Raw genomic sequence first — 55,384 nt, forward strand, 5'->3', positions numbered from 1 at the left:
TCAAACCGTTCTACCGTGACCATTTCCGGCGCTTCGACCGCCAGATCGTACTGGTCGATGTGCTGGGCGCGCTCAACGCCGGTCCGGAACGCTTCGAGGATCTTTCCCGGGCGCTGAGCACCCTGATGCGGAGTTTCGATTACGGCAAGCGCAGCCTGATGAGCCGATTGTTCTCGCCGCGCATCGATCGTCTGGCCATTGCCGCGACCAAAGCCGACCACGTCACGCCCGAACAGCATCCCAATGTCGTCGCCTTACTCGAATCCCTGCTTGCCGAGCCACTCAAGGATCTGCGCTATGCCGATGTGCCGGTGAAGGCGCTGTCCTTGGCGGCGGTGCGTGCCACCGAGCCACGCGAAGTGGATAATGACGGCCAACGCCGCCCCGCCCTACGTGGTACCACCCTGGAAGGCGAAGACGTACTGCTGTTCCCCGGCGACGTGCCGTCCCGCTTACCTGAGCACGACTTCTGGGCTCGCCAGGGATTCGATTTCACGGCGTTTCGGCCTCCGCATCGCGACACGCCCGAACTCCCGCACGTACGCATGGATGCAGCGCTCGACTGGCTGATTGGAGATAAATTGAAATGAGCGAGCCGCGCCCCGGACAACGTTTTCGCGTCGATCCTGAGTCCCCGCCCCACTTTACGGCTGCCCCCGAGCCTGGGGAACGCTTTCCCCCGGAAAGCGCTTCTCATCCGCTCGCCACACAGGATAGCGCGCCGGACGTGCCACTCGAAGCCAGCCTGGGCAAACCCCGCAAGCGCCGTTGGGGGCTCATGGCTCTACTCGGCGGCTCCCTAGCGCTAGGCAGCCTGGAAGTCGCGCGTCATCTGTATATCGCCACCCTCGACGGCGACTGGCTGGCAGGCGCCTGGAGCGCACTGGGTATCTTGGCGCTGGGCTTGGGTGCCGTGGCACTATTACGCGAGCTATGGCGTCTGCGGCGTCTGAAGCGGCACACCCGATTGCGTGACCAACTCGACGCCCCCGAAGAAGCAACGCCCCAGGACATGCAGACGCTCGCCGAACGCTTGCGGCGCCAAATGCAGCTAGGCGACGACGACCCCCACTGGCGCGCTTTTCAAGCCGCACATCAGCCGCACCACGACGCTCAGGAAACACGTACCCTGCTGGCGCACCACCTCCTGGCCCCGCGCGACCGCCAGGCACGCCGGTTGATCGCGCGCATGTCCGGTGAAACCGCCGTCATGGTCGCCGTTAGCCCGGTGACATTTTTCGACATGGCCTTGATGGCGTGGCGCAACATCGGTCTGATCGACCGCCTCGCCGCGCTCTACGGCCTGGAGCTCGGTTACGCCAGCCGCCTACGTCTATTTCGCGCAGTGCTCTACAACATGGCCTTCGCCGGCGCCAGCGAGATTGCCACGGACGCCGGGATGGACCTGCTCTCGATGAACGTGGCCGGCAAGCTTTCCACCCGCGCCGGCCAAGGGCTCGGCGCAGGCCTTCTCACCGCGCGGCTCGGCTTGCGCACGCTGCGCATGACACGCCCGATCCCCTTCGACGAGGGCGAAGCCCCGCGCCTCGCTGACCTGCGCCGCGAACTCTGGCAGCGCCTGCGCCGGCTGGAAACACAAAGCGATAACCAACAATCCACATCGTCTTGATCCAGATCACGATGAGGCACGTACTGGGCAACTAGGCTAGATTGAGTGCACTCGTAATCGCGTCCAAACGCATCGCAAGTGCCGACTTTAATGCCAGCACATACGGAGGTTGCCATGTACTCGACCATCGTGGTTCCTGTCGACGGATCGGAAGCAGCCAGCACGGCGCTCGATATCGCCTGCAAGCTGGCCAGCGCCGACGGTGCGCGCCTACATATCCTGCATATTCCCGAATCGCTGGCCCACGACACTCTCCTCGTCTGGGGCGTGGGCGCGGTCCCCATGGAAGCCAGCGCCGAACAACTCGAGCGCGCCGGCCGGCAACTGCTCGATGCTGCCACTCAGGCTGCCAGCGAACGTGGCATCACCGATGTCGAAGGCTCGCTACATCAGGGCGATCCGGCACGGGTGATCATCGAACAGGCCAAGACGCTGAACGCCGATGCCATCGTCATGGGCAGCCGTGGCTTGAGCGACATCGCCGGGCTCGTCGTCGGCAGTGTCTCGCACAAGGTTTCGCACACCGCCCCCTGCCACGTGATCAGCGTGCATTGATCTACCTGTTGTCCGCCAACCATTGCGAATCAATGCCGGCCACCCTTATTTGTCGGTGGCTGGCTTGAGTGTTCGCTCAAGCGCATGCCCTCTCTGCTCCAGCCAGCCTTTCACATACAAGCGATGGATAAGCACCATACCCAGCACGACCAGCGGTTCGGCGACCAACACACCTATCAAACCAGCGACCAACCCTAGCCATACCTGCATCACCAACAAAAGCCCAGGTGGAATACTCACCGCCTCGCGCTGGATGAGCGGCGTGACCAGGTAACTTTCCAGCGCCTGGATGCCGACATACAGCACGGCCACATGCAGCATCGCCGTGGAATCGATCGAGAACGCCACCAGCAAGGCAGGAATCGCCGACACCACCGGCCCCAAGTAGGGAATGAGCGATAAAAATGCCGCGAGAAGGCCGAGCGACAACGCCATGGGAATACCCAGCATCCAGAGGCCAGTGCCGACCAGCACTCCCACGACGGACATCGACGTGAGCCTGCCCAATAGCCACCAGGCAAGCTTACGCTTGATGACATCCATTAGGTCGGCAGCCCCTTCCCGCCGAGAAGGCGTGATGAGCCGCAACACACCGGCTTTATAAATGGCCGGGTCGAACGCAATGAACAGCCCAATGAATACCACCACCACTACATTGAGCAATGCTCCCAGCGTGGTCGAGAAAACGGTGGAAACGCGTGCGGACCAGTTGCCCAGCACATTCTCGGACGACGAATTATCGCTTACTCGTTCGATAAACTGCGATCCCAGCGGCCACTGGCCTATCGTTTGTTTCAAGTCGGCCAGCGAGTTGGGCAGTGTCTTGGCAAGCTGTTCGAATTGCTGGCTGATACTGAAGGCAAAGTTCACGCTGAAGGCGGCAAACAAGCCAGAAACGACGAACAATACGACCACCAATGCCCAACGCCGAGAGAGGAAACTGTGACGGCACAACCAGCCTGCCGGCAGCGAAAAGGCCAATGCCAGCAGCAGCCCGACGAAGACCATCAGCAGAATTCTGAAACCGAACCAGAGTGCGGCCAATATCGTCATGGTGACAGCGACTATGCCGGCAGCGATCCAGACTTTACGCGCATATTCGCTCATATAGTGGTGCGTCGGCTCTCCCACGAATGACACTCCTTGTCATGCGAATATGAATGAAACTCGGCTTACTTGGCGATGACCTTCAACTCGAAAAACTCCTGCAACAGCTGTGCAACACCGAACGGATGATGGTGACCGATCCGCCTGGCACCGGGTGCGCGTCTCGGCAAATCCGGGTGGGCGTTTTCCACGATGAAGCCGTGGCCGGCCAACGCCAGCATCTCAGCATCATTGAGGTTGTCGCCGAACGCCAGGCAGCGCGATGCGGGTAGCTCCAGATGCGTCAACAGACGCTCCAGCGTGGCGCCCTTATTGACACCTTCCGCCATGATTTCCAGTGAGTGGGCCATCGAATAGGTCACATGTACCCGTGTGCCCAGCGCCTCGTTGATGCTCTGTTCCAACGACGCCAGCGCGACGGGATCGCCGATGCACAGCACCTTGCCCACCCCATTGCCATCGTGCGCCTCGAGGTCGGCGACGCGGTAGTGGAACCCGGTATGCGCGTGCAAGGCCTTCAACTCCGGCGCCGACGCATCGATCAACCACTCGTCGCCGGTATACAGATTGAGCCGAATATCAGCATCGCGTGGCAGCTCGACCAACGCTCGCACCAGCTCCGCCGGCACCCACTGTTCGGCGATCAAGCTATCGTCGGGCGCGTAGAGATGTGCCCCATTGGTGCTCAATATATAGGCGGGCACGCCCAGTCGGCGGCGGAACGCCGTGATATCGTGAAAGTGGCGACCCGATGCCAGCGCCAGATGATGGCCCTCGGCGGCCAAGGCCTGAAAGGTCTCGATGGTCAATTCATCGAGATCGTGCTCGGCATTGAGCAGTGTGTTATCCAGATCCGTGACAATCAGATGAGGCTGCATGCGGCTTCCCGGTTGGTTCTCGACACCCCAAGGTTACCGCATATCGGCCTGAAGTTGGGGACTGGCGTTAGCGCCACGTACTGTTGGTCAAGGTGCATCTCACAACAGGACAGCCCCATATGCAGAACGCGCGATATCGACGACTCCAACGCCAGTGTGGCCGATCATTCCGTGCTTTGTCCTTGAGTCGCCCAACTGTTCAGCATTTTCTTCGTGCGGAGCATGGCGGATAAATGCTGAACAGTTAAATGCCTAGAGAGAGCTATTCTCATCACCTTCATCGGGCTTGGCCGAGCCTTGGTGCTCCAGCGGCGTGGCCCGGTCGAGACGCGGATGGTTGTCGAGAAACTCGCGGTGCGGGTCGTCGAGGGCGTCCAGCGCCTGGAGGGTGTACGTCAGCGCATGGATCGCCGCCAGCACGTCCTGAGTATTGCCGGTCTCGGAGATGGTGTGCATGTTGCGGATCGGGAAGCCGATCGAGGTGGCAGCGCAATCCACCGCGGCCAACACGCCGGCCATGCCGTCGGTGCCGGTGTCGACGCCGACCATGTCACGCTGCATCGGAATGTCGTGCTGTTTGGCGGCGCTCTCGATGATCCGGTTGAGCTGCTCGCTGGCGATCGCGCCCACCGCCATGGTGAAGCCCTTGCCCATTTCCAGCGGCTGCATGCGTCGGTCGCCGATACCGGGTGCCGCCACGTAGTCGTGATTGACGTCGACGCCGATCAGTACGTCCGGTTCGAGCTCCCCGGCCAGCACACGGCTGCCGAAGCGGCCGATCTCCTCGTAGCTGGCAATGGCGAACATTACGCGCACCTGCCGGGTGCCGCCCGCCTCGGCGATCAGTCGTGCGACCTCGCTGGTGACGAAGCAACCCAGGCCGTTGTCGAGGTAGGCGCCGTAGAAGGTGTCGGGGCTGAAACCGGAGCGGATGGGACGATCCATGATGATCGAATCGCCGGGGCGCACGCCCAGATTCAATACCTGCTGCTTCTTGTTCTCGCCATGGATCTGCAGATCCAGGTAGATCTGCTCCTTCTTGATGCCCCGGTCGCCCGAACGCACCGCCGGGTCGGCGAAATGAATGGCGCCCAGCGCCTCCACCGTACCGCCCTGGATCACCCGGTAGCTGCCGGGATTGTCGGGGTCTTCGCTGAACAGCTTGACCTCGTGGCCAATCAGCACCGTGGGCAGGAAGGAGTCGGTATTGATCCAGATCTTGCCGTCGTCGCCGATCGAGCGCACCTGCATGCGAATCTTGTCGGCGTGGCCGATCAGCATCACCTTGAACATGTCGTCGCGGCCGGGATGGGTATCCAGCACCACGCCGGCGTGGCCCTGGTACTGATGAAGCTGCCAATCGCTCGGCGCGAACGACTCGAACTGCGGCTTGAGCACGCCGTAAGTCATCGCACCTTCCAGCCCCACCGGGCTGGGCGCATCGAGGATCTCGCGCATCAGCTTGAACTGCTGCTCCGGCATGGGCCGGTTCCAAGGTTGATTCGTCTCGCTCATTGAGGCTCTCTCTTGCGGATTCATGGGATATATGAGGCCAGTCTGGCAGATTTCAGGCCACTAACTGAAGCCAAACATCACGAGGCTCTGCACGACACTGCGGCGTCATGGGCGTGGGCGTCTACGCGTCCGTTCGGCTCCAGGCATCTGCCACGTCAGTCCGTTCGTGAGAGCAGCGCGGCACGCAGCTCTTCCGACAACGGTGGCTCGGCCAGCCAGATACCGAAGTAGGCACGCGCCAGCTCAACGTCATCCGACTCGAAGCGCTTATCACCGTTCAGACTCAGGCTCAGTCGTGGCACGTCTGGATTCCAGTCAAGCCGATAGCGGTCACCATCAGTGGCATCGGTCATTGCATTCTGGATCGCCTCTATCTTGGGGCGAATCGCCTCGCGTGCCTTCACCGCGTACTGTTTGTCCAGAGTGGCCCAAGTCGCCTCGAGAATATCCGCCACGTCCACATCGCGCCGATACTCGAGAAGCAGACTCATCGGCATCTCGGCGTTGATGATGGCATCCTGGCTAGCATTAGCCGGTGCATAAAGAGCCGCGTCATATACATCCCAGAACATATAACTGGCAGTGCCTGCCCCTTGCAAAACGAGTTCAGTCCCATCCAGTGACTTTTCAGCCGCAAACGACGCCGCGAGGGCTGAACTACCGCCCCAACCAATCATGACTGCCAGTCCCAACCCTTGGACGAGGCCGGTTAAAGCAGCGCGCACCGTCATGACGAACCTCCGTCTGGATTAGACTGGGTGAAAAACAGCGTAACCTCTCCAACCTGGATACCGAATTTCGTCACGGTCGCCCGGTGAATCACCACATCCTCGCTCTGACAGATCATCCAGTCATCATATCCAGATCCGTGACAATCAGATGTGGCTGCATGCGGCTTCCCAGTTGGTTCTCGACACCCCAAGGTTACCGCATATCGGCGCGCCTCGCGTCGCCTGGAAAAGATGTACAGGCACAGTGAATCAAGCCGGTTTGTATTACCATGGCCTGTCGTACCGATGATCATCCTCTAAACCTGCACTACTCGCTCATCGTAGGTGGGCGGCTTCTCCAAGGAGACTTCATGGCTAACTTCGACCCCCGGCTCGATATGAACGATGCCATGCGGCATGCTCTCGGCCTCTATCACCAGCGTATCGAAGAGGAAAAGCAAGGAAATGGTGGCCCACATCGCCATATGGCGGTAGGGCCAGCAGCCGGTCGTTTCATCAACTTGCTGGCCAGCAGCCTCGACGCACCGCACATTCTCGAGTTGGGCACTTCTCTAGGCTACTCGACGCTCTGGCTCGCCGATGCCGCCCGCGCTACGGGCGGCCGAGTGACCACGATCGAATTGGAAGCAGAAAAATCTGCGATTGCCAAGGAAATGGCCGAAGGCGCGGGGCTCGTCGAGTGGGTCGATTACCAAGTGGGAGATGCCCTGGCCTTGATCGACGGCCTCGACGGGCCCTTCGACTTCGTGCTCGTCGACCATTGGAAGGACCTCTATCTCCCGAGTTTCGAGGCCTTTCGCGACAAGCTCGCTCCCGGCGCCATCCTGGTGGCCGACAACATGATCCGTGGCGGCGGTGGCGATAGCAGCGGCCAGGCAGAATACGCTGCCGCCGTCCGCGCCATGCCGGGCATGACGAGCGTGTTGCTGCCGGTGGGCTCAGGGCTGGAAGTCAGCCGCTACGAACCTGCCTAGGCAGCGAAACAGGGCCCGTCGCCCTTGACGACATCCATTCGCCATCGACAACCCGGAGCTCATCCATGTCTCGTGCTATCGAAATCCCCGCCGCAGACGGCACTATCGACGCGCATATCTTCATGCCCAATAACGCCGACGGCCCTCTACCGGCCGTGGTACTGTTCACCGATATCGGCGGCCTGCGCCCCTGCTATCACGAGAAGGCTCAGCGAATCGCCGATGACGGCTATGCCGTGTTGATGCCCAATGTCTACTACCGCGATGCAAACGGACACATCGTCCCGGAGGGCAAGTCCTTCCGCGATCCGGATGTGCGCCCGACGCTGCTCGAATATGCCGGCCATCTCACTCCCGAGGCACAGTCCCGCGACTTCGCCGCCCTGCTGAACTGCATCGACAATGAGCCCGAGTTCGGGGGCGGCAAGATCGGCGTGGTCGGCTATTGCATGACCGGCGCCTTCGCGCTGCGCATGGCGGCCGAACATGCCAATCGCGTGGCTGCTGCAGCCGGTTTCCATTCGGCGCGACTGGCCGAGGCAGACGACCCGAACAGCCCTGTGAACGTCGTCGGCAATATCGAAGGGCGCGTCTATTTCGGCCACGCCGACAAAGACGAACTGCTGCCCCCAGAGCAGATCGCTCGCCTGGACGAAGCCCTCGCCACCGCCGGCGTGCACTTCACCACCGAGCTCTACAAAGGCGCGGCCCATGGCTTCACGGCCAAGGACGCCCCTTCCTACGACGCAGCCGCCGATGACCTGCACCACAAGCGACTGGCCCTACTTCTGGAAGAGACGCTGTAGGGAAGCGTCGAGAGGTGCGGCGAGGGACCCAAGACGTAAGTCGAGCAGAATCTTTATAAGATAGGCAGGACGAGATGGAAAAATTTGATGTAGATTCCATCTAAACCCTGCCTATCGTAACCACGATGTAAAGTGAAAGCCTGAGCGCCTACTTTTTAGATTACTCCGTTGCCGTCACTTTTCGATTTCCATAATTGATAGGCACCCACTCATAGCCCTCTCCGACCTTGCGAATATGACCGATGCCAGGGAACGGCATATGCGGCACGGCCACCAAGTCCCGATGCTTGGCAAAGTCGGCGAAGGCTGCTGTGCGGACTTTCCTCGCTTTCTTCTGATCGACGTCATAGGCAATCGTCACGGACGGATCAGGGAGTTGAACAGCCGCTACATGAACGATGTCGCCGGTGAAGGTAAGGGTCTGACCCTCGCTTTCCAATGTGAAGAATGCACTGCCCGACGTATGCCCCGGATGAAGGGAGGCGGTCAAGCCTGGCAGTACTTCGGTAGTTTTATCGAAGGTGTCGATCTTCCCGGCTTTGACATAGGGTTCGAGGATCGTTTCAGCCTGGTCAAAGTAATGCTGATCGTAGTTGGCCTGTTCTGCATTTTGAGGATCCAGGAAAAAGTCGACATCCGGTTTACCAACATGGACCATCGCATTGGGAAAAACGCGCTGGCCATCACGAGTTAGTCCGCCCATATGGTCGGAATGGACGTGGGTGAGTAAGACATCCGTGATCTGTTCGGGTTTTACGCCGGCCGCCTGCAAGCTCTCGATCAGCTGACCACCGAGTTTTGAACCGAAGAGTTGACCTACGCCGGTATCAACGAGGACAAGCTTGTCCCCTAGCTCTAGCAAAAATGCATTGATGGAAACCTCGACGGGATTGGTCAGGTACGCCTGCGCCAAGCGTTCGTCGATCTCCTTGTTGGTGATGCCGTGCAGAATCTTGTGAAGGTTCTGCGGTACGCTGCCGTCGGAGAGAGCCGTTACCCGGACGCTGCCAATAGTGAAGGCATAAGTATCGGCGCCTTCATCCTGTTGGGCGATCCCCGGGGAGTGATTCAGAGTGGCGGTAGTGGCTGCAGAGACGGGTCCTGCGGCTGAAAGACCCAGCAGTAGGGTGGAAAGTATGAGTGAACGTATCATCATGAGTCTGTCTTCCTGTTTCAGGTAGGTGTCAGAGACAGATCATAGGGGCCGGCGGGTCTAGCGAGAAAACGATGCCGGTTATACCTTGCATAACCCTCACGAATACTCATGCCCACGCTCGAAGTGAGCGAGGCTCCACAAAAGACGTGCTTTCATGCCCGACCGTTTGAATGATATCGATATTGGTCTGTTGATGGCCTTCGAAGCCCTGATCCAGGAGCGCAACGTCAGCCGCGCCGCAGATCGTCTAGGAATCAGTCAGCCGGCCCTTTCAGGGCGATTGACCCGTCTGCGGGCATTGTTCGGCGATCAGCTTTTCGTACCGGTGGCGGGTCGGGGTGTCATGCCAACGCCACGTGCCCAAGCATTGGGCGAGACATTGCCCCGGCTCTTGGGGCACCTGCGCGAGTTCATCGGGCATTCTCCCCATTTCGATCCGTCAGAGAGCGACCGGACGTTCGTGCTGGCAGCTTACGATAACCCTGCCGTCATGATTGGCCCCGACCTTGTTACGGCCTTGAAGCGAGTGGCGCCCCATGCCCGGATTACGTTCGTGTTGCCGGATCCCGAAACGATCACCCCGGCACTTGATCGCGGGGACGTGGATATGGTCATCGGACTGCCCCGTACGGCAGACGAGGGCCTGATTGGCCGGACACTGTTTTCCGATCAGTTCGTCACGGCACAGCGCCGGGGCCATCCACGGGGAAGTCAGCCGGTCACGCTGGACGAGTTTTGCGCCGCTGAGCATGTAGTGGTGTCGAGCGAGGGCGGGGGCTACGCGGGGCCGGTGGATCGTGCATTGGAGGCGCTGGGTCGGAAACGGCAGGTTAGTCTATCGGTCCAGAGTTATGCCCTAGCGCCGATTGTCATGGCGGACAGCGATCACCTGTGTACGTTGCCCGGCCGCTTTCTCCAGCGCTTTGAATCCATGTTGGACCTGTTCACGCCACCGATGGAGATGGATTCATTTGAGCTTTATGCGCTTTGGCATCCACGCATGCGGGACGATCCAGCTCATCGGTGGTTTCGCGACCTGGTCGTTGAAGTCAGCGAGGGCATGAGCGATCGTTCCGCGACAAGATGCTAACCATACACTTAGGGGCATTTCTTGCCGGGTGGCGACGCCATCGATGCCGTAGAAACATGCCTTGTACTCGTATGTGGCAAGTAGCTGTGAAAAGGCCCCAATGGTGGGGCCAGGCACGAATAGTATGCGTATTATCCTCGATGTTCGTTTAGCCACCGCTGTATATGCCCTGCGACTTCCACTGGCGCTTCCAGCGGCAGCAAGTGGCCGATGCCCGCCAGTTCATGTGTTTCCGGGGTCGGTAGAAAGGGCACGAGCCGGTCGGCGAGCACGGCTGGAGGATCGACACGGTCGCACTCACCGATCAACAGCAGCGTCGGCACATCGATGCATCGTGTCGTTTCGCTGATATCTTCGAGCATCGCCACTGCCGGCCAGGCGGTCTTGGCCGCCGGATCGCCGGCCAAACTGTCGGCAATGGCGCGTTCGCGCACCATCCCGGCGAGCGGCGTCTCCGTGAGCACATGATCGAGTGTCTCTTCGACACTCGCGCGGCTGTCATAGGCCGATTGCATAGCAAGACGCTGAGGCTCCGGAACATCCATTGGCAGGGCCGGAGACGATGCCACCAGCACCAGCTCCTTCAGCCAGGCCGGCCGCTGGCCCGCGAGATACTGGGCAATCTTGCCACCCATGGAATGACCGACCAGTACGACATCACGGAGCTGACGTGCTTCGATCATCCCGCCAACCGCCTCGGCCAGATCCGCAATCCGATATCCACTGCGCGACGGGCCAGACTGACCCCAGCCTGGCAGATCCGGCATGAGGCACAGGTTCCGCTCCCCAAGTGCCGCCGCTACGTCCATCCATGTGCGGCCAGAACCGCCCCAGTAGTGAAGAAACACGAGCGTGCGCTGCCCAGCGCCATGCTCCGCGACGTGAAGAACGGCGTTGTCTGTTTCGATCGTCATGGTTTGTACTCCGAATAGGTAAGCGGAGCTAGCATCATGAAGGCGATCGCCAGATGATAGAATGAGATAAATATGAGTTGGCGTCGATCATTAAGCGATGGAATAACAGGCATGGATCGTTTTCGACAAATCGAGATATTCATCGCGGCGGTCGAGCACGGCAGTATTGCTGCAGCCGGAAGAGCCCTGGGACTGTCGCCTGCCATGGCCGGCAAATACCTGAGCGCACTCGAATCGGCACTGGGAACACGACTCTTGCACCGCAGCACTCGCGCGCTGTCGCTGACCGATGCCGGCCAGCAATATCTGGCGGCATCAAAACGAATCATGGAGGCGCTGGCCGAGGCAGACGCCGAAGCACGCGATGGCCGCAGCCAGCTTGCAGGAGAGATCCGACTGGGCGTACCCCGTGCCTTCGGCACCCAAAAGCTGCCGCCGATGCTGGCTGCGTTCTGCAGGGCCCATCCGCAGATCACGTTGAACCTGCACACGGATGAGCGCTACGCCGATCTGGTCGATGGCCGGCTGGACCTTGCCGTGCGCATCGGGCAACTCCCAGATTCGGCTTTGTATACTCGACCACTCGGCAGTATCCACATGGGCCTGGGCTGTGCGCCCGGCTTGCTCGGCGCCCATGAACGGCAAGAAATCTCGCAAATCCGCCGGTTACCGCGATTGGTCTTCACGGCGGCTCGCTCGCCCGGCGACTGGATGGTGCGCGATAGCGAAGATCGCGCGTACGCCATCGACGGCCCAGCCGCTATGCGCTCGGATGACATCACCTTGCTGGTTCATGCGGCGACCGAAGGCCTGGGTATCGTGTACGCGCCGATGTTTGCGCTCGACGAAGCACTGGAAGATGGCCGTCTGATACAATTATTAGCCGATCATCGAACGACGCAACTCGGCCTGCAAATCGTCTATACCGATCGCCATCACCAGCCCGCACGAGTTCGTGCCCTGATCGACCATCTGACAGCCTGCTTCCAAGAGAAACGGGCATGATGCAGAAATACGCTCTGGCATAGGCTTTACCAGCCGCAAAAAAGCCGGGCAATTCTGCCCGGCCAAGCTGAGCAGCTCTCATACGACGCTGCTGTCAGCGTTCCCCCAGGCTGGCGGCGACGCCGGGGGCGCGTTCGCCGAGCAGTATGTGGACCAGATCGCCGTCGATGCGTTGAATGCCTTGCGCACCGAGTGTCTTGAGCGCGGCTTCGTCGAGACTCGCGACATCGGCGAGGCGAAGCCGCAGGCGGGTCATGGCCACGGCGGTGGCTTCCTGGACGTTGCCGCGCCCACCCAGGGCCGTCAACCAGTGGTCGAGCTGTTCGGCACTCAATCGCACCACGCTAACCGTATCCGATCCGCTACCCTCACTGACCGCTGGAGCTTCACTCGGCGCGGCGCCTTCGGCACTCATCGCGGCGCGAATCTCGTCGGCAACGCCGTCGGCTATCGGTCCGAGGATTACCTGCAAGCCACCGCCGCGTAGGTGCAGCACGCCACGTGCACCGAGCTGCTTGAGCGCCGGTTCATCGATGGCTTTGTCGTCGACGAGCACCAGTCGCAGGCGCGTGGTGCAAGCGCCCACGCTGGTCATGTTGGCTGCCCCACCCAAGGCATGCACGAAAGCTGGGCCACGCTCCCCGAGATCGGTCGGGGCGCTAGTGGCACCTGCGGTTTCCGGTTCGCGCCCTGGCGTGGGTAGATCGAAGCGTACAATCGCCCAGCGAAACACCGTGTAATACAGCGCGAAGTAACAAAGCCCCACCGGAATCATCAGCCAGCCGTTGGTCGAGAGCCCGTAGGAAAGCGCGTAGTCGAAGGCACCAGCCGAGAAGGTAAAGCCAAGTTTGACGTCGAGCAGGTTCATGAGCACCAGCGAGAGGCCGGTGAGCAGCGCATGCAACACATACAAAAACGGCGCCAGGAACATGAAGGTGAACTCGATCGGCTCGGTGACGCCGGTCAGGAAGGCGGTCAACGCCAGCGATAGCAACAAGCCACCGACCTGGGCACGACGACCCTTGGGCGCAGCGTGATACATCGCCAGCGCCGCCGCCGGGAGGCCAAACATCATCACCGGAAAAAAGCCCGCCATGAAGCTACCCGCGCTGGGATCACCCGCAAAGAAGCGGTTAAGATCGCCGGTCGCGCCATCGAAACTGCCGAACACGAACCACACGAAGCTGTTGAGTACGTGGTGCAGCCCAGTGACGATCAGCAAGCGATTGAGCACACCGTAGACGAAAAGCCCCAGATCGCCGGCGTCGATCAACCACTGGCCGAGGGTGTCGATGCCGGTCTGGACCGTCGGCCAGATCACCCCGAAGATCATCCCTAGGATGACCGCAGCGAGCCCGGTGACGATCGGAATGAAGCGCCGCCCGCCGAAGAAAGCCAAGTAATCGGGAAGCTTGATGTCCTTGAAGCGGTTATAGAGTAGACCCGCCACGGTGCCGATGATGATGCCCGACAGCACCCCCATGTTGATGTCTTCGTTGAGCGTGTGCAGGACCGCATCGAGTACCAGATAGCCGACGACTCCCGCCAGACCGGCGGCGCCGTTACTGTCGCTAGCGAAGCCCACCGCTAGGCCGATGGCAAAAATCAGCGCCAGATTGGCGAAGATCGCATCGCCGGCATTGGCGATGAAGGAAATATCGAGCAGGTCTGGCTGCCCCAAGCGCAGCAGCAGACCGGCAACCGGCAGCACCGCGATGGGCAGCATGAGCGAACGACCCAGTTTCTGTAGGCCGCCCATGATATCGAGTCGCATGATCGTTTCTCCCACTCTTGTTGTTGTCCAGAATGTCGTTGTTCCGAACGGGCGCGTCAGGCGGTGACCAGTGCTTCCAGCTAGGACTTGAGCCGCTCGCGCACCATGGCGCCGTCGTCCAGATCCAACCAGGCCGACAGCTGCTCGGCGAGTGCGCCAGCGTCTAGCTCACGCAATGAAGCCTTGACCGCCGGCACGCGGCTTGGCTCCACCGAGAGTTCGTCGACACCCAGAGCCACCAGCACGGCCAATGCCAACGGATCGCTGGCAGCGGCGCCGCACACGCCTACGGGGCAACGTCCGGCAGCGCCTTCGACGGTTGTCTTGATCAGCCGCAATACCGCCGGATGCAGCACATCGAGTTGTGCTGCGAGGCCGGGGTCTTCGCGATCCATGGCCAGCGTGTACTGCGTCAGGTCGTTGGTGCCGACCGATAGGAAATCGGCCTCGGCGGCGAGGCTGGCAGCACACAGTGCGGCCGAAGGCACCTCGATCATCACTCCGAGCTGCGGCAGTCGACTCACGCCCAGTTCCCCGGCCAGCGTTTCAAGCCGTTGGCGCAACGCCCGTAACTCTCCGACGCCACTGACCATCGGCAGCATGATGCGCAGTGCATCGAGGGGCTGGAGCGCGAGTAAAGCGCGTAATTGACTCTCCAGAAGTTCGGCGTGGCTAGCCCACAAGCGAATGCCGCGCACGCCCAGGGCTGGATTGGCAACGCTGGGCAGCGGTAGGTAGCTAAGTTGCTTGTCGGCGCCAATATCCAGCGTTCGTACGACCACCGGCTTGCCGCCTAGTGCATCGAGCGCGGCCTGATACTCATCGCGCTGCTCGTCGACGCTCGGCGCGCTTTCACGGTCGAGGAACAGGAATTCGCTGCGCAGCAGGCCGATACCGTCGGCGCCCTCCTCGGCGGCGATAAACGCCTCGGCGCCGCCGGCGACGTTAGCGCAGACCTCGATAGTGCGCCCGTCACGGGTCGTCGCAGGCTGTCTTGCCGACTCGCGGGCAGCGCCTCGAGCCCGCTCGCGCTCAGCGATGCGCTCGCGCATGGCCTCAAGACTGGCGCTATCCGGTTGCGGTTCGAGCAGGCCGCGTTCAGCATCGAGAATCGCCATCTCTCCTTCGGCCGCCTCCAGCATCGCGCCCATCGCCACCAAACATGGCAGGCCCCGGGCACGGGCGAGAATCGCCACGTGCGACGTGGTCCCCCCCGCCACCAAGCAGATGCCCGCCGGACGCTGAGCGGCCAAGGCCGTCAGTTCCGACGGCGTCAGATCGTCGGCGATGATGATGGTGTCGGCCGGCACCTGTGGGACACTCGGCGCCGCCCCCAGGTGCGCCATCACTTGACGCTGTAGGTCGCGCAGGTCGGCAACTCGCGCCGCCAGTAGTTGGTTGCCAGTCGCCTGCAGACGCACCGCTTCATCATCGAGGGCCTCCTTCCAGGCCTGCCCGGCGCTGCGTCCGCTGTCGATATAACCTTCGGCGGCCTCGCGTAGCGCCGGATCATCGAGCCAGGCCAAGTGCGCCTCGAAGATCTCGGCTTCACTGCTTCGTGCGCTGCGCTTGGCTTGCTCCAGCGCCGTCTCGAGCGAATGACCGACGTTCTCCAATGCCACGCCCAGCGCCTCGCGCTCATGCGCCGGAACGCCTCCGACTTGCGGCACTGTGGGTAATGCCGCCACATAATGATGCAGCGGCCCGACCGCGAGCCCTTGGCTGGCGACGAGCCCAGCCAACTGCCCTACCCCAGCCTCGGCGACAGGCACTTCGGCCGTACTAGCTACGGGATCATCGGCCTCGGCTTCGCTCAGCAGCCGCTCGGCGTTATCCAACGCCGCCGTGGCACATTCGCCTCGCGCGATCAGCGTCACACGATCGCCGTTCACCAGCCCTAGATTCATCAACCGGCTCAAGCTGCGCGCATCGACGTGCGTTTCGCCGTGGACGAGTTCGAGATCGACATTCTGTTCGTGGGCGATGGCGCGTAGCCGAGCCGCAGGCCGCGCGTGCAATCCAGTCGCCAACCCCAGCGTCACCTCGCGGGTCGCTTCACCTATTCGCCGGGGCGTCGCGTCGCCGCCATCTGGCGCATCCCAAGACGTGGGCGGCTCGAGACGCATGATCGACTCGCCCTGGCGCACCGTGTCGCCACTGTGCTGTGTACTGAGGAGTGTCAGACGCCAACCGGACGGTTCGGCGATAATCAATGGCGTGATCAGGCTCATCGCCTGCTGGGCGACTTGGTCGGCATCGAAACGCAATAACGGCGCGCCGACCTCGACCCTTTGACCGGCCTCGACCAGCAGCTCGATGCCCGCACCGTCGAGATTGACGGTATCCAGCCCCAGATGAATGAGCAGCTCGACGCCACCCGCACTGCGAAGCGTCACCGCGTGGGCGGTACGTGCACAATGCACGATCTCGCCGTCGCAAGGCGCATGCAGCGTGTCGCCGAGCGGATCGATGGCCATGCCCTCGCCGAGCGTGCCGCCGGCAAAGACCGGATCGGGCACCGCGTCGAGAGCGACGAGCACGCCATCCACCGGTGCCTGAATATCGAGTGATGAAGCCATGTTGCCTCCGGCATTGTTGTTGTAAAGAACGTCGCTGTGTCGCTGTAGAAAAAGACGTTTAGAAAGAATCGTTGTCGCGCATCGTTTGGCTGAGAGCGATGGACGACGCTCAGCGGGTACGGGTCACCTTCTTGAGATGACGCGGTTGATCGGGATCGCTACCCCGTGCCACCGCTAGCTGAGCGGCCATGACGTAGAAACTCTGGATGACCGACAGCGGCTGAAGCGCCGCATGGCCGGCATCGGTGACTGTCAGCTCACGCTGGGCAACATCTTCGTCGGCAGCCAGCAACACCAGCGCGCCGACACTTTTAAGCCACTCGGCGAGCTCAAGTAGGCCGGCCTGCTCGGGTCCCGGTGGGGCGAATACCAGCACTGGGTAGCCGGGGCCGATCAACGCCATCGGTCCGTGCTTGACCTCGGCACCGCTGAATGGCTCGGCCTGGAGGGCGCAGGTCTCCTTGAACTTGAGCGCCGCTTCCTGGGCGACGGCCAATCCGGCGCCGCGCCCTACCACCATCAACTTGTCGGCATCGCGCAGTGCCTCGATGGCCGGCGACCAGTCCTGCTCAGCCGCCACGCGCAGCCGTGCGGGTAGTGCCTCGAGCGCAGCGAGCAATTCACGATCCCGGTTCCAGTGGCCGAGCAACTGAGCGCAGGCCGATAGCGTGGCCAGGTAGCTCTTGGTCGCGGCAACACTGCGCTCCTCGCCGGCATGCAGCGCAATCTCGCGATCGCTGACCTCACCCAACGGTGACTGGGGCGTATTGACCAGCGCCAGCGTCTGGGCCCCGCCAGCGGCCAGCGCTTTTTGGGTCTCGATCAGATCGGGGCTCTGGCCGGACTGCGAGATCGCTAGCGCCAGCTGGCCGTCAAGCTTCCACGGCGCCCGCGCCAGAGTAGTCAACGACGGCGGCAGCGAGGCCACCGGAATCCCTCGGCTCTGCATGCATAGATAGGCGAAGTAACTGGCAGCATGGTCGGAGCTACCGCGCGCCACGGTGACCACACCCTGTGGATCGCACTGGCGTAGCCATGCACCGAGCTCGGCATGCGACTCGGCGTTGCGCGTCAACTGGTCGGCGATGCGCTCGGGGGCGCTGCGCGCTTCGCTGAGCATCATCGAACTCATACGTCGTCTCCTGGGCGGGTCGTGGGGGCGTCTTCGGGATAACCCATAGTCACGCTCTGGCCCTCGACGTAGACACAGTCGACGGCCAGGTCGCGATCGAGCACGACCAGATCGGCGTGACAGCCAGCAGCCAACCGGCCGCGATCATGCAGACCAAGAAAGTCAGCAGGATGGCGCGATACGCGCTCGCTGGCCTCGGCCAGTGATAGGCCGATCTCGACCAGATTGCGCAGCGCCTGATCCATGGTCAGGGTACTTCCGGCGAGCGTGCCGTCGGCTAGGCGCACCCCGCCTAGACATTTGGTCACCGCCTGCTCGCCAAGCCGGTACTCGCCATCGGGCATGCCGGCCGCAGCGGTCGAGTCGGTGACGGCATAAAGACGCGGGATGCTTCGGAGCGCGACGCGAATCGCCCCGGGATGGACGTGCAACAAGTCGGGGATTAGCTCGGCGAAATCGGCATGTGCCAAGGCGGCTCCCGCCATGCCCGGATGACGATGATGCAAACCGGTCATGGCGTTATAAAGGTGGGTGAAACCGCAGGCGCCATGCTCCATCGCCGCCACGCCCTGCTCGTAGGTGCCCAGGGTATGCCCCAGTTGCACGCGCACGCCGCGCTCGCTCAGGTGACGAATCAACGCGTAGTGGCCGGAAAGCTCCGGCGCCAGAGTCACCAGCCGAATCGGCGCCAACGCACACAGCGCATCGATCTCGGTGATTTCACCAGGCCGTGCATAAGGCGGCTGAGCACCGAGCTTACCGGGATTGATATAGGGCCCCTCGAGATGTACGCCGAGTATGCGTGCGCCCTTGCCGGGTGACTGCTCCATCAAGGAACCGATTTCGCCAAGTACGTGGCGTATCTCGGTGTCGGTGGCGGTCATGGTCGTCGCCAAAAGGCTGGTGGTGCCGAAGCGCGCATGGGTACGCGCCAGCGTGGTCACCGCCTCGCCGCCTTCCATGGTGTCGGCGCCACCGCCGCCATGCACATGCAGGTCGATGAAACCGGGCACTATATAGGGCGCATCGTTGTCTGCGGGATCGACCGGTGCGCCATCGATTCGCGCGATACGTCCATCGCGCCAGTGAACCTCGCCCAGACGCCAGCCCTCGGGGGTGAGGATGTTGCCGTAATGCATTGGCTTACCTTTTTAACGCGCCCACAGACGCGCGTTCGCGTTGGTTATCGAGCCCGGTGCAGCTCTGCTTTCTGTCTACCGCGCCCGAAGACGCGCGGTTTCTTATCGAGCCCGGTGCAGCTCGGTTTTTTATCGAGCCCGGTGCAGCTCGACCATGAAGTCGTAGTAATCGGTGCGGCAGTAAGTAATGGTCAGTTCCGCCGGGGTGCCATCGGCGAGGTAACCAAGGCGGGTGACCTTGAGCAGCGCCTCGCCTGCGGACACTTCGGCTAAAGCGGCCAGTTCGGTGTCGGCATTGACGGCAGTCAGGTGTTGCAGGGCGCGTTCCACCGTCTTGCCGCGCGCTTCCAGCGTCGCGTAGAGCGACTGCCCGACGTCTTCCGGCTCAGGCAGTATCGATTCGGGCAGGCAGCTTTCCTCGACCGCCATCACCACGTCGTCGGCTAGGCGCAGACGCTTGAGACGCGCCACCTGAGTGCCGCCTCGCAGCCCGAGGCGCAAGGCCTCTTCGGTACTCGGCATGCCCAATTGACGAGACAGCCAACGCGAACGGGGCGTGAAGCCACGCTGCGTCAACAACTCAGAAAAACTCGTCAGACGCGTCAGTGGCTGGTTGAAGCGTGGTGCGATGAACGTGCCTGAACCGTGCGTACGCCGGATCAGGGCCTGCTCCGCGAGTCGCTCCAACGCCTTGCGCGCGGTGATGCGTGACACTTCCAGCGTCTCGGCCAAAGCGCGCTCGGAGGGCAAGGCCTCGCCGGCCTGCCAGGCTCCCGCTTCGATGGCATCACCCAACTGCCGCGCCAACTGATGATAAAGCGGCGTCGCCAGGTCGGGGTCGAGTGTGATCCGAGCAAAACGCGGGTCCATGAAAGCGGTCTCTTGGTCTTCAATACTTGATAACCAATATAGATCCTCTTTAATACCAGTCAAATACCAATTGGTCTTATAGTGGTATCTACCAAGTCATATCCCCTGCCGAAGGAGAACGTGAAGAGGCAAGAGAGAAAAGTAAGGAAGAATGACGAAGGGAGTTAAGGAATAAAGGAATGGAGGACGAAGCTGGTAGACACAAGCGCCTTTCGGACTTGATTACCGGCGCCGAGAACCGCATGCAATAGTCATCGACAACACTGAGGAGAGCCCCATGAAGACGCTAGTAATCGGTGCCAACGGCCAGATCGGCCGCCAATTTTGTGAACTCGCGCATGAGGCCGACGTCCCGATTCGCGCGATGATTCGCGATACGTCGCAGCAGGCGTGGTTCCAAGAGCGAGGTATCGAAACGGTGCTCGCCGATCTGGAAGGTGACTTCCGCAAAGCATTCTATGGCTGCGATCAGGTGGTGTTCGCGGCGGGCTCGGGCCCGCATACCGGCCCCGACAAGACGTTGATGATTGATCTCTATGGCGCGCTGAGCGCGATCGATCTGGCCGCGTCACTGGGTATCGGGCGTTTCATCATGCTCAGCGCGATGCGCGCCGACCAAGTGCTTGAGGCACCGGCCAAGCTACGCCCTTACATGGCCGCCAAGCATGCCGCCGATGCTCATCTGCGTGCATCGAAGGTGCCTTACGTGATCCTCAAGCCGGGCCGATTGACCGACGAGGCCGCGACGCAACGTGTCACGACCGATGTCGCCAATGCCGATGACAACCGCATTTCACGCGCCAATGTCGCGCATGCGTTGCTCGAGGTAGTGCGCAATCGCGAACTGCGCCAGCGTGAGTTTTCCCTGCTCGATGGCAATACGGCGATTGCTGAGGCGCTGCGCTGATCCAGCGTTCGGCGGGACATCACGTGTATCGCCGCTTTTCCCCGCCAGCCGTCGGTTGGCGGGGAATACACGAACCCGTATAGTATCGACCTACTCCCCCCAACCGAATGTGTCTCGATGCTGCAGAACAACTCCGCGCTTGCCCAGCTCAAGCAACAGATTCGTGAAACCACCCCGCGTGTCCAAGGGGTGATCAAGGCCACCGATCGCGGCTTCGGCTTTCTCGAAGCCGAAGACGGTACCTCCTATTTCGTTCCGCCCCCCGCCATGAAGCAGGTACTGCATGGCGACCGCGTCGATTCACTGATCAAGCAGGAGGGAGACAAGACCTCCGTCGAGCCCGACACGCTCCTCGAAGCGGGGCTCGACCGTTTCGTGGCGCGACTGGTCAAGCGCGATGGGCGCCTTAGCGTCGTTCCCGACCATCCGTTGATCAACAACCAGTTGCGCGCGCGCCTCAAGAACTCGCTCGAAGAAAGTACGCTCGGTGACGGCGACTGGGTCGTGGCACATTTGGTACGCCACCCACTCAAGCCCGACGATCGCGGATTTTTCGCTCAAGTCGACGAGCTCGTAGTCAAGGCCGATAATCCCGCCGTGCCATGGCGCGTGACTCTGGCGCGCCATGCGCTGGAGCAGGCATCACCGCAATTCGGCGAGCAGTGGCCGCTGCACGATGAAGGCCTTGAGCGCGAGGACTGGACCGCGACGCCCTTTTTCACCATCGACGGTGAAAAGACACGCGATATGGACGACGCCCTGCACATCGAGACACGCGAAGATGGCTGGCGTCTCAGCGTGGCGATCGCCGACCCCACGGCCTACGTCCGCGAGGGCGACCCGGTCGATTTGGAAGCGCAGACACGGGCCTTCACGGTGTATCTACCCGGCCAGAACGTCACCATGCTGCCGGAAACGCTCGCCAATGAGCTGTGCTCGCTGAAGGAAGGCGAGGATCGCCCGACCCTGGTTTGCACATTGGATATCCAGCGCGACGGCACCCTCGGCGACTATCGCTTCTTCGCCGCCAATGTCCGTTCGCATGCCCGCCTGGTGTATGACCAGATTTCCGACTGGCTGGAAGGCCAAGGCGATTGGGCTCCCGACGACGAGACCATGGCCACGCAGCTCAAGGCCTTGGCCGCGATGACCGAGGCCCGCAACGCCTGGCGCGAGGAACACACGCTGGTGTTCAAGGATCGTCCCGATTATGCCTTCGACGTCGATGACGCGGGCAACGTGTTGGCGGTCCGTATCGAGGAACGTCGCACCGCTCAGCGCATGATCGAGGAGTCGATGATCGCGGCCAACGCCTGCTGCGCCGACCTACTGGCCTCGCGCGTGGGCCATGGCATCTTCAACGTGCACCAGGCGTTCGAACCCGAGAAGGCCGATCAGGCGATCGAGTTCCTGGCCACCCAGGACATCAACGTGGAACGCGAACAGTTGCTGGAACTCTCGCGCTATCGCGAGCTGCGCCGCGCCCTGGAAGCACGCGAGGATGCCTGGCTCGACGCACGTCTGCGCCGTTTCCAGGGCTATACCAACATGTCCGCCCAGCCTGGCCCGCACTTCGGGCTGGGACTGCCGGCATACGCCACCTGGACATCGCCGATCCGCAAGTACGGCGACATGGTCAATCACCGCTTGATCAAGCGCGTACTCAAGGGCGAGGACGCACCCGCCGAGGCCAGTCAGGCATTGACCGAGCAGCTCACCGAGCGTCGGCGTCTGAATCGCATGGCGGAGCGTGACGTCAAGGATTGGCTCTACGTCCGCTATCTCGGCCCCTCCGCCGAAAACGGCGAGGTCTTCGACGCCGAAATCATCGCCATCAACCGTGGTGGCATGCGGGTTCGGCTCTCCGCCAATGGCGCCACGGCGTTCGTCCCGGCACCGTTCATGCACAGTGAACGCGACAAGGTCGCCATCGACGATAAGGAAGGCCGCATCCAGATCGAGGGCCAGCCGCGCTACAAGCTCGGCGACAGCGTTCAGGTCGCCCTGGCCGAGGCCGTCGAGACGACACGCTCGTTGGTGGCACGTCCCGCCGTCTGAAGCTGACCATGCCTTGCGTCACAAGCAGTGGACGCAAGGCATGGCATGTGCCAGCGTAATCTCATGACAGCGCGGTGACATTCCTACGACAAGCCCGTCAGGGCCCGAGCGGTCACTCCGTAACCAACCGGGAAGGTTTCAAGGAGTCACGCTTTGCATATCGCCGATATCACGATGTTCTACGCCACTGCCAGCGGTGGGGTGCGTACCTACCTCGAGGCCAAACGCAACCGTTTGGCGACACTCCCTGGCGTGACATCCAGCCTAGTGATTCCCGGCGCCCGCCATACGGTCAGTGAGTCCATTCATGAAATCCCCGCGCCACCGCTTCCCTTCAGCCAAGGGTACCGGTTTCCTCTCAAGCGAGAGGGCTGGCGGCGCGAATTGATACAGATGGCGCCGGACCTCATCGAGGCGGGCGACCCTTACGTCACTGCCTGGGCCGCGCTTGATGCCGGACGGGATTTGGATGTGCCCGTGGTCGGATTTTACCATTCCGACCTGCCACGCCTGATCGGCAACCGCCTCGGGAATTGGACGCGCATGGCTCTCGAACGCTATGTCGAAAACCTCTACCGGCATTGCAATCGTGTCCTCGCGCCTAGCCGCGTCATCGCCGATAAATTGCATGGCCTTGGCCTTGATAATGTCGCCCTGCAGCCGCTAGGGGTCGACTTGAAAACCTTCTCGCCCCAGCGCCGCCAAGATACCTACCGCCAGCGCTTGGGCCTCGACGACGATACGCGCCTGCTGATCTTCGTCGGGCGCGGCTCTCGCGAGAAGAACCTGCCCGTCCTGCTGGAAACGGCGCACCGCCTTGGCAAGGGTTACCACCTACTGCTTATCGGGCCGCAGATGCCACAGCGGGTTCCCGATAACGTCAGCGTCATAGGCCGCTACACGGCCACCGTCGATGTCGCCGAGTGGCTGGCCAGCAGCGATATACTACTACATGCCGGTACTCAGGAAACGTTCGGTCTGGTCGCCCTGGAAGCCATGGCAAGTGGCATTCCGGTCATCGCGGCACGCGCCGGTGCCCTTGCCGAGAACGTCCCCCTGGGCTGCGGACTACTCTGTGAGCCCCACTCAGCGAGCGATATGGCACGCGCCGTGCGCGAACTCTGCGCCAATGCGCCCGAGGAACAAGGGCGCCGTGCCCGCCTGCATGTCGAACGCCATCATGATTGGGATATCGTGGTCTCCAGCCTGATGCATCATTATCGTGAATTGACCGGACAACGCGTCAGCACGGAGAGTCTTCAGCATGGCTGATCGTCACCTTTCCCTCGTCCTCCACGATGTCGCGCCGGAAACCTGGCCCGACTACGTCGACTTCGTGGCCAAGATCGACGCCCTGGCACGTCGACACGGCCCGATCCCTATCACCTGGCTGGTGGTGCCCGATTTCCATCATCGCAGCGACTGTCGCCGCGACGGCGCTTTCCTAGAACGCTTGCAATCCCGCCGAGCCGTAGGCGATGAACTGGCATTGCACGGCTATTACCATTGCGACGATGCGCCCGCACCGCGCACGCCTCGCGACTGGTTCATGCGGCGCTTTTACACCTGGGAAGGCGAGTTCTACGCTCTCGACGAAAACGAGGCGGCACGCCGGTTGGACAAGGGCATAGAACTCTTTCGATCACAGGGATGGCCACTCACCGGCTTCGTGGCGCCAGCCTGGTTGATGAGCCAAGGAGCGCGGCGAGCGCTGGCCCAGCGCGACTTCTGCTACACCAGCGACCCTCAACATCTGTATACACTGCCCGACTTTACACGTCTCAAGGCGCCGGGGCTGGTATGGAGTGCCCGTAGCGCCTGGCGTCGCGGCCTGTCACACCTGGCTAGCGAAACGCAGCGCTGGCGTAGCCGCCAGGCACCGCTGCTGCGCCTGGGACTGCATCCCGTGGACATGCGCCATGCCCGCGTTCAGGAATACTGGCTCGCCGTCCTGGAGCGCCTGATCCACGAAGGACGTCACCCCATCACCAAGTACGATTGGGTGACGGGGCAACGCCGGAGGGAGCAGCACGCCGCATGAAACGCCTGGTAATATTGCTGCTTATCGGGTTGGTGGCGGCCATCAGCATCCCACTGCTGTTCGGAGGGCGCGCGCTTTTCGGCGAGCTCGCCGCATTCCCCTTACGGCAACTGGCATTTATGCTACTGCTGATCGTCATCTGCTGGAATATCAATGCTTTGCGGCTGCGCTTGCTGCTAGCGGGGCGCGCCGGGCGCCTCGGCCAAACGCGCGCGGTGGGCATCGTGATGTCTACCGAGTTTGCCATCTGCGCAACGCCCGGCGGCACCGGAGGCTTGCTGACGCTCCTAGGCTTGCTAGCCCGGCGCGGAGTTCGTCCCGCGCAAGCCTCGGCGATCTTCGCCGTCGATCAGTTGACCGACCTGCTCTTCTTTCTTTCCGCACTGATCGGCGTCGCACTCTATGTCGTCATTGAGGCCATCGATCTCAACCTCGGCTGGCTGGTGGGCCTGCCATCACTGTTGCTGGTGTGCGGCTTCATCTTGCTGTGGTTGGTCATACGCCACTATGGACGCCTTCTCCAGGTTACCGGCGGCTGGCTCGAACGGTTCAAGATCCGCCGCAAGGCACGCTTCGGATTCGCCCGCCGCTTACTGCATTTCCGTAACGCCTTGATAGAGACGCTGCGCCTGCCTCGCCTGACCTTGTTGTCGGTTTTCGCCTTGTGCTGCGCCCACTGGATGCTGCGTTACAGCGTTCTGTATCTGGCCGTGAAGGGCCTGGGTGCCCACATCGACTGGGCCTGGACCTTCCTGGTACAGATGCTCTCCATGGCGGCGGGTCAGCTGAGTTTTCTACCCGGCGGCGCAGGCGGCGCCGAGCTGACCTCCACTGCCTTGCTGGCGCCCTTGATCGGCAAGCAAAGCGCCGCCGCCGCCGTGCTCATCTGGCGCTTCGTGACCTACTATTTTTATCTCATCGCCGGCGCGCCCGTCTTCCTGGCGCTGGCAGGGCGAGCCTTCGCCAAACTGCTGTCCCGTCGTCGGTAACCACCTTCCCGTTTTTACGCAAAGTGGCCAACGCAGGTCATTTTCATTCAGTACCTAAAACGACAAAGGGCATCCCCGTGGGGATGCCCTTTGTCATACTCGCTGTCCAGCGACCTAGGGGTCACCGGAACGGGAAGTGACTTACCAGCCAGTCGCTTCCTTCAGCGCATCGCCGATCTCGGCGAGCGAACGCACGGTCTTGACGCCCGCGGATTCGAGCGCCGCGAACTTCTCGTCCGCCGTGCCCTTGCCGCCAGCGATGATGGCGCCGGCATGGCCCATGCGCTTGCCGGGAGGCGCCGTCACGCCCGCGATGTAGGAGACCACCGGCTTGGAGACGTGCTCCTTGATGTATGCCGCGGCTTCTTCTTCCGCTGTGCCGCCGATTTCGCCGATCATCACGATCGCTTCGGTCTGCGGATCCTGCTCGAACTTCTCGAGGATGTCGATGAAGGTGGAGCCGGGGATCGGGTCGCCGCCAATGCCCACGCACGTGGACTGGCCGAAGCCATGATCGGTGGTCTGCTTGACGGCTTCATAGGTCAAGGTGCCTGAGCGCGACACGATGCCGACCTTGCCGGGCTTGTGGATATGCCCCGGCATGATGCCGATCTTGGTCTCGCCCGGCGTGATCACGCCCGGGCAGTTCGGCCCGATCAGGCGCACGCCCAGCTCGTCGCACTTGACCTTGACGTCGAGCATATCGAGGGTCGGAATCCCCTCGGTAATGCATACAATCAGCTTGATGCCGGCGTTGGCGGCCTCAAGGATGGAATCCTTGCAGAACGGCGCGGGCACATAGATCACGGAGGCTTCGGCACCGGTCGTGTCGACGGCTTCCTTGACGGTGTTGAACACCGGCAGGCCGAGGTGCGTCTGGCCGCCCTTGCCCGGCGTCACGCCACCCACCATCTGGGTGCCGTAGGCAATCGCCTGCTCGGAGTGGAAGGTCCCCTGGCCACCGGTGAAGCCTTGGCAGATGACCTTGGTGCTTTTGTCGATCAGGATACTCATTACTTGCCCTCCGCTGCTTTGACGACCTGCTGGGCCGCGTCGGTCAAGCTGGTAGCAGCGATGATGTTCAGTCCGCTGGAGGCCAATTTCTCGGCACCCAGCTCGGCGTTGTTGCCCTCGAGACGCACCACGACCGGCACGTTGACACCGACCTGCTCGACGGCACCGATGATGCCTTCGGCGATCATGTCGCAACGCACGATGCCGCCGAAGATGTTGACCAGAACGGCCTTCACGGAATCGTCGGACAGGATGATCTTGAACGCCTCGCCGACGCGCTCTTCGGTGGCACCGCCGCCAACGTCCAGGAAGTTGGCCGGCTGCCCGCCATTGAGCTTGATGATGTCCATGGTGCCCATGGCCAGACCAGCGCCATTGACCATGCAGCCAATGTTGCCTTCCAGAGCGACGTAGTTGAGCTCCCACGCCTGGGCGTGCGCCTCACGCTCGTCTTCCTGGGACGGGTCACGCATGGCTTGCAAATCGGGATGACGATACAGCGCATTGCCATCGAGGCCGATCTTGGCGTCCAAGCAGTGCAGGTCGCCACTGTCGTTGATCACCAGCGGGTTGATCTCGAGCAGCGCGAGGTCTTTTTCCTCGAACAGCTTGGCCAGGCCCAGGAAGATCTTGGTGAACTGCTTGATCTGTGCGCCTTCCAGGCCCAGAGAGAAAGCCAGCTCACGCGCCTGGTACGGCTGAGCGCCGACCAGTGGATCGACTTCGGCCTTGAGAATCTTCTCAGGCGTTTCTTCGGCGACCTTCTCGATTTCAACGCCGCCTTCGGTGGAGGCCATGAAAACGATACGGCGCGTGCCGCGATCGACGACGGCCCCCAGATAAAGCTCATTGGCGATATCGGTGCAGTTTTCGACCAGGATCTTGGTGACCGGTTGGCCCTTCTCATCGGTCTGGAAGGTCACCAGGTTCTCGCCCAGCCATTTTTCGGCGAACGCCTTGGCATCCGCGGCACTTTCGACCAGCTTGACGCCACCCGCCTTGCCACGGCCACCTGCGTGAACTTGGGCCTTGACGACCCACTTATCACCGCCGATCTTCTTGCACGCATCGGCAGCTTCTTCGGGGGTATCCACGGCGAAACCCTTGGACACCGGTAGACCATAATCGGCAAACAGCTGTTTGCTCTGATACTCGTGAAGGTTCATCGTGTCATGCCATTGGTTGCATGTGACTCGAATGGTAACGATGGCCTCGTCCGTTACAGCCTCAGGCCACCGCTACCCCTGTTCGCTCCCGCCTCAGCGGGAGCGACGCGTCTCTACACTGAAACGCTCGTCGAAGCGCTTATTTGCGCTTCTTGCGGTTGGCCATGTGAATGGCATGGCCATCCACCGCCAACGCCGCTTCGTGCACGGCTTCCGAGGTGCTCGGATGCGCATAGCAGGTCAGGGCCAGATCTTCGGCACTAGAACCGAATTCCATGGCGATGACGCCTTGCGCAATGAGCTCCCCGGCATGCTGACTGATGATGTGCAGCCCCAGGATGCGGTCGGTCTCGGCATCGGCAATGACCTTGGCCATGCCTTCCGACGCATTGTTGGCCAGCGCACGTCCGTTGGCGGAGAACGGGAAGGAACCGGTCTTGACTTCAATACCGGCCTCTTTCGCGTCCTGCTCGTTCATGCCAACCCAGGCAACTTCCGGCGCGGTATAGATCACGCTGGGGATGGCGTCGTAGTTCATCTCGGCTTTGTGGCCAGCGATGATGTCGGCCACCATTACGCCTTCTTCGGAGGCCTTGTGCGCCAGCATCGGGCCACGCACCACGTCACCGATGGCGTAGACACCCGGTACGCTGGTGCGGCACTGGTCGTCGACGAACACGAAGCCGCGCTCATCGAGCTTGATGCCGACATCATCGCCAAGGATGCCCTCGGTGTAGGGACGACGGCCCACACACACGATCAGCTTGTCGAAGGTCTGTTCCTGCTCGCCGTTGGCGTCGGAATACTTGACCACGACTTCCTTGTCCTTGATCTCGGAGCCCGTCACGCGAGCTCCCATCTTGATGTCCATGCCCTGCTTCTTGAACAGTTTCTGGCCTTCCTTGGCAATGTCCTTGTCGACCATCGGCAGGAAGGCATCCATCGCCTCGAGGACCGTGACTTCACTGCCCAGGCGGTTCCAGACACTGCCCAATTCGAGGCCGATGACACCGGCACCGATCACGCCGAGGCGCTTGGGTACTTCGTCAAATTCGAGCGCACCGCTGGAATCGACGATCAAGCCTTCGGTCAAAGGCGTCGGCGGGATGTCGACCGGTACGGAGCCGGAAGCAATCACGATGTTCTCGGCATCGTAGGTGGCCGTCTCACCATCTTGACCGGTGACTTCGACCTGCTTGTCGGAGACGACCTTGCCGGCGCCTTCCAGCGCCGTGACACCGTTGGCCTTGAACAGCGCGCTGATGCCGCCCACGTTCTTGGCGATGACGCCTTCCTTGAACTCCTGCATCTTGGCGATGTTGGGAGTCGGCTCGCCCACGTCGATGCCAATCTCGGCGTAATGGTCGCGGGCTTCGACGAACTTGTGAGAGGTTTCCAGCAAGGCCTTCGAGGGGATGCAGCCCACATTCAAGCAGGTGCCACCATGAACGGTCTTGCCTTCCTTGTTGACCCACTTCTCGACGCACGCGGTCTTCAGGCCCATTTGAGCAGCGCGAATGGCCGCCACATACCCACCAGGCCCGGCACCAATAACGATCACATCGAATTTATCGGCCATGAAATCATCCTGTTCGAATTCAATTAATTAGTCGCAACGCATTATTCGGCGACAACCATCACACGTCGAGCAAGAAACGCGCGGGATCCTCAAGCAGTTCCTTGATCGTGACCAGGAACTGCACCGCGTCCTTGCCGTCAATCATGCGGTGATCATAGGAGATGGCGAGATACATCATCGGACGAATCTCGACCTTGCCGTCGACGGCCATCGGACGCTCCTGGATCTTGTGCATACCCAGAATAGCGGTCTGTGGCGGATTGATGATCGGTGTCGACAGCAACGAACCGAAGATACCGCCGTTGGTGATGGTGAAGGTCCCGCCCTGCATGTCTTCGATGCCGAGCTTGCCGTCGCGACCGCGCTTGCCGAAGTCGACGATGCTCTTCTCGACATCGGCGAGCTTCATGCTGTCGGTATCACGCAGCACCGGCACGACCAGGCCTCGCGGCGTGGACACGGCAACACCGATGTCCTGATAGCCGTGATAGACGATATCGCTGCCGTCGATCGACGCGTTCACGTCGGGGAACCGCTTGAGAGCCTCGGTGCATGCCTTGACGAAGAAGCCCATGAACCCGAGCTTGGTATCGTGCGCCTTCTGGAAAGTTTCCTTGTACTGACTGCGCAGGTTCATCACCGCGCTCATGTCCACCTCATTATAGGTGGTCAGCATGGCGGCGGTCTGCTGCGCCTGCACCAGACGCTTGGCGATGGTCTGGCGCAGACGACTCATTGGCACGCGCTGCTCAGGGCGATCACCCTCGACGGCAGGTGCCGGTGCAGCAGCGGCCTTGACGTCCCCACCAGTGGACTTGGCCTCCTTCTTGGCGGAGCCATCCTTGACGGCTTTTTGCACGTCTTCTTTCAGAACACGGCCGCCCTTGCCGGTGCCTTCGATCTTGCTGGCGTCCAGATCGTGCTCGGCGACCAGCTTGCGTGCCGCCGGTGCGAGGATCTTGTCGCCGACCTTTTCGTCACTGCCACCACCGGCGTCTTTCGACTCACTCGCCGTGTCGTCTGATGCGGCAGCCTCGCCCCCCCCCGCATCACCGCCGGCGCCTTCGGCAAACAACGCGAGCACCGCTTCGGACTCGACTTGCTCGCCTTCCTGCACCTTGATTTCGCTGAGGGCGCCATCGGCCGGAGCGACAACTTCGAGCACCACCTTGTCGGTCTCGATGTCCGCGAGGATCTCGTCGCGCTTCACCGCTTCACCGACCTGCTTGTGCCAGGTGGCCACGGTCCCTTCCTGAACGGATTCCGGGAAGCTCGGCGCTTTGACGTCATGCTGCTTACCAGACGCTGCCGGCTTGGCATCGTCAGACTTGGCCGCTGCCGAATCCTGCTTCTCGCCGGTCTCTTCTTTCTTCGAGTCTTCTTTGTTAGAGCCCTCAGCGGATTTAGAGCCTTCAGCAGGCTTTTCGCCGCCGCCTTCACTCGCGGCGCCCAGCATCCCAAGCACCTGCTCAGAGTCGCACGTATCGCCTTCTTCCACTTTGATTTCAGTCACGGTGCCGGCGTCCGGCGCCACGACTTCGAGAACGACCTTGTCCGTCTCGATCTCGACAATCAGCTCATCACGCTCAACGCTGTCACCGACCTTCTTGTGCCAAGTGGCGATAGTGCCCTCGGCAACGGATTCCGGGAAATTCGGCGCTTTGATCTCAGTAGCCATGTCGTTTCCTTAGTGTTTTCTCTCGATCCCGATGGAACGCCTCAGCCAGTAATGGCGTCTTCGACCAGCTGGCGCTGCTGTTCAACATGGACGGACATGTAGCCGGATGCCGGTGCGGCGGATGCCGGACGCCCCGCGAACTTCAGTTCACGCCCCAAGCCTTCCTGCACCATATCGGCCACCAGACGCATGTGATGCTGGCTTTGATACCAGGCGCCCTGGTTGAGCGGCTCCTCCTGACACCAAACGACCTGTTCGAGGTTCGGATAGGTCTTGAAGACCTCGTACAGCTCCTCCTTGGGGAAAGGATAGACCTGCTCCAAACGCACGATCGCAACATCATCGCTGCCATTTTCGGCACGATAGTTCGCCAGATCGTAGTAGACCTTGCCCGAACACAACACCACGCGTTTGACACTCTCCGCATCGAGCTTGCCTTGGTCCGGCAGCACCATTTCGAAGCGGCCGTTGGACAGATCTTCCAGCGTCGAGGTTGCTTCCTTGTGACGCAGCAGGCTCTTCGGCGACATGATCACCAGCGGCTTGCGCAGCGGGCGGATCACCTGACGCCGCAAAAGGTGGAATATCTGAGCCGGCGTGGTCGGCATGCAGACCTGCATATTGTGCTCGGCACACAGCTGCAGGAAGCGCTCGAGACGCGCCGAGGAGTGCTCGGGGCCCTGCCCTTCATAGCCATGCGGTAGCAGCATGGTGAGCCCGCAAAGCCGTCCCCACTTGGTCTCGCCGGAGGAAATGAACTGGTCGATCACCACCTGTGCCCCGTTGGTGAAGTCACCGAACTGGGCTTCCCAAATGATCAAGGCCTTGGGCGTGGTCGTGGAATACCCGTACTCGAACGCCAGTGCCGCTTCCTCGGACAAAAAGGAGTCACGGATGGTGAAGCGCGGCTGGTCTTCCTTGATATGTTCCAGCGGCACATAGGTCGAGCCATCTTTCTGGTTATGCACGACGGCATGGCGGTGGGAGAAGGTTCCACGCCCGGTATCCTGCCCCGTCAGACGAATAGGGTGGCCTTCATCCAGCAAGGTGGCGTACGCCAAGGTTTCGCCAAAGCCCCAGTTGATGGCCAGATCGCCGGCGGCCATCTTACGACGATCCTCGTAGATCTTGGCCACCTGGCGCTGGACCTCGACGTCTTCGGGAACCTCGCACATCTTGGCGGCTAGTTGCTGCATGCGCGTCATGTCGATCGAGGTATCGGCGTCGCCCGTCCACGTGTGCCCGAGATAAGGCGTCCAGTCGACGAATAGCTCGGTATTGGGCTCCTTGACCAGCGCATTGGCGACGTGGTTGCCTGCCACCAAGTCATCGCGATATTTCTCGACCATAGCAGCCGCGTCGTCGTCGCTGATCATGCCCTCTTGCACCAAGCGCGCCACGTAGAGTTCGCGCGAACTCTTGTGCGACTTGATCTTCTGGTACATCAGCGGCTGAGTCCCGGAGGGCTCGTCGGCCTCGTTATGACCGCGCTTGCGGTAGCAGACGAGATCGATCACCACGTCCTTGTTGAACTGGTAACGATAATCGACAGCCACCTGGGTAGCATGCACCACCGCCTCGGGATCATCACCATTCACGTGGAAGATCGGCGCCTGGACCATCTTGGCGATATCGGTGCAGTACTCAGTGGAGCGTGCATCGTCAGGCCGTGACGTGGTGAAACCGACCTGGTTATTGATGACGATATGCACGGTGCCGCCGGTCTTGTAACCGCGGGTCTGGGACATCTGGAATGTCTCCATCACCACGCCCTGGCCGGCAAAAGCGGCATCGCCATGCACCACCACCGGTAGCACCTTGGCGCCCTCGCCATCTTCGCGACGATCCTGGCGGGCACGCACGGACCCTTCGACCACCGGCGAGACAATCTCGAGGTGCGAGGGGTTGAACGCCAATGCCAGGTGAACCTCGCCACCTTCGGTCATCACGTTGGAACTGAAGCCCTGGTGGTACTTCACATCCCCAGAGCCCTGCTGGATGACTTTCTTGCCATCGAACTCGTCGATCAGTTCCGATGGACTCTTGCCCAGCAAGTTGACCAGCAGGTTGAGGCGGCCTCGGTGCGCCATGCCGATGACGACTTCCTTGGTGCCATAATTGCCCGTACGCTGGATGATTTCGTCAACCATCGGGATGAAGGTCTCGCCGCCTTCCAGACCGAAGCGTTTGGTGCCTGGATACTTGGACGCGAGATAATTTTCCAACCCTTCGGCAGCCGTCAAACGCTCGAGGATATGCTTGCGTACATCGACGCTGTAGTCCGGCTTGGAACGCACCGATTCGAAGCGTTGCTGTAACCAACGCTTCTCGTCGGTGTCGACGATATGCATGAACTCGCAGCCAATGCTGCGGCAGTACGTCTTTTCCAGGACGTCGACGATTTCCTTGAGCGGCGCCTGGTCCTTGCCCAGGAACAGTGAGCCAGTCTGGAAGGACGTCTCCATATCAGCGTCGGTCAGCTGATGGAAGGAAAGATCCAGATCAGGAATCGGAGTCGGGCTGCGAAGCCCCAGCGGGTCGATATCGGCGCGCTGATGGCCGCGGAAGCGGTAGGCGTTGATCAGCTGGAGAACCTTGACCTGCTTTTTGTTCTCGCTGCTGTCAGCGACACCGGCGGCGGGCTTGCCACGACGATTTTGCGCCAACTGATAGAACTGATCGCGAATCGGACTGAGAGGAACGTCGTGAGAGGGGGCGCCTTCCGGACGAGGTAACTGATCGAAATAGTTACGCCATTCGTCGGGAACCTCAGAGGGCTCGACGAGGTATTGCTCGTAGAGCGCTTCCACGTAGTGGGCGTTGCCGCCGCTGACATGGGAAGTGCGCCACATCAACTCCATTATGCCTTCTTGCATCTCTTGGTCACCCTATGCACTGATGGGTGTTCTTGGCGCTGGCACGCCCGGACGTGCCGGCGTCACTTGGGACCTGCGGGAGCAGGTTGGCGTCATACGCGACGCTAGGGTCCACTTATCGTCAAAAGCCGGTGCGCAGGGCACCGGCTAACGGCGGTCGCGGGACCGGCTTCCTGCGACGCCATGTCGCAGGAAGCGGCTTGTTGCCAATGATAACAAGCCACGCGGCGCGATTTAAGTGGCATTAGACAGTAACATCTCACGAATCTTGCCAATCGCACGTGTCGGATTGAGCCCTTTAGGGCACACCGCCACGCAATTCATGATGCCACGGCACCGGAACAGGCTGAACGGGTCTTCAAGCCGCTCCAGGCGCTCACGCGTTGCGGTATCACGTGAATCGGCGAGAAAGCGATAAGCCTGCAGCAGGCCAGCCGGCCCTACGAACTTGTCTGGATTCCACCAGAAGGAGGGGCAGGCCGTGGAGCAGCAGGCGCACAGAATGCACTCGTAAAGCCCATCGAGCTTTTCGCGTTCTTCCGGCGACTGCAACCGCTCCATCGTGGGCTCGGTGGTATCGTTCTGCAGATAAGGCTGGATGCTCTCATACTGCTTGTAGAACACCCCCATATCGACCACCAGGTCACGGATAACCGGCAAACCGGGCAGCGGGCGCAGCACCAACTTGTTGTCCTTGACCACCTCGGACAACGGCGTAACGCAAGCCAAACCATTCTTGCCGTTCATGTTCATGCCATCGGAACCGCAAACCCCTTCGCGGCAGCTACGCCGGTACGCCATGGAGCTATCCTGCTGCTTGATCATTTCAAGCGCATTGAGAACCATGATATCGCGCCCCTGCGTATCCAACTGGAACTCCTGCATGTAGGGCACGGAATCGGTTTCCGGGTTGTAACGATAAATGGATATCTGAAGCGTAGACATCTTGGACAACCCCTTAGTAGGTGCGGATTTTCGGCTCGAAGGTCTCGACGGTCTTCGGCGCAAAGTTCACGTCACGCTGCCCCAGCCGCTTCTCGACCGGGAAGTACATGGAGTGCTTGAGCCAGTTGGCGTCGTCGCGATCCGGATAGTCATAGCGCGAATGCGCGCCGCGGCTTTCCTTACGGTCCAAGGCGGAGATTGCCGTGGCCTCCGCCACTTCGAGCAGATTGTCGAGTTCCAACGCTTCGACACGCGCGGTATTGAAAGCATTGGATTTATCGGCCAGATGCGCGTTACCGATACGCTCGCGGAGGTCGGCCAGTTTCTTGACGCCCTCCTGCATGGTGTCTTCCTGACGAAAGACGCCAAAATCGTTTTGCATGACTTCCTGCAGCTCGGCACGCAATTCAGGAATTGCCTCGCCGCCGCTCGATTCATCCCAGCGGTTGATGCGAGCCATGGCACTATCGATATCGGACTGAGCCGCCTCGAGGTAATCGACACCTTCATTGAGCGCTTGCTCGATGAACATACCGGCTGCACGCCCGAAGACCACCAAGTCGAGCAGTGAATTACCGCCCAGGCGGTTGGCGCCGTGTACGGACACACATGCCGCTTCGCCACAGGCGAACAGCCCGTTGACGATCTGATCGTTGCCATCGGCGTCTTGCATGATCGCCTGGCCGTGGACGTTGGTCGGTACGCCGCCCATCATGTAATGGCACGTCGGCACGACCGGGATCGGGTCCTTGGCAGGATCGACATGGGCGAAGGTCTTGGATAGCTCGACGATGCCCGGCAGACGCTTGCCCAGCACCTCTTCACCCAGGTGATCGAGCTTCAGCATGACGTGATCACCGTTTTCGCCGCAGCCACGCCCTTCCAGGATTTCCATGACCATGGCGCGAGCCACGACATCGCGGCCAGCCAGGTCCTTGGCGTTCGGCGCATAACGCTCCATGAAGCGTTCGCCATCCTTGTTGATCAGGTAGCCACCCTCGCCACGACAACCTTCGGTAACCAAGACCCCGGCCCCGTAAATGCCGGTGGGGTGGAACTGCCACATCTCCATGTCCTGCATGGGGAAGCCAGCACGAAGCGCCATGCCGATACCATCACCGGTATTGATCAGCGCGTTAGTCGTGGACGCGTAGATGCGGCCCGAGCCGCCGGTCGCCAATACCGTCGCCTTGGACTTGATATGCACGATTTCGCCGGTCTCGATGCACATGGCGATACAGCCCACCACATCGCCATCGGCATTCTTGACCAGATCCACCGCGTACCATTCATTCAGGAATACGGTGTTATTTTTCAGATTGTTCTGATACAGCGTATGTAGCAGCGCATGGCCGGTACGGTCAGCAGCAGCGCATGTGCGCGCGGCCTGGCCGCCCTTGCCGAAGTCCTTGGACTGGCCACCGAAAGGGCGCTGGTAGATACGGCCGTTATCGAAACGCGAGAACGGCAGCCCCATGTGTTCTAGCTCGAAAACCGCCTTGGGGCCTTCGGAACACAAATACTCAGCGGCATCCTGGTCAGCGATATAGTCACCGCCCTTGACGGTGTCGTACATATGCCAGCGCCAATCGTCATTGGGATCGGCAGAAGCGATGGCGCAGGTGATGCCACCTTGGGCGGAGACGGTGTGCGAGCGCGTCGGAAAGACCTTGGACAGCACCGCGGTCTTCTTGCCGGACTTGGCCAGCTCAAGCGCGGTACGCAGACCGGAGCCACCGCCACCGATGATGATTGCGTCGAATGTCAGGCTACGCATATTGGACATGAATTAGGCTCCCCAAAGGACTTGAACGCCCCACACCAGAAAAACGAAGATGGCCAGCATGACGACCGCTTGAAATGCAAAGCGCGCACCCGCCTGCTTGAGATAGTCAGTGGACACCGTCCACAAACCGACCCATGCGTGCGCCGCGATGGAAATAAAGGCCAGCAGGGAGAAGATACGCATCCAGGTCTGCGAGAAGAGACCGCTCCACGTGGCGTAATCGAGCCCCGGATGGAACAAGAGATACAGGACCATGAACACGGCATAGACCGCCAGGATAATGGCCGAGACTCGCTGGATCAGCCAATCGGAAAGGCCACTGCGACCGAGGTTCGTGATGTTGGTTACCATACCCATACTCCTGCCAAAACCACCAAGATGGCACTGATCACGACCGTGATCTGCGCCTTGCGATACCCACCCTCGAGATCCACGCCAATACCTGCATCCATCAGCAGGTGCTTGATGCCGGCCACGAAGTGGAAGCCCAGTGCCGAGAGCAGTCCCCAGGCGATCAGCTTGGCGAGTACGTTGTTGGCGAGGGTGTCACGCACTGCTTCGAATCCTTCGGGAGACGACAGTGACGCGTCGAGGGCCCAGAAACCGAAGATCAATCCCACAAAGAGAATGACACCGGTAATACGGTGGGCAATGGAGGTCAGTGCGGGAAGTGGAAATTTTATCGTCGTCAGGTCTAAGTTTACGGGTCTTTTGCTATTCACGGCTCATCACACTCTCTTGGCCCGCCAGCGGCTAGGGCTGTACCCGGTGCGGGCGGTGGTTTGAGGGGGAGGCCTTGGTCGAGGGCTTACATGACCAAGCCATGCTCCTGCCAGTCGCGCGGGATAAGATTATAAGGACCGGGGGATGTCATGACAAATGAGATAGCCCTTGCAGCCGTCCCCATGGACGCGTCAAATAGGGTAGCACTTCCGGGTAGGAACCTTGCTCGCCTCCTTTTCTATCGCCACGCCGGGACACGCCATGCGCGGCGGCGCCAAGCTCATAGGCGCCCTAGGCCCAATTGACAATCCACCGCGTGGTTCTATAGTAGGCGCATTATTTTCGCTGGCATGGCAAGCAAGACAAAGACTTAGGTAAAAGAGGAGGCCATAATGGCTGACAGGAAAGCGCAGTTGACGGTAGAAGGGTTGGACAAGACGATCGAGTTCCCTGTCTACTCCGGCACCGTCGGGCCTGATGTGATCGACGTCCGCGGCCTGACCAGCGAAGGTCTGTTCACATACGACCCGGGCTTCGTCGCCACCGCCTCCTGCGAATCAGGCATCACCTATATAGATGGTGCTGCGGGCGTTCTTCTCCACCGTGGCTACCCCATCGGCCAACTGGCCGAGCACTCCAACTACGTCGAGCTCTGTTATCTGCTGTTATTCGGAGAGCTCCCCAGCAAGGCGCAATACGACGACTTCGCGGCCACCGTGAGAAATCACACCATGGTCCACGAACAACTCGTCAACTTCTTCAAGGGCTTCCGCCGCGATGCCCATCCGATGGCGATCCTATGCGGCGTCGTCGGTGGACTGGCCGCCTTCTACCACGACAATCTGGACATCACCAAGGAAGAAGAGCGCCGCGTCAGCGCGATTCGCCTGATCGCCAAGATGCCGACATTGGCCGCGATGTGCCACAAGTACAACATTGGACAGCCATTCAATTATCCGCGCAATGATCTCGACTACGCGGAAAACTTCCTCTACATGATGTTCGGCAATCCGTGTGAAAGCTACGAGGTCAATCCGGTTTTCGCCAAGGCCATGGACCGGATCTTCATGCTGCACGCCGACCATGAACAGAACGCCTCCACCTCCACGGTGCGTCTGGCGGGCTCAACGGGCGCCAACCCCTTCGCTTGCATCAGTGCCGGCATCGCCGCGCTATGGGGACCAGCCCATGGTGGCGCCAACGAAGCCGTGCTCAACATGCTCGACGAGATCGGTGATGAGTCCGAGGAAAACATCCAGCGCTTCATCGACCGCGCCAAGGACAAGGACGATCCGTTCAAGCTGATGGGCTTTGGCCACCGCGTCTATCGCAATTTCGACCCGCGCGCCAAGGTCATGAAAGAAACCTGCGACGAGGTGCTGGGCGAACTCGGCATGGCCGACGATCCGCAGCTCAAGATCGCCAAGCGGCTCGAGCAGATCGCATTGGAAGACGACTACTTCATCGAGCGCAAGCTCTACCCGAACGTCGACTTCTACTCCGGCATCATCCTCAAGGCGATCGGCATTCCGACCAACATGTTTACCGTCATCTTCGCCATGGCCCGCACGATTGGCTGGACGTCTCACTGGAACGAGATGATCAGCGGCAGCTATCGCATCAGCCGTCCGCGTCAGCTCTATATCGGCCATTCCCAGCGGGACTACCCAGCCAAGTAACTTGCTAGCCAAAACCCGGCCGAGACATTTCTAGCCAGGTGACTGCACGAGAGTGTCACGGACCGCCTTCAGGGCGGTCCGTTACGTTTGACTCCCCGTCTCATCGCACCCCTGCACTCCCCATCCCCACAGTCGTGTTCTTTATCCTGACGACGCTGGGCGTTTTCCACACTTTCTGTGGATAAACCTGTTCAAAACCTTTAGGTAGTTCGCCAGAAACACCATGACAAGGCGGTTACGCTCAAATCGATTAATTTTTGATCTAATATAAGTGCTTGAAAAACAGCATGTTTTTCAATAACGCGCAACATGACGGACCTTAGCCGGCGTTATACACAACACGAAAGCAAAGGCGGCGCGGCAGTGGACAAGGTCCCAGAGGTGTCAAGGGGAAAAACGTATAAAAACGTCTAATACGAACGGGAAGCAGAGACAAAAAAAGACGCTTTCGCGTCTCTGATATCACCACTGCTGTGGGCAAGAAAAGGTGGCGTCCCATAGGGGGTTTGAACCCCTGTTACCGCCGTGAAAGGGCGGTGTCCTGGACCACTAGACGAATGGGACGCATTGTCTTGAGCTTGGTGGAGCCTAGCGGGATCGAACCGCTGACCTCAACACTGCCAGTGTTGCGCTCTCCCATCTGAGCTAAGGCCCCGTGCCTCAAGACGGTGCGTAGAATACTGATTCTCCCTGGCTTCGTCAATATCTTTCGATACGGAAGAAGGAAGAAGGAAGAAGGAAGAAGGAAGGCAGTATCTAGGGTTTCTGCCCCCTTCAAGCTTTGTAGCAGCGTTCTTCCTCCTTCCAGGCAAGCGGCGCTGTTCTATCTAGCTTACAGCTCCCGATATTCTTTCTCGAAGCGTTTGGCCTGCTTCTTGGAAACGCCCCCCAGCACCTGGGTGGCATGGCGCAGGCGCGCCCGTGTCATATCCGAACCGAGAATCGCCATGGCATCCAGCACCGAGGTGGAAGTCGCACTCCCCGTGACGGCGATGAAGACCGGCGCCAGGAACGCTTTCATCTTCATATTGAACGCCTCGGCCAGGAATTTGACCTCGTCGAGCAAGGCTTCCTTGTGCCAACTGGGAACGCCTTCCAGTCGCCACGTCAAAAACTGCAGAAGTTTGAGTAGGTCTTCATTCTCGAGCTTAATGCCTTCGAAACTGGACGCCTCGAGCGGCGGCACCCCCGAAAAGAAATGCCCGGCCAGCGGCATGACATCGGAGAGCGTCGAGATTCGCGGACGTACCTGCGGCAAGATCTGGTTAACGTATTCCTCGTTGAAGGCCCACTCTCTCAGGGCTTCCAGCAAGGCGGCATCGTCCAGATCCTCGCGAATATAGACGCCGTTGAGCCAAGTGAGCTTCTCCAGGTCGAACACCGGGCCGCCCAGCGACACGCGCTGAATATCGAAGTTCGCCATCATTTCCTCTAGGGTGAACTTCTCGCGGTCATCGGGCATCGACCAACCCATGCGGCCCAGATAGTTGGTCACCGCCTGCGGCAAAAAGCCCATGTGCCGATAATAATTGATCGAGGTCGGGTTCTTGCGCTTGGATAGCTTCGACTTATCCGGATTGCGCAGCAATGGCATATGGCACAGCGTCGGCATCGGCCAATCGAAGTACTCATACAACAGCTTGTGCTTGGGCGCCGAGTTGATCCACTCCTCACCGCGCATGACATGCGTGATGCCCATCAGATGGTCGTCGACGACATTGGCCAAGTGATAGGTCGGCATACCGTCGGATTTGAGCAGGATCTGGGCATCGACCTGCGCCCAGTCGACTTCGATCTCACCCCGCAGCATGTCGCTGACGATGCAACTGCCCTCGCCCGGCACTTTCATGCGCACTACATAAGGCCATTGCTCACGCTCGCGACGCGCTACTTCCTCGTCGGCAAGCGCCAGATCAGCGGGCTTGAGCGCCAGGTGCAGCCCCGCCGCCTTGCGCGTCTCACGCAGTTCATCGAGCTCTTCGCTGGTCCGATAGCACTTGAACGCATGCCCGGCGTCGAGCAATTGCTGCGCATATTGCGTATAGATATCGCCGCGCTCGCTCTGCCGATACGGGCCATGAGGACCGCCGATATCGGGACCTTCATCCCACTCGAGTCCCAGCCAGCGCAGGGAGTCGAGGATCATCTGCTCCGACTCGGCCGTCGAGCGCACTCGGTCCGTATCCTCGATGCGGAGGATGAACTGCCCGCCATGCTGACGCGCGAAGCATAGGTTGAACAGCGCTATATAGGCCGTGCCGACATGAGGATCGCCGGTCGGCGACGGCGCGATACGTGTACGTACGGTCATGAAGTTCCCGATCATTGGTGACTGACGATGGCATCATTATACGCATGCACCTACCCGGCATCAGTACCGCCGAGACAAACGCATCGGATAGGCCCTATGGCACTCGTCCAGCACGTTCTTCACAAGGCCAGGTGCTCGCGAAACCACTCCGTGATGAAATCCAGGTAAGCCCGGGTCTTGTCGGGCAGATATTTGCGCGAGCGGAACAACACCAACATGCTGCCGTGCTCGTTCCAATACGGCTGCAAGAGGGGTGTCAGTTGCCCCTCCTCCACTGCCGCGCGCGCCGCGAATGTCGGCAGATAGGCCAAGCCGAATCCCGCCTTGGCCGCTTCGACCACGCCCAGCAGATTATTGATCACCAGACGAGAGTTAGGCTCGATATCCAGCGGCTGTCCATTGAGAGAAAAGCGCCAGTGAGCGCCGAGATCGTAATTGCCGTAGAACACTGTATCGAACTCGGCGATGTCCTTGGGGTGCAGCGGCCGACCAACGCGGGCCAGATAATCCGGCGCGGCGTACAGGCCATAGACCACTTTGCACAGCGGACGCGACACCAGACTCGACGGCGGCATCGGCCCCATGCGAATGGCCAGATCCACCGACTCGTCGATGGGTTCGAAACGCTGATCCTCGAGCAGGATTTCCACCGACATCTCGGGATAGCGGCGCATGAAGGCCGTGGTCGGCGCCGCCAAGTACATGAAGCCGAAGCTCACCTGGGCACTGACCTTGAGTTGCCCCCGAGGTTGTGACGTCACCGACTGTACCTGCGCCTCCGCCGTCTGCAACTCCTCGATGACCCGCAGCCCATGCTCGTAATAGATCTGTCCGGCTTCCGTGAGGCGCAATGAACGCGTCGAGCGATTGAGCAGACTGACGCTCAACTCATCCTCGAGTGCAGCCACACGCTTTGAAGCCAACGACTTGGAAATACTCAGACGCCGCGCCGCTGAGGTAAAACTGCCCGCTCGCACGACCTCGACGAAGACACGCAATGCATCCAGTGTCGTCACGTTGAAGATACTCCGACATGCTAGTTTCCAAAATAGAAACACTAGTTTTCGATTGTACCCTCTTATTACGCAAAGGCCGACTGCCTATACTGGCCGCGCTCGGGCAAGCGATGTATCGCTCCCGGCATGCGTGGCCTTTTCTCAGCGGAATCGCCACGCGCACGCTAACGGCGCTCGATGGCTTCGGCTTTCCTGCGCCGTGTGGCGTCTTCAGTGAAACGAGCTTTTCTTTGCGCCATCAGGCTGTTCTACGGGACGGCCGGCGCCCTTTTATTCCTCATTCTCCCCTTCCTGACACTGCAATTCGGATAGTGCATACGCACTACATACTGTTCATAACCCCCAACCCGAAACATACTTTGGCATTGGCTGGATATGCTAACGCGTTCACCTCATGGCGAGATGTCTACATGGACGCACTGGGACCCCGGATCAAGCAGCTCAGGATAGACGCCGGCTTGAGCAAGGCCGCCTTGGCCAGACGTGTCGGCGTATCGGATGTTACGATTTCTTATTGGGAATCCGGCACGATCAAACAAATAGGTCACGAGCGACTCATCGCACTGGCCGACGCGCTGCATTGCTCGCTCGAACGACTACTCGAAGATGGCACTACCGTCGCAACGCCCACGGCTTCTCAACGTATCACCGAGAACGTGCCCGGCAATACACATCTCTTGGCACTACACACCGTGCCCCCGGTGCCGTGGGAAGCTCACACGCTCGCTGCCCCTCTTCCCGCCTCGGGCACCGCCATCGACGCCCTCGTTCGAGGGTGTTACCTCGTGACACCAGGCTCAGGAGAGACATTCGCCTATCTCGAGGCGGGCGATATCGCCGCCATTCTTCCTACCTCCCATTTCCGACAGGAAGGGCTTTATCTACTCGAATGGCGCCATGCACTCACGATCCAATATCTGAGCCACCCTGAGCCGGAAACGTTGCGCATCACCGACCCTGCGCACCACACTACCGTCGATTCAAACCAGCCATTCCCATTTCGAATCGCAGGACGCCTTCAGGCTCGTTGGCAACAACGTGACGTCAGTGATTGACGCCATACGGCAGGCTTTCCAACCGTTTTTGGAATTCCAGGGATTACGCCTTGGTCCATACTGAGTGCACATCCTCATTGACGGGGGCATCATGATGAAAGTCATTCTGCTGGTGACACTGTTCGGCCTAGCATGGCCGGTGCTGGCTGATGACGATGGTCAGCGCGACTCACTCAACGACAGTCGCCAACGCAATCAACTGCAACGTGACGTCAGCAGCGACCGCGCCACCACGATCGAGCGTCGGCAGTCGCTGAATCGCAGCGAACACCGTGATGAACGTTTCGACGAACGCCAGCGGCAAGAGCGTCAACTCAAGCGCTCTCAGCGCCGTCTGGAAGACTCGCAACGCGAGCTCAGAGACCAGCGCAACCAGTCACCCTGACACAAAAAAGCCCGACCGATACCGGCCGGGCTTTCGTGCAAACCTGCATTTCCTTGCAGGCGTCACGGACTTCCTGTCCGTACTCTGTGCTTTCCGTGCTTCTTTAGGCGTCCTTTTTACCTATCTTCCTTGCTTTCCACCCTTCCATGGCGGACATGATCACCGTGGCAGAAGATCCCTAGTAGTAAAAATAATCTGTATCAAACAACACCAATTTAATGTTCCAAGATGTAACAAAGGCCGCGAAAGCCCCCCCCCTTGAATCGCACCGGAGCCGACAGACTCGACCCAACGATATTGCCGAACTATCCGTATGACGTACAATACGCGGCCGTTGCACCCGCTATCGTTCTTAGCCATCACCCTTCACCGGAGGCCGCAAATGATTGAAAAATCAGCGCAAGACTCGCTAGCGCGGGCCCGCCGATTTTCTGTGGCCCCGATGATGGATTGGACGACCCGCGACTACCGCGCGTTCGCCCGCACGCTGACGCGTGAAGCGCTGCTGTACACCGAGATGGTCACGACCGGGGCGATTCTGCATGGCTCGCCGCGCGAGCGCTTTTTGGGGTATAGCGACGTGGAGCATCCGGTGGCGCTACAACTAGGCGGCAGCGACCCTGCTGCACTGGCGGAATGCGCGGCGATCGCTGAAGCCTGGGGCTACGATGAGGTCAACCTGAACGTGGGGTGCCCTAGCGATCGGGTACAGAACAACCTGATCGGCGCCTGCCTGATGGAGCATCCGGACAAGGTGGCGGCGGCAGTCAGCGCCATGCAGGCAGCGGCCTCGATTCCGGTCACGGTCAAGTGTCGTATCGGCATCGACGACCAGGACGAGGACGCCGATCTGGCGCGCTTCATCGAACGCGTCGCCGATGCCGGCTGCGAGGTCTTCATCGTGCATGCCCGCAAGGCCTGGCTAGAAGGACTCTCGCCCAAGGAAAACCGCGACGTGCCGCCGCTCAATTACCCACGCGTGCATCGTCTCAAGGCGCAGCACCCCGATCTTCATATCGGTATCAACGGCGGTATCAAGACGCTGGACGAGTGCCGGGCACAGCTCGATCTCGTCGATAGCGTGATGATCGGGCGAGAGGCGTATCAGAACCCATGGTTACTGGCCGATGTGGATGCCGCCATTTACGGCGGCGTCTCGCCAGTACGTAGCCGGCATGCCGCCGCACGCGCTTTCCGCCCCTACATCGCCGAACGCCTGACGGCGGGCGCCAAGCTGAATCACGTCACCCGTCACCTGCTCGGCCTGTTCCAAGGCTGCCCCGGCGGTCGTCAGTTTCGACGCCACCTGTCGGAAAATGCCCACCGCGCCGGCGCCGGGCTCGAGGTGTTCGACGAAGCATTGGCCAAGGTGCGCGAGCTCGACACTGAAAGCGCCGTCGCCTGAGACGACGCTATAGCTCCTGGCGCGTCTCGAAATCCGAGTGAAAGGTTTCAACGGCGTTCTCCGCCTCTTCGATTTCATCGAAGCGGGCGACATGAAACAGTGCTTCGCCCTCGTTCGCCAGCGGCAGGTTACTCATACCGATGACGATGCCATCCGCGTTGGCGAGCACTTCCTGCTCGGCATTCCCGAACGGATCGGCAACGCGCCCTAGAATATCGCCTCGTGCGACACGCGCGCCCAACCGCGCCCGGGGGCGTAGAATGCCGTCGATGGGCGAACGAGCCCAACTCGAGCCATTGGCGACCTCCGCAACGGCAGGCGCATGCCGACGCCGATCGGCGGGCAACATGCCTAGCAAGCGCATGACGCGCTGCACACCTCTTACCCCCGGCGCGATCGCCCACTCGTCGAAGCGCAGCGCCTCGCCAGCCTCATAGGTGAGCACCGGCACGTCACGCGATTGCGCATATTCCCGTAGGCTTCCTTCGCGCAATTCGGCATTGAGAATCACCGGCACCCCAAACGCCTCGGCCATGGCCTGTGTCGCGGGGCGCTCCTTCATCTGTGCCCGCACCTGCGGGAGGTTGGTACGATGAATCGCGCCGGTATGCAGGTCGACGATATGCGTTGCAAGGTCGACGATCTGCTCGCGAAACAACGACGCGACACGCGAGCCAAGGGAGCCAACCTCGCTGCCCGGAAAGCAGCGATTCAAGTCACGCCGGTCAGGCAAGTAGCGCGTCTGCTGCACGAAGCCGAAGACATTGACGATGGGCACCGCAATCAGCGTGCCTCTCAAGCGCGATAGCGACGCTAATCTAAGCATGCGACGCACGATCTCGACGCCATTGATCTCATCACCGTGAATCGCCCCACAAACCAGCAAGACCGGGCCCGGCTGACGGCCATGAACGACCTCGACGGGAATATGCAGCGGTGCATGGGTGTAAAGCTTGGCCACCGGTACATCGATCTGTGCCCGGCTGCCGGGCGGAATACGCGTACCGGCGAGTTCGAAGGGAGCGCGAGCCATGAGTGTTCCTATACCGAAGATGGCGAATTCTTTATACCCGCCATGGCGCCTCATGACACCCCATTCATGCAAGCGATTCTTTGTTTAGCCATCAATCAAGGGCGTGACGCATGTCAGCGGCGTAGGCTTTTGATCACTGTCATGACATGAGAAATGCAGCATGCTGATCTCTTGAGAACCTCGCGGCGCCTCCTGGGGCGGCGTGCTCATAAAATATACCCAAGGGGGTATATCACAGGGTTGCCCCCCTTCGTAACGTTATCCCAAAGCGCAAATTCAAAAGGCCAACATTTAACCAAGGCTGGCCAAGATACAACGATGGTTCGGGAGCAAACCGTGCTGGCAACGTCTCATCCCCATTCTTATTACGCGGCGTCCGCAAATGACAAGCGCGTGCGTCCGACCCTGCAGGGTCACGTGAAGGCAGACATCTGCATCGTCGGCGCCGGCTTTACCGGCATGTCTACAGCCCTCCACATGGCCGAAAATGGCTACAAGGTGGTTGTCCTGGAAGGCAGCCGCATAGGATTCGGTGCTTCCGGCCGCAATGGCGGACAGATCGTCAACAGCTACAGCCGCGATATCGACTTCATCGAGCACCATTATGGCCAGAAGGTCGGTGCAGAGATGGGGAAGATGGCTTTCGAGGGCGGTCGCATCCTACGTCGTATCGTCAAAGACTACGACATCCAGTGTGACTTGAAGGAGGGCGGTATTTTCGCCGCGTGCAACCGCAAGCAGTTCGAGGAACTGGTCGAGAAAAAGAAGCTCTGGGAAGCCCACGGCCACGAACAACTGGAACTGCTCGACGAGAATGCCATCCCGCAATACGTGGGTACCGAGCGCTACGTTGGCGGCCTAATCGATCACAGCGGGGGGCATTTCCATCCCTTGAATCTGGTACTCGGCGAAGCCGACGCCGTGGAGTCTCAGGGAGGAACCATCTACGAGAACTCCGCGGCACTGCGGATTCATCAAGGCGACAAACCGATCGTCCATACCGAAGAAGGCGACGTTGAAGCAGACTACGTGCTAGTCGCCGGTAATGCCTATCTAAATGGCCTGCTGCCAAAGCTGGAATCCAAGGCCATCCCCTGCGGCACACAGGTCATCGCCACCGAACCACTACCGGAAAGCGTACAGCAGCGTTTACTACCGAAAGACAATTGCGTCGAGGACTGCAACTACCTCCTTGACTATTTCCGCCTGTCTGGCGATGGCCGGCTGATCTACGGTGGCGGCGTTACCTATGGTGCCCGCGAGCCGGCGCAAGTCGAGGCTCTGATCATGCCGAAAATGCTCAAAACGTTCCCTGAGTTGAAAGACACTAAGGTAGATTTTGCCTGGACCGGCAACTTCCTGCTAACACTAAGCCGCTTGCCCCAATTCGGCCGCATCGGAAACAACATCTACTACGCACAAGGGTATAGCGGCCACGGCCTCACCTGCACCCACTTGGCGGGCAAAGTGATCAGTGACGCCATTCAGGGTCAGTCAGAACGCTTCGATATTTTCGCCGGCTTGCCCCAGCACTCGTTCCCTGGCGGACGGGCCATGCAGATTCCGCTGACCGCCATGGGGGCCTGGTACTACAACTTGCGCGACAAGCTCGGGATTTGATTTTTTATAATCAACCACTACCGCCATGAACATCAAAAACCGGGCAGACATCTAAGCGATGAACTGGGCTATAAGCTGAATACGTGAAAGGCAACCGACGCTAGCCTCTCCGCGGGACTTTCCCTCCGTGACGTGAGACTTTTGTCGTATTCTCATAAATTATTCAACAACAATAACAGGATGGAATCTATGTGCAGTGCCGTCTCCGACACACCCGCTTCGTGGTACCGGGCCTCCATCGCCGTGGAGCTCGAACCCGCCATGCCCCTTGAAGGCGACACAAGGAGCGATGTGTGCGTGATCGGCGGCGGGGTAACCGGCTGCTCCACGGCCCTGCACTTGGCCGAGCGTGGCTACTCGGTGACATTGCTAGAAGCCGGCGATATCGGCCATGGTGCCTCCGGACGCAGCGGCGGACAGATCCTACCGGGGCTGGGCACCGACATCACCACCGTCCAGCAAGCTCTGGGGCTGACTCGCGCCCGCGAGATATGGGAGATGAGCCGTGAGGCGGTGCGTCTCACGGCCGAGTTGATCGAGCGTCATGCCATTCCTTGCGACCTGGCCTGGGGCTACCTTCACGCAGCGGTCAAGCCGCGGCATATCAAGGAGCTCACAACCTTCCGCGAGCAGATGGCCCGTGACTACGGTTATGCAGCTCTCGAGTGGCTGGAGGGCGATGCCCTACGCGAGCATGTAGTCACCGATGCCTACCCCGCGGCCCTCTACGACCGGGAAGGCGGCCACCTTCATCCCCTCAACTACACGCTGGGCCTGGCCCGGGCGGCACAGCGCGCCGGGGTACGCGTGCACTCACATAGTGCCGCACGCACGATCCGCCGAGGTCAGCCGGCCACGGTCACCACCGAGAACGGCAGCGTAACCGCCGATTTCGTCGTGCTGGCCACTAATGCCTATCACGGTGACCTGGTCCCGGAACTCTCCGGTCGCATCATGCGGGCCGCCAACTACATGATCGCCACCGCACCGCTGAGCGAGGCACAAGCGGCCAAGGTGTTACCGAAAAACGATGCCCTGGCCGATGCCAACTTCGTGCTCGACTATTACCGGCTCAGCGCCGACCGTCGCCTGATTTATGGTGGAGAAGTCAGTTACGACGGCCGTGAGCCCCCGCGCCTTCAGGCGCGCATGGATGCCAAGATTGCCCGGCTTTTCCCGGTACTCGAGGGGGTGCCCATCGAGTACCGCTGGGGCGGCGATGTCGCGATCACCTTCAATCGGGCCCCCGATTTCGGCCGCCTAGGCGATAATCTCTACTATGCCCAAGGCTACTCTGGTCATGGCATGGCCATGGCCGGGCTGGCCGGCAAGCTGATGGCCGAGGCCATCGCCGGCCAGAGCGAACGTTTCGATGTCTTTTCCGCCATGCCACATCGACACTTCCCAGGCGGACATGCTTTGCGCAAGCCGTTGCTGGTGCTGGCGACCAATTTCTACAAACTGCGCGACCGACTCTGAATAAAGCCAACGACAAGCGAAGAGGGTACCTCCATGAGCGAGACCATGACGGCGGAGACTGCCGACCATCCGGGCGCTCGCCCGGCCGCCAATGAACGCGGCCGGGCGAACCATAAAGCGTCTTCGATCGAGATGCAGGGCCTGCACAAGCGCTTCGGTCGCGATACCGTGGCTTTGGATGGCGTCGATCTGGACATCCGGGCCGGTGAGTTCTTCACCCTGCTGGGGCCTTCCGGCTGCGGCAAGACGACCCTGCTGCGCATCCTCGCCGGCCTCGAGGAGCCGGATGCCGGGTCGCTGGTGGTAGGTGGTAGGTGGCAAGAACATCACTGAAACGCCTCCCCATCAACGCAGCGTCAATACCGTCTTCCAGTCCTATGCGCTTTTCCCTCACCTTTCGGTCCGCGAGAACCTGGCCTTTGGCTTGAAGATGCGCGGCATGCCGGCGGCCGAACGCCACACCAAGGTCGATGAGATCGCCGACTTCATCAAGCTCGGTGACCTGGTCGACCGCCACGTCGACCAGCTCTCCGGCGGGCAGCGCCAGCGCATCGCGCTGGCTCGGGCACTGATCTGCGAACCTGACGTCCTGCTGCTCGACGAGCCACTCTCGGCCTTGGATGCCGGCCTGCGCAGCCAGTTGCAGGTGGAACTACTGCGAGTGCAGAAGCGGCTCGGCATGACCTTCGTGTTCGTGACCCACGACCAGCAAGAGGCCATGGTCATGTCCGACCGTATCGCCGTCCTCAATGGCGGCACCATTCAGCAGGTCGGGGCCCCGCGGGAGGTCTACGAGCGCCCGGTGAATGCCTTCGTGGCCCGCTTCATGGGCCACGATAATCTCTATACGATCAGCGCCCGCAAGAGTGACCGTTTGATCACAGCGCTGGGGGAACTGACCGCCGAGGATGCCGGCAACGGCGAGCTGCTGCTGATCCGCCCCGAGACGCTGGATCTATTGCCTGGCGCGGTCGAGGGACCCAACCACCTAACGGCCACCGTAGCCGAGCGGCTCTATCGTGGCAGTCATGCCGAGTTCCGACTGGCCATCGGAAACACCACCCTGCAGGCCACGGTCAACAACCGCGGCCGTCATCTGCCCGAGGTCGGCGAAACGGTGACGGTGGCGGTGGCGCCGGAAGACCTGGTCACCCTGCATGAGTGAGGAGGCGAACATGTCCTATTCTGGCGCAGTACCCACTGCCCGCAGCCGGGCCATGGTCCGCGAGACCCGCCATCTGCTGTTCACGGTGGCTCCAGGGGCGTTCTGGATCTTCATCTTCCTGGTGTTGCCCAGTGCGTATCTGATGGGTGTAGCCTTCATGACCAACGGGCCCTATGGCCTGCCGCAGATGCCGCTGTCGCTGGACGCCTTCGAGCGCCTGGCCGGCGTGGGCTTTCTAGGCTGGAGCCCGGGCAATCTCTATACGTTGCTGCGCTCGCTGTGGCAGACCCTGGTATCGACGGTGCTGGTAGTGATCGTCGCCTATCCGGTGGCCTACTACATCACGACCTGTCGTGAGAAGTGGCGCCCGATCCTGTTGCTGCTGGTCGTCGTGCCATCATGGACCAATCAGGTGATTCGCGCTTTCGGCTGGATGAACCTGCTGGCACCGGGCACCCCCTTGTCTAGCCTGGCCGAGAGCCTCGGACTGGTGGCGCCCAACATGGGACTCTATCCCTCCAACCTCGCGGTCACCCTAGGGCTGGTCTACAACTTCCTGCCCTTCATGGTGCTCCCGCTGTACGCCGCCTTCGAGAAGCTCGATACGGCGCAGGTACAGGCCGCACAAGATCTCTATGCCAGCCCGGTACGAGCCTTCTGGCACGCTGTCTTTCCGCAGACGCTCCCAGGACTGCTGGCAGGCACGGTACTGGTGGCGATTCCCGCCTTCGGCATGTACGTGATTCCCGAACTACTCGGCGGCGGTAAGGGCATGATGCTCGGCAATCTGGTCGCCAATCAGTTCGCCGGCAGTTCCAATTGGCCACTGGGAGCCGCTGGGGCGATTTTGATGTTGATCGCGACATTCATCGGCCTTTTCGCCATGCGACGTATCGGCAAGCGCCTGGGCGGCGGTGAGGAGGTAGTGATATGAGAAAGCGAACGCTTGCGCGCGGTCTCGCGGGTATCTGGTGGGTGACGCTGTTCTTCCTCTACGCCCCCCTGTTCGTGATCGTGCTGTTTTCCTTCAATTCAGCCAACAGCACAGCCGTTTTCGAAAACTTCTCGCTGGCTTGGTATCGCAGGCTGTTCGGCAACGAGCAGATTATCAATGCTTTCGGCAACAGCCTGGTACTGGCGGTGAGTTCTTCGATCATAGCGCTGGTGATTGGATGTCTGATTGGCTACGGCATGTATCGTCATCGCCATCGCAAGCTGGGGTGGCTGATCGTCTTGATCTATCTGCCTATCGTGCTGCCGGATATCGTCTTCGGCATCTCCGAGATGACCTTCTTCGTGCAGATCCATGACTGGACCGGCCTGCTGCAACCAGGGCTCGGCACCATGATCATCGCGCATGTGACGTTCCAGATTCCTTTCGTGGCACTGATCGTCTACTCGCGCTTCGTGGGCCTGGACCCGACACTGTTCGAGGCTGCCAAGGACCTCTACGCATCGCCGATCAAACGCGTGGTGCACTTCATGGTGCCAACCATCAAACCAGCGTTGATCTCCGCCTTCTTCTTGTCGTTTACGCTATCGATCGACGACTTCGTGATCAGTTTCTTCACGGCAGGACCGGAGAGCGCCACATTGCCGATCTATATCTGGAGCGCCATCAAGAAAGGAGTGACGCCCGAGATCAATGCGATTGCCACCCTGATGATCGGTGCGGTGGCCATGGCCGCCATATTCAGCATGCTTTTCAACCGCCAGGGGCGCCGCTAGGCGCTTCCTGTCAAAACGATGTAGCACCAACAAAACGTAGCACCGAAGGAGAGCGAAACGATGAAAACAATGACCACAAGAATCGCCGCTACACTCGGAGGCCTGCTGCTGGCCAGCGGCGTCCAGGCTCAGGAAGACAACAAGCTATATCTGTTCAACTGGACCCAGTACATGGACCCGGCGATCATCACGGCCTTCGAGGAGAAATACGACGCCGAGGTGGTGCAGAACTACTACAACTCGCTACCCGAGATGTTCGCCAAACTCAATGCCGGCGGGGTGTCGCAGTACGACATCATCGTACCATCCAACTACTACGTGCCACGGCTGATCGAGACTGGCATGGTGCAGAAGCTCGACAAGTCCAAGATTCCCAACTTGGACAATGTCATGGAGCAGTTCAAGAATCCTAGTTATGACCCGCAGAGTACCTATTCGGCACCCTACCAATGGGGGGGTGACCGGCTTAGTGTATAACGCCGAGACGTTCCCCGACGCGCCCAAGAGTTGGTCGCTGATGTTCGATCCCGAGTCCAACTCGAGCTATCCCTTCGCGCTGATGGGCGATGGACAGGTCACCATGGGCGGCGCCTGTGCGTACCTGAATCACGGCTATGACTGTACCGATACCGAGGCCTGGAAGGAGGCTGTAAGACTGCTGATCGACACCAAGAATCGCAGCAACTTCAGTGGCTTCGTCGACGGCACGCCGAGTCTGCAACAACTGGCGCGCGGCGTGACGCACGTCGCCTTGAGCTACAACGGCGACTACCTCTTCTACCGCCAGGAAAACCCGGATTCTTTCGAGAACATCAAGTTCATGATTCCCGACGAAGGCACCGAGATGTGGGTCGACACCATGCTGATCCCCTCCAAGGCGCCCCATCCCGATCTGGCCCACAAGTTCATCAACTTCATCCTCGATGCCAAGATCGGCGCTCAGCTATCCAACTACAACTACTACGCCAGCCCCAATGCGGCGGCTCAGCCCTACCTCGACGACATACTGACCCAGCCCCCGATCCAGCCGTCCGAGGAAGATATGCAACGGCTGCACTTCACACCCAGTCTCGAGGGCGAACAACTGCAGGTCTTCCAGCAGTTTTGGTCAGAGGTCCAGTCACGCTGAAACGACAGGCCCCGGCCACTCGGTCGGGGACCCATCTGCAGAGCAAGGAAATCCAATGAGTAACCGTCAGGAACACCCCCACTTCAACGACTGGTTTCAGACTCGCGGCATCACCGAGGTCGAATGTCTGGTCACCGACCTCACCGGCATCCTGAAGGGCAAGATCATGCCTGCCGGCAAGTACCTGGGCGGTGGTCGCCCGCGACTGCCGGACTCGATCTTCATCCAGACCGTCACCGGAGGCTATCCCGACGACGATGATATCCACTTCTGGAATCCCGCCGAGCGGGATATGGAGCTGGTGCCCGACCCCAACGCTATCTTCCTGGTGCCCTGGGCCGATGATGCCACCGCTCAGATCATCCACGATTGCCACTACCTGACCGGCGAGCCGGTGGAACTTTCCCCCCGTCACGTGCTCAAGCGGGTGCTATCCTTCTACGAGGCGCGCGGCTGGAAGCCGATCGTCGCGCCCGAGGTCGAGTTCTTTCTGGTCAAGACCAACACCGACTCCGACTATCCTCTGGAGCCACCGATCGGCCGTAACGGCCGTCAGGAAAGCAGCCGGCAGTCGTTCTCCATCGATGCGGTCAACGAGTTCGATCCGCTTTTCGAGGAAATGTACGACTACTGCGATGCCATGAACCTCGACCTGGATACCCTGATTCACGAAGAAGGTGCCGGGCAGATGGAGGTCAACTTCCAACACGGCGATCCCCTGCGGCTGGCCGATCAGGTGGTGATGTTCAAGCGCGCCTTGCGCGAAACGGCGCTCCGTCACGGCATGTACGCCACCTTCATGGCCAAGCCGATGGCCAATGAGCCCGGCAGTTCGATGCATCTCCATCAGAGCCTATTGGACGCCGAATCCGGTGATAACCTGTTCGCTGGCGAAAATGGCAAGTCCAGCCGGTTGTTCCAGCAGTTCATCGGCGGGCTGCAGCACTACCTACCCTCGGCCATGCCGCTGCTGGCGCCCAACGTCAACTCCTACCGTCGGCTGATGCGCACTGAAACCAGCGGCTCGGCGCCGACCAACGTCGAGTGGGGTACCGATAACCGCACCGTAGGTTTGCGAGTGCCAGTCTCGACACCCGAGGCGACGCGGGTCGAAAACCGTCTGGCAGGGGCCGATGCCAATCCTTATCTGGTCATGGCAGCTTCGCTGGCCTGCGGCTATCTCGGCATGCTCGGCCAGCTCGAGCCACGTCCACCGATGATTGGGTCGGCTTGGTCCGGCGGCCACACACTGCCTGACGATATCCGTCCGGCGCTGGATATGCTGAGCGCTTGTCAGCCACTGGCCGAGGTTCTCGGCGAGCGTTTCACTAACAGCTATCTCGCGGTCAAGCGCGCCGAGCACCGCGAATACTTCCAGGTGATCAGCTCCTGGGAGCGCGAACACCTTCTGCTCAGAGTCTAGGCTGATTTTTCGTGACACCGACCGATCACCTCGCCAATTCAGCCAGCCTCGCTTGGCACCATCATCTGGCCCGCCTGTTCCAAGGCGTCGCCGGCAGCGGCTTTCCACTCCTGCTGGAGCAGACGCTGCGCGAGTTGGTCGGTTTCGACACCATCCTGGTCAATACCTATAAAGGACAACGACGACCGCTGCTGATACACGACAACTATCCACCGACACGGCGCGAACAGGGTATCGAATGCTATTTGAACCAGACCTTTCTGCTGGATCCTTTCTTCAAGGCCGTCTATGACGGGCTAGAGAATGGCGCGCACCGGCTGCGCGAGCTAGCCCCGGATC

The 55,384-nt window shown here is 60.6% G+C and carries 49 protein-coding genes, 2 tRNA genes and 1 pseudogene (1 of these 52 only partly in view); 26 read left to right on the plus strand and 26 right to left on the minus strand.

What is annotated here, in order from left to right:
* From L1075_RS01815 to L1075_RS01825, 3 genes are all read left to right on the plus strand, one after another.
* On the plus strand, positions 1-590 hold the 3' end of the coding sequence (locus tag L1075_RS01815) for a YcjX family GTP-binding protein (protein ID WP_075369641.1). Its footprint begins 802 nt before the window's first position; the window shows 590 of its 1,392 coding nt (coding positions 803-1,392); its start codon lies beyond the left edge, outside the window; its stop codon occupies positions 588-590.
* Positions 587-1,630 (plus strand): YcjF family protein, encoded by a 1,044-nt coding sequence (locus tag L1075_RS01820; protein WP_040244048.1) that lies wholly within the window; start codon positions 587-589, stop codon positions 1,628-1,630. The genes L1075_RS01815 and L1075_RS01820 overlap by 4 nt, the downstream gene beginning before the upstream one ends.
* A 114-nt stretch (positions 1,631-1,744) precedes the next feature.
* Positions 1,745-2,185, plus strand: coding sequence for a universal stress protein (locus tag L1075_RS01825; RefSeq protein ID WP_246939455.1), 441 nt, complete (start codon positions 1,745-1,747; stop codon positions 2,183-2,185).
* Between the two features lie 45 nt (positions 2,186-2,230).
* Here the strand turns inward: L1075_RS01825 and L1075_RS01830 are convergent, their stop codons facing one another.
* The 5 genes from L1075_RS01830 to L1075_RS15835 all read right to left on the minus strand — a co-directional run bounded on the left by L1075_RS01830 (position 2,231) and on the right by L1075_RS15835 (position 6,709).
* Positions 2,231-3,316, minus strand: coding sequence for an AI-2E family transporter (locus tag L1075_RS01830; RefSeq protein ID WP_143333961.1), 1,086 nt, complete (start codon positions 3,314-3,316; stop codon positions 2,231-2,233).
* Positions 3,317-3,357: 41 nt separating this feature from the next.
* Positions 3,358-4,170, minus strand: coding sequence for a Cof-type HAD-IIB family hydrolase (locus tag L1075_RS01835; RefSeq protein WP_040244055.1), 813 nt, complete (start codon positions 4,168-4,170; stop codon positions 3,358-3,360).
* A 252-nt stretch (positions 4,171-4,422) separates the two neighbouring features.
* Complete coding sequence (locus tag L1075_RS01840; RefSeq protein ID WP_246893801.1) at positions 4,423-5,685, minus strand: M20/M25/M40 family metallo-hydrolase; 1,263 nt, start codon at positions 5,683-5,685, stop codon at positions 4,423-4,425.
* Between the two features lie 155 nt (positions 5,686-5,840).
* Positions 5,841-6,416 carry a chalcone isomerase family protein gene (locus L1075_RS01845; protein ID WP_246893802.1) on the minus strand — a complete coding sequence of 192 codons (576 nt, stop codon included), beginning with the start codon at positions 6,414-6,416 and terminating at the stop codon, positions 5,841-5,843.
* Positions 6,413-6,709, minus strand: a complete 297-nt coding sequence (locus L1075_RS15835) for a DUF3833 family protein (protein WP_139312394.1) — start codon at positions 6,707-6,709, stop codon at positions 6,413-6,415. The genes L1075_RS01845 and L1075_RS15835 overlap by 4 nt, the downstream gene beginning before the upstream one ends.
* A gap of 57 nt (positions 6,710-6,766) precedes the next feature.
* On the opposite strand from L1075_RS15835, the gene L1075_RS01850 reads away from it, so the two are divergent.
* Together L1075_RS01850 and L1075_RS01855 are read left to right on the plus strand one after the other, a co-directional pair.
* On the plus strand, positions 6,767-7,390 hold the full coding sequence (locus tag L1075_RS01850) for an O-methyltransferase (RefSeq protein WP_217693998.1): 624 nt from the start codon (positions 6,767-6,769) through the stop codon (positions 7,388-7,390).
* 65 nt (positions 7,391-7,455) lie between these two features.
* Positions 7,456-8,196 carry a dienelactone hydrolase family protein gene (locus tag L1075_RS01855; RefSeq protein WP_075369638.1) on the plus strand — a complete coding sequence of 247 codons (741 nt, stop codon included), beginning with the start codon at positions 7,456-7,458 and terminating at the stop codon, positions 8,194-8,196.
* Positions 8,197-8,356: 160 nt separating this feature from the next.
* Here the strand turns inward: L1075_RS01855 and L1075_RS01860 are convergent, their stop codons facing one another.
* Entirely contained in the window at positions 8,357-9,352 is a 996-nt protein-coding gene (locus tag L1075_RS01860; protein ID WP_246939458.1) for an MBL fold metallo-hydrolase, read from the minus strand.
* A gap of 154 nt (positions 9,353-9,506) precedes the next feature.
* Between L1075_RS01860 and L1075_RS01865 the strand changes: the two genes are divergently transcribed.
* Positions 9,507-10,442 carry a LysR family transcriptional regulator gene (locus L1075_RS01865; protein WP_075369636.1) on the plus strand — a complete coding sequence of 312 codons (936 nt, stop codon included), beginning with the start codon at positions 9,507-9,509 and terminating at the stop codon, positions 10,440-10,442.
* A gap of 131 nt (positions 10,443-10,573) precedes the next feature.
* On the opposite strand, the gene L1075_RS01870 is transcribed toward L1075_RS01865, so the two are convergent.
* Entirely contained in the window at positions 10,574-11,356 is a 783-nt protein-coding gene (locus L1075_RS01870; RefSeq protein ID WP_075369635.1) for an alpha/beta fold hydrolase, read from the minus strand.
* 111 nt (positions 11,357-11,467) lie between these two features.
* Between L1075_RS01870 and L1075_RS01875 the strand changes: the two genes are divergently transcribed.
* The gene (locus tag L1075_RS01875; RefSeq protein ID WP_075369634.1) at positions 11,468-12,361 is read left to right on the plus strand and encodes a LysR family transcriptional regulator; all 894 of its coding nucleotides are present in this window, start codon (positions 11,468-11,470) and stop codon (positions 12,359-12,361) included.
* Between the two features lie 94 nt (positions 12,362-12,455).
* Here L1075_RS01875 and nagE read toward each other — a convergent pair whose 3' ends face one another.
* From nagE to L1075_RS01900, 5 genes are all read right to left on the minus strand, one after another.
* Entirely contained in the window at positions 12,456-14,135 is a 1,680-nt protein-coding gene (gene nagE / locus L1075_RS01880; RefSeq protein WP_075369633.1) for an N-acetylglucosamine-specific PTS transporter subunit IIBC, read from the minus strand.
* A gap of 80 nt (positions 14,136-14,215) precedes the next feature.
* Complete coding sequence (ptsP, locus tag L1075_RS01885; protein WP_246939460.1) at positions 14,216-16,714, minus strand: phosphoenolpyruvate--protein phosphotransferase; 2,499 nt, start codon at positions 16,712-16,714, stop codon at positions 14,216-14,218.
* A 109-nt stretch (positions 16,715-16,823) separates the two neighbouring features.
* Positions 16,824-17,846, minus strand: coding sequence for an SIS domain-containing protein (locus L1075_RS01890; protein ID WP_246939462.1), 1,023 nt, complete (start codon positions 17,844-17,846; stop codon positions 16,824-16,826).
* The gene (nagA, locus tag L1075_RS01895) at positions 17,843-18,985 is read right to left on the minus strand and encodes an N-acetylglucosamine-6-phosphate deacetylase (protein ID WP_246893807.1); all 1,143 of its coding nucleotides are present in this window, start codon (positions 18,983-18,985) and stop codon (positions 17,843-17,845) included. The genes L1075_RS01890 and nagA overlap by 4 nt, the downstream gene beginning before the upstream one ends.
* A gap of 129 nt (positions 18,986-19,114) precedes the next feature.
* The gene (locus L1075_RS01900) at positions 19,115-19,855 is read right to left on the minus strand and encodes a GntR family transcriptional regulator (RefSeq protein WP_075369630.1); all 741 of its coding nucleotides are present in this window, start codon (positions 19,853-19,855) and stop codon (positions 19,115-19,117) included.
* Positions 19,856-20,132: 277 nt separating this feature from the next.
* On the opposite strand from L1075_RS01900, the gene L1075_RS01905 reads away from it, so the two are divergent.
* From L1075_RS01905 to gpgF, 5 genes are all read left to right on the plus strand, one after another.
* On the plus strand, positions 20,133-20,762 hold the full coding sequence (locus L1075_RS01905) for an SDR family oxidoreductase (protein WP_246939464.1): 630 nt from the start codon (positions 20,133-20,135) through the stop codon (positions 20,760-20,762).
* 117 nt (positions 20,763-20,879) lie between these two features.
* Positions 20,880-22,820 carry an exoribonuclease II gene (locus L1075_RS01910; protein WP_246939466.1) on the plus strand — a complete coding sequence of 647 codons (1,941 nt, stop codon included), beginning with the start codon at positions 20,880-20,882 and terminating at the stop codon, positions 22,818-22,820.
* Between the two features lie 153 nt (positions 22,821-22,973).
* On the plus strand, positions 22,974-24,092 hold the full coding sequence (gene gpgS / locus L1075_RS01915) for an N-acetylglucosaminyl phosphatidylglycerol synthase (RefSeq protein ID WP_246939468.1): 1,119 nt from the start codon (positions 22,974-22,976) through the stop codon (positions 24,090-24,092).
* On the plus strand, positions 24,085-24,861 hold the full coding sequence (gene gpgD / locus L1075_RS01920; RefSeq protein WP_075369626.1) for an N-acetylglucosaminyl phosphatidylglycerol deacetylase: 777 nt from the start codon (positions 24,085-24,087) through the stop codon (positions 24,859-24,861). Before gpgS ends, gpgD begins: the two co-directional genes overlap by 8 nt.
* Complete coding sequence (gpgF, locus tag L1075_RS01925) at positions 24,858-25,850, plus strand: glucosaminyl phosphatidylglycerol flippase (protein ID WP_075369625.1); 993 nt, start codon at positions 24,858-24,860, stop codon at positions 25,848-25,850. Before gpgD ends, gpgF begins: the two co-directional genes overlap by 4 nt.
* A gap of 141 nt (positions 25,851-25,991) precedes the next feature.
* Here gpgF and sucD read toward each other — a convergent pair whose 3' ends face one another.
* The 9 genes from sucD to sdhC form a co-directional block, all read right to left on the minus strand.
* Positions 25,992-26,864: a succinate--CoA ligase subunit alpha gene (sucD, locus tag L1075_RS01930; RefSeq protein ID WP_040244074.1), complete on the minus strand. Its 873-nt coding sequence runs from the start codon at positions 26,862-26,864 to the stop codon at positions 25,992-25,994.
* A complete protein-coding gene (gene sucC, locus L1075_RS01935; RefSeq protein WP_040244076.1) occupies positions 26,864-28,030 on the minus strand; it encodes an ADP-forming succinate--CoA ligase subunit beta in 1,167 nt (388 codons plus the stop codon). The genes sucD and sucC overlap by 1 nt, the downstream gene beginning before the upstream one ends.
* A 139-nt stretch (positions 28,031-28,169) precedes the next feature.
* Complete coding sequence (gene lpdA / locus L1075_RS01940; RefSeq protein ID WP_075369624.1) at positions 28,170-29,609, minus strand: dihydrolipoyl dehydrogenase; 1,440 nt, start codon at positions 29,607-29,609, stop codon at positions 28,170-28,172.
* Positions 29,610-29,667: 58 nt separating this feature from the next.
* Entirely contained in the window at positions 29,668-31,287 is a 1,620-nt protein-coding gene (gene odhB, locus L1075_RS01945; RefSeq protein WP_246939470.1) for a 2-oxoglutarate dehydrogenase complex dihydrolipoyllysine-residue succinyltransferase, read from the minus strand.
* A gap of 41 nt (positions 31,288-31,328) precedes the next feature.
* The gene (locus tag L1075_RS01950; protein ID WP_075369622.1) at positions 31,329-34,163 is read right to left on the minus strand and encodes a 2-oxoglutarate dehydrogenase E1 component; all 2,835 of its coding nucleotides are present in this window, start codon (positions 34,161-34,163) and stop codon (positions 31,329-31,331) included.
* Positions 34,164-34,397: 234 nt separating this feature from the next.
* A complete protein-coding gene (locus L1075_RS01955) occupies positions 34,398-35,108 on the minus strand; it encodes a succinate dehydrogenase iron-sulfur subunit (protein ID WP_075369621.1) in 711 nt (236 codons plus the stop codon).
* A gap of 13 nt (positions 35,109-35,121) precedes the next feature.
* Entirely contained in the window at positions 35,122-36,894 is a 1,773-nt protein-coding gene (gene sdhA / locus L1075_RS01960) for a succinate dehydrogenase flavoprotein subunit (protein ID WP_040244085.1), read from the minus strand.
* Positions 36,895-36,897: 3 nt separating this feature from the next.
* A complete protein-coding gene (gene sdhD / locus L1075_RS01965; protein ID WP_040244087.1) occupies positions 36,898-37,245 on the minus strand; it encodes a succinate dehydrogenase, hydrophobic membrane anchor protein in 348 nt (115 codons plus the stop codon).
* A complete protein-coding gene (sdhC, locus tag L1075_RS01970; RefSeq protein WP_075369620.1) occupies positions 37,239-37,616 on the minus strand; it encodes a succinate dehydrogenase, cytochrome b556 subunit in 378 nt (125 codons plus the stop codon). Before sdhC ends, sdhD begins: the two co-directional genes overlap by 7 nt.
* A gap of 393 nt (positions 37,617-38,009) precedes the next feature.
* Between sdhC and gltA the strand changes: the two genes are divergently transcribed.
* Positions 38,010-39,296 carry a citrate synthase gene (gene gltA / locus L1075_RS01975; RefSeq protein WP_075369619.1) on the plus strand — a complete coding sequence of 429 codons (1,287 nt, stop codon included), beginning with the start codon at positions 38,010-38,012 and terminating at the stop codon, positions 39,294-39,296.
* Between the two features lie 488 nt (positions 39,297-39,784).
* Here gltA and L1075_RS01980 read toward each other — a convergent pair.
* From L1075_RS01980 to L1075_RS01995, 4 genes are all read right to left on the minus strand, one after another.
* Positions 39,785-39,860 (minus strand) — tRNA-Glu (locus L1075_RS01980).
* Positions 39,861-39,875: 15 nt separating this feature from the next.
* A tRNA-Ala gene (locus tag L1075_RS01985) sits at positions 39,876-39,951 on the minus strand.
* A gap of 177 nt (positions 39,952-40,128) precedes the next feature.
* A complete protein-coding gene (gene gltX / locus L1075_RS01990; protein ID WP_246939473.1) occupies positions 40,129-41,607 on the minus strand; it encodes a glutamate--tRNA ligase in 1,479 nt (492 codons plus the stop codon).
* Between the two features lie 119 nt (positions 41,608-41,726).
* The gene (locus L1075_RS01995; RefSeq protein WP_097022420.1) at positions 41,727-42,623 is read right to left on the minus strand and encodes a LysR family transcriptional regulator; all 897 of its coding nucleotides are present in this window, start codon (positions 42,621-42,623) and stop codon (positions 41,727-41,729) included.
* 410 nt (positions 42,624-43,033) lie between these two features.
* On the opposite strand from L1075_RS01995, the gene L1075_RS02000 reads away from it, so the two are divergent.
* The 3 genes from L1075_RS02000 to dusA all read left to right on the plus strand — a co-directional run bounded on the left by L1075_RS02000 (position 43,034) and on the right by dusA (position 45,468).
* Positions 43,034-43,678, plus strand: coding sequence for a helix-turn-helix domain-containing protein (locus tag L1075_RS02000; protein WP_246939475.1), 645 nt, complete (start codon positions 43,034-43,036; stop codon positions 43,676-43,678).
* A 91-nt stretch (positions 43,679-43,769) separates the two neighbouring features.
* Complete coding sequence (locus L1075_RS02005) at positions 43,770-44,063, plus strand: hypothetical protein (protein WP_075369616.1); 294 nt, start codon at positions 43,770-43,772, stop codon at positions 44,061-44,063.
* Positions 44,064-44,445: 382 nt separating this feature from the next.
* Positions 44,446-45,468 carry a tRNA dihydrouridine(20/20a) synthase DusA gene (gene dusA, locus L1075_RS02010; RefSeq protein WP_246939478.1) on the plus strand — a complete coding sequence of 341 codons (1,023 nt, stop codon included), beginning with the start codon at positions 44,446-44,448 and terminating at the stop codon, positions 45,466-45,468.
* A gap of 7 nt (positions 45,469-45,475) precedes the next feature.
* Here dusA and L1075_RS02015 read toward each other — a convergent pair whose 3' ends face one another.
* Positions 45,476-46,501, minus strand: a complete 1,026-nt coding sequence (locus L1075_RS02015; RefSeq protein ID WP_246939480.1) for a succinylglutamate desuccinylase/aspartoacylase family protein — start codon at positions 46,499-46,501, stop codon at positions 45,476-45,478.
* Between the two features lie 318 nt (positions 46,502-46,819).
* On the opposite strand from L1075_RS02015, the gene L1075_RS02020 reads away from it, so the two are divergent.
* From L1075_RS02020 to L1075_RS02060, 10 genes and pseudogenes are all read left to right on the plus strand, one after another.
* Positions 46,820-48,121, plus strand: coding sequence for an NAD(P)/FAD-dependent oxidoreductase (locus L1075_RS02020; protein WP_246939482.1), 1,302 nt, complete (start codon positions 46,820-46,822; stop codon positions 48,119-48,121).
* A 189-nt stretch (positions 48,122-48,310) separates the two neighbouring features.
* On the plus strand, positions 48,311-49,600 hold the full coding sequence (locus tag L1075_RS02025) for an NAD(P)/FAD-dependent oxidoreductase (protein ID WP_246939484.1): 1,290 nt from the start codon (positions 48,311-48,313) through the stop codon (positions 49,598-49,600).
* A 33-nt stretch (positions 49,601-49,633) separates the two neighbouring features.
* A complete protein-coding gene (locus L1075_RS15685; protein ID WP_281504038.1) occupies positions 49,634-49,933 on the plus strand; it encodes an ATP-binding cassette domain-containing protein in 300 nt (99 codons plus the stop codon).
* On the plus strand, positions 49,908-50,765 hold the full coding sequence (locus tag L1075_RS15785; protein ID WP_343310783.1) for an ABC transporter ATP-binding protein: 858 nt from the start codon (positions 49,908-49,910) through the stop codon (positions 50,763-50,765). Before L1075_RS15685 ends, L1075_RS15785 begins: the two co-directional genes overlap by 26 nt.
* 10 nt (positions 50,766-50,775) lie before the next feature.
* Positions 50,776-51,699 carry an ABC transporter permease gene (locus L1075_RS02040; RefSeq protein WP_178999407.1) on the plus strand — a complete coding sequence of 308 codons (924 nt, stop codon included), beginning with the start codon at positions 50,776-50,778 and terminating at the stop codon, positions 51,697-51,699.
* Positions 51,696-52,493, plus strand: coding sequence for an ABC transporter permease (locus tag L1075_RS02045; protein ID WP_178999406.1), 798 nt, complete (start codon positions 51,696-51,698; stop codon positions 52,491-52,493). The genes L1075_RS02040 and L1075_RS02045 overlap by 4 nt, the downstream gene beginning before the upstream one ends.
* Before the next feature lie 60 nt (positions 52,494-52,553).
* A complete protein-coding gene (locus L1075_RS15910; RefSeq protein WP_281504039.1) occupies positions 52,554-52,970 on the plus strand; it encodes an ABC transporter substrate-binding protein in 417 nt (138 codons plus the stop codon).
* Positions 52,963-53,622, plus strand: coding sequence for an ABC transporter substrate-binding protein (locus L1075_RS15915; RefSeq protein WP_343310785.1), 660 nt, complete (start codon positions 52,963-52,965; stop codon positions 53,620-53,622). Before L1075_RS15910 ends, L1075_RS15915 begins: the two co-directional genes overlap by 8 nt.
* 55 nt (positions 53,623-53,677) lie before the next feature.
* Positions 53,678-55,045 (plus strand): glutamine synthetase family protein, encoded by a 1,368-nt coding sequence (locus L1075_RS02055; RefSeq protein ID WP_246939486.1) that lies wholly within the window; start codon positions 53,678-53,680, stop codon positions 55,043-55,045.
* Positions 55,046-55,056: 11 nt separating this feature from the next.
* A pseudogene (locus tag L1075_RS02060) lies at positions 55,057-55,384 on the plus strand (LuxR family transcriptional regulator); the annotation flags it as partial.

It is taken from the genome of Chromohalobacter beijerinckii, from assembly GCF_023061185.1.
GTDB classification, from domain to species: Bacteria; Pseudomonadota; Gammaproteobacteria; order Pseudomonadales; family Halomonadaceae; genus Chromohalobacter; species Chromohalobacter beijerinckii.

Bases quoted from the DNA above. Each gene is read 5' to 3' on its own strand.
- L1075_RS01820 (WP_040244048.1), top strand. From the start codon at position 587: ATGAGCGAGCCGCGCCCCGGACAACGTTTTCGCGTCGATCCTGAGTCC.
- L1075_RS01825 (WP_246939455.1), top strand. From the start codon at position 1,745: ATGTACTCGACCATCGTGGTTCCTGTCGACGGATCGGAAGCAGCCAGC.
- L1075_RS01835 (WP_040244055.1), bottom strand. From the start codon at position 4,170: ATGCAGCCTCATCTGATTGTCACGGATCTGGATAACACACTGCTCAAT.
- L1075_RS01840 (WP_246893801.1), bottom strand. From the start codon at position 5,685: ATGAGCGAGACGAATCAACCTTGGAACCGGCCCATGCCGGAGCAGCAG.
- L1075_RS01845 (WP_246893802.1), bottom strand. From the start codon at position 6,416: ATGACGGTGCGCGCTGCTTTAACCGGCCTCGTCCAAGGGTTGGGACTG.
- L1075_RS15835 (WP_139312394.1), bottom strand. From the start codon at position 6,709: ATGATCATCGGTACGACAGGCCATGGTAATACAAACCGGCTTGATTCA.
- L1075_RS01850 (WP_217693998.1), top strand. From the start codon at position 6,767: ATGGCTAACTTCGACCCCCGGCTCGATATGAACGATGCCATGCGGCAT.
- L1075_RS01855 (WP_075369638.1), top strand. From the start codon at position 7,456: ATGTCTCGTGCTATCGAAATCCCCGCCGCAGACGGCACTATCGACGCG.
- L1075_RS01860 (WP_246939458.1), bottom strand. From the start codon at position 9,352: ATGATGATACGTTCACTCATACTTTCCACCCTACTGCTGGGTCTTTCA.
- L1075_RS01865 (WP_075369636.1), top strand. From the start codon at position 9,507: ATGCCCGACCGTTTGAATGATATCGATATTGGTCTGTTGATGGCCTTC.
- L1075_RS01870 (WP_075369635.1), bottom strand. From the start codon at position 11,356: ATGACGATCGAAACAGACAACGCCGTTCTTCACGTCGCGGAGCATGGC.
- L1075_RS01875 (WP_075369634.1), top strand. From the start codon at position 11,468: ATGGATCGTTTTCGACAAATCGAGATATTCATCGCGGCGGTCGAGCAC.
- nagE (WP_075369633.1), bottom strand. From the start codon at position 14,135: ATGCGACTCGATATCATGGGCGGCCTACAGAAACTGGGTCGTTCGCTC.
- ptsP (WP_246939460.1), bottom strand. From the start codon at position 16,714: ATGGCTTCATCACTCGATATTCAGGCACCGGTGGATGGCGTGCTCGTC.
- L1075_RS01890 (WP_246939462.1), bottom strand. From the start codon at position 17,846: ATGAGTTCGATGATGCTCAGCGAAGCGCGCAGCGCCCCCGAGCGCATC.
- nagA (WP_246893807.1), bottom strand. From the start codon at position 18,985: ATGCATTACGGCAACATCCTCACCCCCGAGGGCTGGCGTCTGGGCGAG.
- L1075_RS01900 (WP_075369630.1), bottom strand. From the start codon at position 19,855: ATGGACCCGCGTTTTGCTCGGATCACACTCGACCCCGACCTGGCGACG.
- L1075_RS01905 (WP_246939464.1), top strand. From the start codon at position 20,133: ATGAAGACGCTAGTAATCGGTGCCAACGGCCAGATCGGCCGCCAATTT.
- L1075_RS01910 (WP_246939466.1), top strand. From the start codon at position 20,880: ATGCTGCAGAACAACTCCGCGCTTGCCCAGCTCAAGCAACAGATTCGT.
- gpgD (WP_075369626.1), top strand. From the start codon at position 24,085: ATGGCTGATCGTCACCTTTCCCTCGTCCTCCACGATGTCGCGCCGGAA.
- gpgF (WP_075369625.1), top strand. From the start codon at position 24,858: ATGAAACGCCTGGTAATATTGCTGCTTATCGGGTTGGTGGCGGCCATC.
- sucD (WP_040244074.1), bottom strand. From the start codon at position 26,864: ATGAGTATCCTGATCGACAAAAGCACCAAGGTCATCTGCCAAGGCTTC.
- sucC (WP_040244076.1), bottom strand. From the start codon at position 28,030: ATGAACCTTCACGAGTATCAGAGCAAACAGCTGTTTGCCGATTATGGT.
- lpdA (WP_075369624.1), bottom strand. From the start codon at position 29,609: ATGGCCGATAAATTCGATGTGATCGTTATTGGTGCCGGGCCTGGTGGG.
- odhB (WP_246939470.1), bottom strand. From the start codon at position 31,287: ATGGCTACTGAGATCAAAGCGCCGAATTTCCCGGAATCCGTTGCCGAG.
- L1075_RS01950 (WP_075369622.1), bottom strand. From the start codon at position 34,163: ATGCAAGAAGGCATAATGGAGTTGATGTGGCGCACTTCCCATGTCAGC.
- L1075_RS01955 (WP_075369621.1), bottom strand. From the start codon at position 35,108: ATGTCTACGCTTCAGATATCCATTTATCGTTACAACCCGGAAACCGAT.
- sdhA (WP_040244085.1), bottom strand. From the start codon at position 36,894: ATGTCCAATATGCGTAGCCTGACATTCGACGCAATCATCATCGGTGGC.
- sdhD (WP_040244087.1), bottom strand. From the start codon at position 37,245: ATGGTAACCAACATCACGAACCTCGGTCGCAGTGGCCTTTCCGATTGG.
- gltA (WP_075369619.1), top strand. From the start codon at position 38,010: ATGGCTGACAGGAAAGCGCAGTTGACGGTAGAAGGGTTGGACAAGACG.
- gltX (WP_246939473.1), bottom strand. From the start codon at position 41,607: ATGACCGTACGTACACGTATCGCGCCGTCGCCGACCGGCGATCCTCAT.
- L1075_RS02000 (WP_246939475.1), top strand. From the start codon at position 43,034: ATGGACGCACTGGGACCCCGGATCAAGCAGCTCAGGATAGACGCCGGC.
- L1075_RS02005 (WP_075369616.1), top strand. From the start codon at position 43,770: ATGATGAAAGTCATTCTGCTGGTGACACTGTTCGGCCTAGCATGGCCG.
- dusA (WP_246939478.1), top strand. From the start codon at position 44,446: ATGATTGAAAAATCAGCGCAAGACTCGCTAGCGCGGGCCCGCCGATTT.
- L1075_RS02015 (WP_246939480.1), bottom strand. From the start codon at position 46,501: ATGGCTCGCGCTCCCTTCGAACTCGCCGGTACGCGTATTCCGCCCGGC.
- L1075_RS02020 (WP_246939482.1), top strand. From the start codon at position 46,820: ATGGTTCGGGAGCAAACCGTGCTGGCAACGTCTCATCCCCATTCTTAT.
- L1075_RS02025 (WP_246939484.1), top strand. From the start codon at position 48,311: ATGTGCAGTGCCGTCTCCGACACACCCGCTTCGTGGTACCGGGCCTCC.
- L1075_RS15685 (WP_281504038.1), top strand. From the start codon at position 49,634: ATGAGCGAGACCATGACGGCGGAGACTGCCGACCATCCGGGCGCTCGC.
- L1075_RS02040 (WP_178999407.1), top strand. From the start codon at position 50,776: ATGTCCTATTCTGGCGCAGTACCCACTGCCCGCAGCCGGGCCATGGTC.
- L1075_RS02045 (WP_178999406.1), top strand. From the start codon at position 51,696: ATGAGAAAGCGAACGCTTGCGCGCGGTCTCGCGGGTATCTGGTGGGTG.
- L1075_RS15910 (WP_281504039.1), top strand. From the start codon at position 52,554: ATGAAAACAATGACCACAAGAATCGCCGCTACACTCGGAGGCCTGCTG.
- L1075_RS02055 (WP_246939486.1), top strand. From the start codon at position 53,678: ATGAGTAACCGTCAGGAACACCCCCACTTCAACGACTGGTTTCAGACT.